The organism is Lysinibacillus sp. Ag94, assembly GCF_023242215.1.
In the GTDB taxonomy this organism is placed as follows: domain Bacteria; phylum Bacillota; class Bacilli; order Bacillales_A; family Planococcaceae; genus Lysinibacillus.
In genome coordinates this window covers 1-57,671 of record NZ_CP096780.1, presented here as the reverse complement: position 1 = coordinate 57,671, position 57,671 = coordinate 1, and the positions used below count along the sequence as shown (strand labels likewise).

Here is a 57,671-nt window from a genome sequence, read left to right as displayed (position 1 = left end):
GGTGTATCGCCACAAACAACTAGTGTTGTCCCTTCTTCGCTACCTAAAATTGCCTCAGCCTGCTGTACAGCATGAGCTGTCCCTAGCTGTTCAGCCTGTAAAACATACTCGCTTTTATCGCCAAGCTGTTGTTTCACCTTTTCTGCACCATGTCCTACAACCGTTACAATGCGATTCACATCTAACGTTTGAATGTGATCCACCACATGTTGTACCATTGGCTTCCCACATACTGGATGGAGCACTTTATATAATTTGGACTTCATACGTGTACCTTGACCTGCAGCCAAAATGACAGCAAAAATGTTGCTCATCTGTAAGTCCTCCAATACGCTCATTTTCTCTTATGACTATATAGCAAAATCCATCTATTTTCAAGGCATGTTGACTTGACAAAAACATGAATTTCAAAATCAAATGCACCTTATGCTCGAATGTTAATATGTATGTCCTAAAACTGCTCATTTTCTCTTATTCTCAAAAAGAAAAGAACTCTCCAATTATGAAGAGCTCTTTTTAACTATACGCCAATTCCTTCTAATTCTTCTGGTTTTTCTGTTGCTTCTACCTCGCTTGAATTATGGTACTCGTTTAAAATGATTTCCTGAATTTTATTTCGAGTAGTAGAATTGATAGGATGTGCAATATCTCTAAATTCACCGTCTGGCGTTCGTTTACTTGGCATAGCAACAAACAAACCTGTATTACCATCAATCACACGAATATCATGAACTACGAACTCATTGTCGAGTGTAATGGAAGCAATCGCACGCATGCGACCATCCGTCTGTACACGACGTAACCTTACATCAGTAACTTCCATTTTCTCACCACCTCTCTTCTTAGATGCCTAAATGAAAATATAATATTCTTTATTACCGAATATTTTCCTTTTTCTAGTCTATCAAATTATCTAAAAAATTTGAATACTCAACAGTATAATATTTCCTTTAATTTACTTTAAATTTGACAATTTTTTGTCAGTCTCCCTTTCAGATTGGTATGACTTTGAACGTAATTGTATTTTTCAGTTTTATTAGCAGATTGTCTTTATCAGCGATTGCCACTTGCTTCGCTTTCGCCCGTTACAACAAATAGTTGCTGAACGAAAATAAAAAACCCACTAAAAGAGCTTCTCTTCTAGTGAGCTTTAAAACTTCTTATTTAACGATGGCAATAACTTCAATTTCTACGCGTACATCTTTTGGCAGACGTGCAACCTCTACTGCTGAACGAGCCGGTTTATGATCACCAAAGTGGCTAGCATATACTTCGTTCATTGCAACAAAGTCGTTCATATCCTTCATGAAAACGGTTGTTTTAATAACATTGTCCAATGATGATCCAGCGGCAGCTAAAACTGCTTTTAAATTTGCAAATACTTGATTTGTTTGAACAGCGATATCGCCTTCCACTAATTCGCCTGTTGCTGTTAGTGGAATCTGACCTGAGCTATAAAACATGCCATTGACAATAATCCCTTGTGAATATGGTCCAATTGCTGCTGGTGCATTTGTTGTTGCTACTACTTTCATTTGTCATTTCCCCTTTTAGAAAAATAGTTACCTTCACTTAATGCAATTGTACGGTCTTTTTCATTGACCTCATGAAGCTTTACTAGTGAATAATAATCATCTACTAAAGTTTCGTCTGCATGCTCAGCCTCTACAAGCACTGCAATACCAGCTAGCTGACAATCAAATTCCTCTAATAGATTTTTCATGCCATTCATAGTACCACCGACCTTCATAAAGTCGTCAGTAATAAGCACTCGTTGTCCACTCTTCATGCTTCTTTTTGATAATACCATTGTCTGAATTCTTCTGGAAGAACCAGATACATAGTTAATGCTGACTGTAGAGCCTTCAGTTACTTTACTATCTCTTCTAACAACAACAACTGGTACATTTAAATGTCTTGCAATCGCGTGGGCAATAGAAATTCCCTTCGTTGCGACAGTCATAATGACGTCAATTTGTTGATCCGCAAATGCGGATGCAAATACCTTTCCAACCCGATTAATTAAATCCGGATTGCCGAGTAAGTCCGTCATAAATAAATAACCGCCTGGTAACAAACGATCTGAATGCTCAAGCTCCGCTTTTAAATCGTCAATAACTAAACGGACCTCAGCTTCGGACATTTTAGGAATATACTTAACTCCTCCTGCAGCGCCCGGTACTGTCATCAATAACCCGATTCCTTTTTCTTCGAAAGTTTCTTTTACAATCGTCAAATCTTCACTAATAGAAGACTTTGCAGATTGATATAGTTCAGAAAAATAAGTTAGCGGGATCAGCTGATGTGGATGTTCTAGTAAATAGTACGTCATATCAACTAGTCGTTCACTACGCTTCCATTTCATGCGACCCTCTCCTAAACACGAATATTTATAGGTAAAATTAACATAAATTTGCGGTTTTAAGCAAGCGTATTTCGCTCGCCCAAAATCCGAACGGCATATACTTCTTCACAAAAACCACGTAAACCATTATAAATTCGGCTCACTCGAGCTTCACTATCCACTAAACCAAACACCGTCGGACCGCTTCCACTCATTAATGTTGCATCTGCGCCAAAGCGCCTCATTTGTTCCTTTAACATTACTACTTCTGGATGTAGCTTAAAAGTTACAGTTTCCAAAACATTCCCTAATGATGCACAAAGTAGATCATAATCTTCCGTTTCAATAGCATGGATCATTTGCTTCGTATTTGGATGTTCTAACCCTTCAACCTTTAATCCTCCATACACTTCTGCAGTAGAGACACCTATTTTAGGTTTAGCTAAAACTACCCAACAATTTGGTGGTGCAGGCAATTCCTGGATTTTTTCTCCACGCCCCGTTGCTAATGCTGTGCCACCATAGACACAAAATGAAACATCCGAACCAATTTTTGCACCTAATTCCGCTAACTCATCTATAGATAATCCTAAATTCCACAGCTCATTTAAACCCTTTAGTGTAGCAGCCGCATCACTACTGCCACCTGCTAATCCTGCTGCGATTGGTATTTCTTTTTCTATAGTAATGGATACACCTTGTCCAATGCCGTATGTATCTTTAACTAGACGCGCTGCCTGATAAGCAAAATTCCGGTGATCATTTGGCACGAAATTATCAGTAGAAATTATTTCAATTACACCATCTTCTCGAGATTCTAGGCAAATACGATCTGCTAAATCCACAGTTGTCATGACCATCTCTACCTCATGAAAATTATCTGGTCTTTTATAAAGCACATCTAATGTTAAATTTATTTTTGCAGGCGCCTTTACATAAAGCATCTTTCTTCCTCCTTATAGCTACACTTATCAATTACGCATTAGCGCAATTTGCTGACACTTCGCCTCGCACAGATAAACAATGCTCCTAATTTAAAATTCAGGTTAGTAAGCCTTATCGCAATAGCTTGTCCTTTAAACCGTATCACTGACAGATCATTCAGTTTGATATTTTAATACACCCTGAATAAAAATTTATACTTTCTTCTGCCTTTAGATGTAGGAGTCTTCTGTAACTGTTACAAAACATCAGTAGCTGGCGTTCACTTCGCTATATAAAACATTTTCTGAATGAAGAAAACTTTCATTCATCTTTCACAAGATTATTCATTTTATTTTACCATAATGGTCATGTGAAAATGGAAAAAAAGAACCGTATACCCCTATTTGGTGTAACGGTTCTCTTTCGTCAGTCGTGTTGTTGTGTATACAGGAAGTTCTCATCCCTGTAATTGGTTTCAAAATAATAAGTGGTCTATTTTCACAAAGAGGCTACTTATTATGCTCTTGCTCACTACTTGCTCTTTCAGCCATTTCGATGGCACGTTTGACCATATTACCGGCGTCTCGAGCTTTTATGCCGCCCCAGCCTTCTCGTTGCACAACATCATAAAATCCAAGCTCTTTAGCGATCTCTTCCTTTAAACGAGGTGACATGATACCTTTTCTAGGCATATAAACTCCTCCTTAACAACTGACGATTTTAGTATGCCCCAGAAAACGCAAAACACTCATGTAGTTTTTTACATGAGTGTTTCAAAATATAGAAAAAAGTACTAGAAACTATTTTGCGATAGCAGCTTTTGCTTCGTCTAAAAATGTAATCTCTACTGCCTCAGTTAAAATATCTGTGTAGCTATACGATACGCGCTTGCACGTATTGTCTTCTTGATCAAGCTCAACTACAAAGATAGCGCGATATGTCTCACGCAATACCCCTGCACACTCGACCGTTTTCTTGCGACCTCCGTTTGCTCTTAACTGCAAACGTTTACCCAAATGACAATCCAACGACTTTTTAATGTCCGCTAAAGTTTTTGGCATTTTCGCTTACACCTCACTAATAAATAGTATAAGCGATTCGCCCAAAAATGTCAACAAAATATAATATTTTATCAGCCTCTAATAAATATTGTCAACTTATTTTTCATAAAAAAGACATGTTTTTTTTACTTATACTCAAAAATGTTAACAAAATTTTTTACTTTGCAAATGTAGGGTATAGTTCATCAGCTAATTTTCCAAACTCTTGAATGGTTAAAGTCTCTCCCCGACGTGTTGGTTCAATATTGACTGCTTTTAAAGCATCCATAATTTTTTCTTTGTGTACCTTCCCATTTGGTAAACCTGATTGTAAATTATTGAAGATTGTTTTTCGTCGTTGTACAAACGACGCACGAGTAACAACGAATAAAAAATCCTCATCAATTACGTTCACTGGAGGTTCATCATGCTTAATAAGACGGATCACTGCAGAATCCACGTTTGGTTGCGGCATAAAAACAGTCTTCGGTACCGTCATGGCAATATCAGCCTTTACATAATATTGAATCGCAATTGATAAAGAACCGTATTCCTTCGTTCCAGGCTTAGCGGTAATACGATCTGCAACTTCCTTTTGCATCATGACAACGAAACCGCGAATCGGCAAACGATCATTGAGTAATTTCATTAAAATCGGTGTCGTCACATAATAAGGTAAATTCGCTACAACCATAATATCCTCAATACCTGGCATCTCTTCCTGAATCACTTTAGCAACATCCGCCTTTAAAACATCTGAATGTACAATAGTTACATTATTATATGGGCTAAGTGTATCTTCTAATACAGGTAATAATCGCTGATCAATTTCGAAAGATACAACCTTTTTTGCACTTCTTGCTAAATGCTCTGTTAATGCTCCAATGCCAGGACCAACTTCGATTGCACCACTATTTTCAGTTAAATTCGCATGACTAACAATATTTCGTAAAATGTTCGGATCTATTAAAAAATTTTGACCTAAGCTTTTTTTAAATGAAAATCCGTATTTTTTTAAAATTTCCTGTGTTCTAATTGGTGTTGCAATATCCTTATGCATCGTTTTCCTCCTGATCTAACTGTGCGATTGCCGCACCAAATTGCTTTTCTGAAATTTGAAACATTTTCAATCTTTTATGAAGTTGTTTGCCGTTTGTTGCACCAATATTCAAAATTTCTCCAAGACGATCACGTCGAGTCTTCGCCCTTGGATGGCCAATTAAATGGGCCGTCATTAAATCTTCGAGCGTAATATCATCTGTGGTTAGTTCAACCTCATTTGGGGTATAGACATGTTGCAGTGCCTCGCGTATATCTTCATCTGCTGCATGCTCAATGCCTAGTCCTTTACCGTTTTTCGCAATTGTCTTAGCTTTCGGTAAAAAAGCGTGTTTTACACCTTTTACATGCTCCTCGATAATGGAACGAATTCGACGTCCTGGATAATCTGGATCAGTAAAAACAATAACACCTCTTTTATCCTGTGCATGTTGAATTCTCTTTAGTGTTTCCTCTGAAATAGCCGATCCATTTGTTTCTATAGTATCTGCTTGTACAGCTCGCTTAATAGCTGTTGTATCATCTTTTCCTTCAACAACAATGATTTCTTTTATTTGCAAAAAGGCTCCTCTTTTCTACCTTATCTTCAGACCATTTTACAACTGCACTGTACGATTGTACAGAAATACACGGCTATTCACCTTTTTGATTTTGTTATTGGTGATTCTCTAAAATAAATTACTAAAAAAATAAAAAGGCTTTCCCGCCAGTCAAAACAGGAAAGCTAATAATAGTGAAAAACATTTTTGATTAATTTTACAATTTTTTTAATTTAATACTTTTACACGCACTTTCCTTACTCCCCAATTACTAGCTTGGGATTCAGATTGTACAAGTATGTCGATCCGATTACCCTTAATTGCACCACCAGTATCTCCTGCAATAGCTGTTCCATAGCCTTCAACCCAAACTTTTGAACCAAGCTTAATAACAGAAGGGTCTACAGCTATTACTTTCAACCCCGATCCTGATTTTAAATTAATTCCAGTGGCAGATATCCCCGAGCAGCCGTTACAATTAGGTGTATAAGCGGTTGCCGTTACATAAAATTCTTTACCACTAGCTGGCTCTGATGAACCACGTGATACAGTCGCAGCACTAGCTACTACAGTTTTAGTACCTACTGCAATCACTTGCTTTTGCGATTCTTTTACAACTTTTTCTGATTGTAGATTTTTAGCTACAACTTGGCCATTCTCTTTCACAACTTCAAACGTTTTAGTCATTAAACCTTTTTGGCCAGCTGTTACAACTTTTTGTTTTCCTTTTTGCAATGAAGCATCCTGTTTCTTTTCAATTGCGAAATCTAAAGATTCTTCCACTACATCGATAACCTTTTCTACGCGAACTACTGTGATTTTACTCTGCGGAGTGATTACGTCCTTCAGGTTATTCTCGACACGATCGAATTCATTTAGTTGAATTCCTTGTTGTTTTAAAAAGTTAGCGACCGTAGTCGAAGTGGACCAAACTTGTCTCTTGTTTACGCCATCGACAAGCGATACTTGAAACGCCTTTTGAATATCGATCTTGTTGTCTGCTCCTATTTCTGTATCTAGACCTTGTACTAATGAGTCATGCTCTGATACTTCAATATTTGCTTCTTTCAAAATGTCTTTCACTTGTGTTTCAGTTGTCCAAACTTTTGACTGATTTCCATCAACTGAAATAGTTACTTCTTTTGCCTGTTCCCATGAAATTGCTAATCCATTAACAATTTTGGTGTTCAGAGAGGGTGATATTTTGTCATGCTCTGCTACGTCTATATTTTGATCTTGTAATAATTGTTCTACAGTTTTGGCATGTGTTGTTACTTCGATTGTTTCTCCGTTCGCATCAAGCGTTACGGACTTTTTAGTACCTTGATAAAGTACAAATGAAATTACAGATACAAACAGGACAAGTGAAATAATGCTTATCACTGTTTGCTTACTCCTCAATGATCCTAAGAACAAGTTTTTCATGGAATTATTTGACATGAAAAAACGCCTCCTTAATACAAAGTTGGATTATACGTACTAGATTTGGCACTGTCAACCCGAATGTATTTCAAAGAAAATTGACATTACCTTTTTAGCCAACCACAAACCCAGTATTGGAGGCATCTCAGCTAGTTAATTGTCAATCCTAAAAAATTTTTTCGCATTGGCTGTCGTTACTTGTGCAATTTCCTCAATTGTTAATCCTTTTAAACGGGCAATTTCTTCTGCAACTAATGGCACTAAAGCTGGCTCATTACGTTTTCCTCGGTATGGGTGAGGTGCTAAATACGGTGCATCAGTTTCAATCATTAAATGTTCTAAAGGTATTTCTGTCGCCACTTCTTTCGGCATTCGTGCATTTTTAAATGTCACCGGCCCACCAAGACTAATCATAAAATTCATAGCAATACATGCTTGTGCGGTTTCCACACTGCCACTATAACAATGCATAACGCCTCCCACGGAAGCCGCGTTTTCTTCACGTAAAATTTGTACAACATCTCCAGTAGCATCCCTGTTATGAATAATAATTGGTAACTTCAGCTTTTGCGCTAAATGAATTTGCTTGCGGAAAAGCGCTTGTTGAACATCTTTCGGGGATTTATCCCAATAATAGTCCAATCCAGTTTCACCAATACCTACTATTTTCGGATGTGCTGCCAATTCCTCAATCCATTTTAAATCCTCTTCTGTACAATCAATGGCGTCAACAGGGTGCCAACCAATGACACCATAAACAAAATCATACTGTTCAACCAGTTGCATTGTTTTTTCAATAGTTTTGCGGTCGAAACCAACAACAACCATTGTTTCTACTTTGGCTTCAAGAGCTCTATCTATAACCTCTTGTAAGTCTTCTTCATACTGATCTGCATTTAAGTGTACATGTGTATCAATGAACATCGTCATTCTCCTAACATAGATTTTATTAAAAATTATTATTTCATATTTTTCGGTAGTGTTACAATTTTGTTACAAACAATTTTGTATTATAACATTACTCACAACCTCAGACACCCTATCCATTACTATATACCTAAAAAAATACAATGAATAGTATGCATAAATTATTTCAAGATAATAAACTACTCCTTTTCGAAACGGATTTTAAAAGCCTGCTGAACTTTTTTACATTCAGCAGGCCTTCCTAAAATTTATTACTTTACTTTTGCGCCGTTTTCTAGTTTCGGATCAACCGATGCTAATTTTAAAATCCCATCTTTTTCGCCAGCTAAAATCATTCCTTGTGATAATTCACCACGTAGTTTAACCGGCTTTAAGTTAGTGACTACAATCACTTTTTGACCAATCAATTCTTCTGGAGAATAAAACTTTGCAATACCTGAAACTACTTGTCGTTGCTCATATCCAAGATCCACTTGAAGCTTTAATAATTTATCTGCCTTCGGAATCGTTTCACACGCTGTTACAGTAGCTACTCGTAAATCAACTTTCATAAAATCATCAATAGTAATTTCAGGAATTTCTGGAACTTCAGCAGCTTTTTGCTCATTTTTTGTTTCTTCCACTTGCGGAGTTTTCACCGAGCCTCGCATTTCTTCACGAATATACGTAATTTCAACCTCACTCTCTAAACGAGGGAAAATCGGAATACCTTTTTCTACCACTTTAATGTTTGCTGGAATAGTATTGCCGAATGTTTCAATTGTTTCCCATGCTAAGAATTTGTCATCCAAACCTAATTGTTCAATAATTCGTTTGGGAGTAGATGTCATAAATGGTTGTAACATGACAGCAATTTGGTGTAAACTCTCCGCCAAATTTCGCATAACAGCTCCTAATTTTGGCTTATCTGATTCCTCTTTTGCTAGCACCCACGGTTGCGTTTCATCTATATATTTATTCGTTCTTGAAACAAGTGTCCATACATCTGCTAATACGACACTAAACTGCATTTTTTCCATACTTTCTTCATATTTAATACGTACCGATTCAGCTTGTTCTTTTAAAGCCGCATCAAATTCTGTCGACTGAAGACTTTCAGTTGGAATCATGCCGTCGAAATATTTATTTATCATTGAAATAGTACGATTCAATAAATTACCTAAATCATTTGCTAAGTCGAAGTTTGTACGTTCAACAAAAGATTCTGGTGAAAATACACCATCAGATCCGAATGGTAACTCACGTAATAGGAAATATCTTGTCGCATCTAACCCATAACGTTCTATTAACATTTCAGGATAAATAACATTGCCCTTTGATTTAGACATTTTACCGTCTTTCATCATGATAAAACCATGGGCAAATATTTTTTTTGGAAGTGGTAAATCTAGTGCCATTAAGAAAATTGGCCAATAAATAGTATGGAATCGAACAATATCTTTACCAACTACATGCACATCTGCCGGCCAATACTTGTTGAATAATGTTTCATCTTCTGAAAGATAACCTAATGACGTGATATAGTTAGTTAAGGCATCTACCCATACATAAATGACATGTTTAGGATCTCCAGGAACTTTAATGCCCCAATCAAATGAAGTTCTTGAAACAGATAAATCTTCTAACCCCGGTTTAATAAAGTTATTAATCATTTCATTTTTTCGAGATTCAGGCTCAATGAAATCAATGTTTTCTTCATAATAAGCTAATAGACGATCAGCGTATTTCTTCATATTAAAGAAGTAGGATTCCTCTTTAACTTTGTGTACTGGACGACCACAGTCTGGGCAGTTACCATCTACTAATTGTGTCTCAGTAAAGAATGATTCACATGGTGTACAGTACGACCCTTCATACTCACCTTTATAAATATCACCATTATCTAAAAACTTTTGGAAAATCTTTTCGACAGTTTTCGTATGACGCTCTTGCGTCGTTTGAATAAAGTCATCGTATGAAATGTCCATTAATGACCAAAGCTTTTTTGCAGCATCTGCAATTTCATTCACGTATTCTTGGGGATGTTTACCCGCTTCTGCAGCTTTTTCTTGAATTTTTTGCCCATGCTCATCCATTCCAGTTAAAAAACGTACATCATAACCACGTAAACGTTTATAACGTGCAATTGTATCTGATGCTACAGTTGTATACGCTGTACCAATATGGAATTTCCCGCTTGGGTAATAAATAGGGGTTGTTATATAGAATGTTTTGTTTTGTTCGCTCACAAGAACTGCCTCCATTGTTTCACAGTATACTATCTATTCTAACTAAGTACGAAATTCGTTTCAACTTCTTTCAGCGAGTGTCCAAGCACTCGCTCCAGAGAAGTTAAAGTCACCGGTGATGTCACGGAATTGGAAAAGAGCTCTTATATAAGAAGTTAGCCTAAAACGATCGCATCATTAACGGCTAACTGACCTGCATTACGCATGCCAAAGCACAAAAGCGATGCCGGACGCGAAAAATGTCGAATGATAGAATCAATCCATTTAATGTCTTAAATGAGAAGCTTTTTTACTAGAAATTAAAATATATAATAAAAACCTTTTAAAATAACCAAAATATCTGTTTTCTCCTCAAAAAATTTTTTTAAAAACAATAATCTTAGTGTATTAATTAATTGACGTTTATGGCATTACTTGGTATGATAACTATCAGACAAGGAAATTATGTCGAAATTTGACGAAATACCAATATAACTTTTTAAACATTAGGAGGAAAATTAATTATGAAATCAACAGGAATCGTTCGTAAAGTCGATGAATTAGGACGTGTAGTAATTCCAATCGAACTTCGCCGTACACTAGGTATTGCAGAAAAAGATGCTTTAGAAATCTATGTGGATGATGACAAAATCATCTTAAAAAAATATATGCCAAACATGACATGTGCTGTAACTGGTGAAGTTTCTGATGATAACTTCCGTCTAGTTGGAGGCAAATTAATTTTAAGCCCTGAAGGCGCAGAAATGTTAGTGAAAGAAATTCAATCTAACTTAAAAAAATAATTTGATATACTCACCTAAATCAAACACTGTGATTTAGGTGTTTTTTTATCAATTTCGCCTTGCTTAAGTGGGTCGGTAGGCGTTATCTTCATTTAATAGAAGGTAACTATAATATGCCCAATTTTGGAGCCCCTTATAATGTCCATGTCAGACCTTTTATGAATAAGGATACTATTTTTTACAATTATTATCAATTTATATGATTTATAGACTCCTTTTAATAATGTGGGGTCGATTTCCGTTCTGGCTAGGCGCTTTGTTGTTGTTGTTGCTGACGCTTCGTTACACTTCGCTTTCGCACAGTAATTATTTGTTGCTGACGCTTTTGTGACTGACGCATCACTCGCGCAAAGCAAAGCTTCCTGTAGGCGTCCGATAGCCACTTCACTCGTGTTGCTCGCTCCAGGATCTCGGTCCAATACGATGTTGATCGGTCACGAAGGCGTTATCACAGCGCGCGTGATGGTTTTAGCCTTCGCTCCTCTATCGCTAACCCTCACGGAGCACCCCAGCCTCACATGGCATGTATTTTAACAACTATCATCCCGAAGACTATTGGTGAAGAGTCTCCATTTAAATAGATATACAAAAAAGAGGTCGCCTTAAGGCAACCTCTTTCTTTCCATTAACTATGGTATTCATTATAGACTTCTCGCTTAGCTACTTGACGTAATTTTGCTACTTCCTTTATCGCTTCTTTTGATGTAATGCCTGTATCATTCATAATATAATCGACATGTTCAACGACAGACATTGTCATCCAATAGGCTTCTTCGTTTATTTCTTCCTCGGCATTCTCGTTTCCTTCGAGGACAATACAAAATTCCCCTCGAATTTCCTCTGTTTGTGACCATTCCACGGCTTCAGCCAACGTACCACGTAAAAACTCTTCAAATTTTTTAGTTAACTCCCGAGCTAATACGATTCGACGATTACCAAGAATGGATTCCATATCTTTTAAAGTGTCCTTTAAACGATGAGGAGCCTCATAAAACAAAATAGTTTCCTGACGTTTTTTTAGTTGCTCTAATTGCTGTCGACGATCCTTTTTTCCTCGATGTAAAAATCCATAAAAGAAAAATGGCTGCGGTGTTAACCCAGAGGCGATTAATGCTGATATTGCAGCATTAGGTCCTGGCACCGGCACAACTGGAAAGTCCTGATCGATTGCTTTTTCGACTATATCTGCACCAGGATCGGAAATACAAGGTAGACCAGCATCACTAACTAATGCGACTGTTTTTCCTTCACGTAAGAAAGCTAATAGCTTTTCTCCCCCTACCTCTAAATTATGCTCATGATAGCTGATCAGTGGTGTTTCTATATCAAAGTAGTTGCATAGCTTCTTTGTATTACGTGTATCCTCGGCAGCAATAATATCTGCTTCCTTTAAAATACGTAACGCACGTACACTCATATCCTCTAAGTTACCAATAGGCGTTGCCACTAAATATAAACAACCTGTATGTTCGTGCATTGTACTTTTCTGAGATTTCATGCGTCATCCCTCCCTATATATTTCATTTTTTGCTTTCGTGTTAGCTGTTTAAAAGCGTATTCTGCACGCATCGCTTCTTGTTTTGTATCGAATTCCTCTACATAAATACATTCCACTGGACCTCGTGCTCTCGTATATTTTGCTCCCTTACCAGCATTATGCATATCAACACGCCTGTCTACATTATTCGTGTAGCCGGCGTAAAAGGATTGATCGGCACACTCTAACACATAAAAATAATGGCTATTGCTCTTTTCCATAAAGGATTTCTCTCACTTCTGCTGTATATTCATTATTCGCATTATAAACATACAAGGGCGGTAATATTTTCAGATCGGGCTTACCGTCTTTAATTCCTTCTATTAATAGTGTATTGGCTTCCTTACCTTCTTTCGGGTAAATAAGTTGCATACGTTTAGGCTCTAAACGATTTGCACGCATTGCCGTAACAATATCTAGTAACCGACCTGGACGATGAACAAAAGCTGCCTTTCCGCCCTGCTTTAATAATTTGCTTGCTGATTGTATTGCTTCCTCTAACGTTAAATATAGTTCATGACGTGCAATAGCGTAATGCTCACTTAAATTTTTATCACTAGCTTCATGTGCTAAAAAATATGGTGGATTACAGGTTACAACATCATATTTTTCAATACCAAGCTCTTTAGGAATTTCCTTCACATCACCAAGGACCATATGAATTTGTTCTTCTAACTTATTGTAACGGATACTTCGCTCAGCCATATCAAATAAACGTGGTTGAATTTCTACTCCTGTAATATGTCCCTTCGTTCTGGCACTTAGAAAAAGCGGGATAACACCATTGCCTGAGCACAAATCAACAATTTTCCCTTTATGATATGGGACATTGACAAATTTAGAAAGTAGCACTGCATCCAATGAAAACGAAAAGACGGAGGGACTTTGAATAATACGCAAATTCTCAGCTAATAAATAGTCTAATCGTTCATCACCCTTCAACCAATTTTCCATTTTTCTTCCTCCTACTATACAAAACAAAAGACTGACACCACTATAGTGGGAATCAGCCTTCTATTACACATTTTGTTTATTTAAAAATGATAGACAAAACAGACAGTCTTCACCTTTACGGGAACTTCCGAAATGAACATGACAAACATGGAAGCCTTCATGGTATAAACGTGCTAGATTATCATAACCTTCGCCAATATCTAACGGATTCTCTTTCTTCTCATCAGAAGCCTGTACAATGTTTTCATTAGAAAGTAACACTTCTAGACGTGTACGAAGGTGATGATTTTCTGTTTCGAGTGCCTTATGCTCCTCCATCATTAACGCTACAAATTGTTTCAATGCACCAAATTGCTCCTGCATTGCTTCGAGCTGTTGTTCGAACTCCATAACGGTATCTAAGAAATTACGGTCCTTCACCCAAGCCACCTCGTCCAATTCTCTATCTTAAATAAGATTTTTTTCGCATGCTAGCAGTTCTTCTAATGTATACTCGACTGTGCGCTCCTGCTCTTGTAAATATACTTGAATGAGTCTTTCTAATACATTTAAACCGACAACTTTACCGCGGCCATCTGGTGTCATCGTCATATCACCAACGTCTGGCATGCCCTCTTTTGCTTCCTCATACTCATCATTTTCATATTTCAAGCAGCACATTAAACGACCGCACAGACCTGAAATTTTGGATGGATTTAAAGATAAGTTTTGATCTTTAGCCATTTTAATAGAAACCGGCTCAAAATCTCCTAAAAACGTTGAGCAGCAAAGCATTCGGCCACAAGGGCCAATTCCACCTAACAACTTCGCCTCATCACGAACACCAATTTGACGAAGTTCGATACGTGTTCTAAAAACTGAAGCCAAATCTTTTACAAGATCTCTGAAATCAACGCGTCCTTCAGCCGTAAAATAAAAGATGATTTTATTACGATCAAATGTATATTCAACATCAACGAGCTTCATTTCTAAATTATGCTCAATGATTTTTGCGCTTGCTAGTTCAAATGCGTGCTTTGATTCGGCTGCATTTTCCTCTACTTGGATACGATCACGTTCATCCGCCGGTCGTAGAACTTGTTTAAGTGGTAATACAACATCATTATCCCCAACAACCTTTTGGGGGACAACTACTTTACCATACTCTACACCGCGAGCTGTTTCTACAATGACATATTGGCTGTCCTCAAGTAGATATGATGCTGGATCAAAGTAATATATTTTACCCGCTTTTTTAAAACGGACTCCCACTACATTATACAAATGTATATCCCTCCTGCAGATTTAGCATTAACTGCTCCATCATTAACGTCCTATTCATGTTACGTTGTAAAGATGAACGTGCCTGTAAAATAGACTCCATTTGACTAGATAGACGTTCATAAGTCGAATGTAGCGCAGCTTCTTTAAATGTTTGTAACATGTCTGGGTAAGTACAAGTTGCTTCGGGATTAGCTTTTATTGACACTATATCACGGTAAGCAAATAGTAGTAAATCTAATGCCTGCCCCATCTCGCTTTTTTCTTTAAACAGTGGTAGCCATTCTTCATGTACAACAAGCATTGCCTCATGTACATTTTGGCGAATTGCCTCTACTAATTTTAACACTGTTTTTCGAGCATGTGCAAACTGCTCATCATTTGCTAAAATCATAGCTGTTTCGAGTTCGTTCGTCATCACGCTCACTGTAGATGCCATCGAATAAGAAATATTGTTATCTTGCAAATGCTTTAATAATATGTGGCGAGGCATTTTTTGGAATTTAATGTGCTGGCAGCGAGAACGAATGGTTGGTAAAATTGACTGCATTTGCTCCGTTAACAAAATTGCCGTTACTTCACCCTCTGGTTCCTCTAAAAATTTAAGTATCATGTTTGCAGATGCAATATTGAGACGATCTGCATGATGAAGTACATAAATTTTACGTCCCTCTTCCACACCCATCATCTTCATTTCTGCAATTAATTCACGTATTTGATCAATTTTAATAAATTGACCTTCTGGATAAATTTGATGGATATTTGGATGATTACCCGAATCAACACGTCTGCAATTTCGACATGTTTCACATGGAACATTTTGCTTTGGTTGCTCACATAGCATTAATTTGACAAAAAACTGCATAATATCTACTTTGCCTGTCCCTTTTTCGCCATCAAAAATGTATGCATGCGCTAATCTATTTTTGTCAAAAATCGTTTGAAGCTGCTTCATTACAACTGGTTGTAGTGTGAATAGCTCTTCAACATTCTTGGCCATATATTTAAATTCCTTCCTACATTACACTCATAGCATAATTGTTTCCTATTGCTCAATTTTAGTACAGAAATATCTTAGAGCAGATAGATTGGTTTTATGTCATTCAACAAATAAGTTTGGCTGCTGAATAGATTTGAAAAAAGCCCGCGCCTACAAGAGAACGAGACACGGGTTTTACATATACAAATTAATTAATAAGCCTTTAATCTCACCGATTTTATCAAGAAGGTCAATTGCTTCCTTTTCTTCATCTAAAATATCTTGTGCAAGCTCTACAAGACGCGTATCAATAGTTTCGATTATTTTCAAGCGTCTTCCTTCACCAAAACGATTCCAAGTATGTGATTGCTTTAAATCCATACCATGCTCTACCGTTTCTTGTAGAAATCGTTTAACAAGCATTTTAAAACGAGCAAGTTCTCGTAAATTACGTGATCTTGCAACACGATCACCTGCTGTAGAAATATCCCCTAGCAATCGTGTAAGCTGTTCAGTCTGTAATTTGGTTCCTTGCTTGACGACCATATCTCCAAATCGGTTATTTTGATTATTGTTATGCAGCGGCTCTTTACGATTAGTATTTAACCCGACACGTATATCTTGATTGATCTTCAAGCTGTTCGCCCCTTCACTTGCTATCAAATATATAATGTGTTGTATTTCTTTTAACGTGGCATTATTTAAAAATGATGAAACTGTTCAATTGGTAATACAAAAACTGTCGCTCCTCCTACCTCTACCTCGACAGGATACGGTATATAGGAATCTGTATTCCCGCCTAATGGCGAAACAGGAGCAACCATTTGTTCTCGCGCTCGACAATTATCACGAATAATATCTAAAACTTTGGGTATGAGAGAGTCTTCTGTCCCAATAAGAAACGTCGTATTTCCAGAGCGTAAAAATCCTCCTGTGCTTGCTAACTTAGTTGCACGAAACTGATTTTTCGTTAAAGCATTCGATAAGCGGCTGCTATCCTGATCTTGCACTACAGCTACGACTAACTTCATTCGCACTCACCCCTTTGATAAAATTTAACTAAATAAATTTTATTACCTTTTCAATTATACCGAGGCATAATTGTGTTCGGATTCGTACTTGCACAAAGTACGCCTTTCCGATTCCATGATATACGCCAGAGTTCCTCTATTTCAGTAGGTGTTTGGATATCTCCTGCATAGGAACAATATCCGCATTCAGCTATTGTCGCTTCGCTTCGCGCAGAAAACATTTACTGAATGATTATAGATGTTACCATTATATCACATTGTGGTAGACAACTTCATGCATTTACTGTATTGCTTCATATATTAATGACCATACATCTTCGACAACACGCTCAATACTTTGATCCGCATTGACGACACGTATACGCTCAGGATAACGCTCTACTAACTGTAAATATCCTTCCCGAACCTTCTTATGAAAAGCTAAACTTTCAACATCTAAGCGATTTACTTCTCGCTCTCCATGAGCATGAATGCGTGCCAAGCCAACCTCTGGTGCAAGGTCAAATAATATTGTCAAATCAGGTAACATCTTACCGATTGCGAACTCATTAATAGATAATACTTCATCAACGCCAATACCACGCGCATATCCTTGATATGCTAATGAAGAATCGATAAATCGATCGCAAATAACCGTTTTACTAGCCTCCAACGCAGGTCGTACTTTTTCAAAAAAGTGCTGACTTCTCGCTGCTGCGTATAATAATGCTTCTGTACGCTCATCCATGGCTGTATGTTCAGGGTTTAAAATAATGCTCCTAATTTTCTCAGCAATTTCAATACCACCAGGTTCTCTCGTTGCTAATACATCAATATTTTCCTCTGCAAGTCGCTCGGCTATTTTTTGAATAACTGTTGTTTTTCCGGCACCCTCTGGACCTTCAAATGTAATAAATAAATTGCAATTCATGCTGTTATTGCCTCCAACTACTTAATGATCTCAATCATCTTTTCTTCTAAACGGTGATTTCCTTGGAACGTTGCACCACAAGCTAGTAATTCCTCTAGCTGACTTAGCTTTGCTACTGTTATTTTTTCTCCCGGAACAAGCAATGGAATGCCAGGTGGATAAGGAATAATCATATTAGCAGAGATACGTCCTATTGTTCGCATATACGGTAACCATTCTTTTTCAGCCTTTTCAATTTCATCAAATGTGTAGGCTGGTTCCGTAATAGCTACAAAATTATAGGCTGTTTGTGAAGCCGTTATTATTTCTGCCTTTGGTGTACTTACTAACAATGTTATAGCATCCTTAATACGAACACGTATTTCTGCAAATGGATAGTTATGTCCCTGTTTCAATAAGGGTAGCACAAGCAACACTTGATTGGCATCTGCTAGTTCTACATATACATGCTTTGCTTCTAATGCCTCTTGTAATTGAAAACCGCTATAGCCATTAACACGTAACAATAATTTTATAGGGTCGTCTACCTCAATAACTTCCAAAGAGCCAATAGCTTGTAATGCCTCTACCCATTGATCTCTTTTTTCTATTATATATGCACCGTCACTCTCCATATATGTCTGTATATAATAGCGTGCATCATCTAATGAAGCCAATAAAAGATAGGATGGGCTGCTAGATTGTAACATACGTAAATAGTGATTTATTTTGTCGACATCGATTAAATCAGAATTAACATGCATAAAGGATGCCATAGTCATAGCAGGCAATGTTTTATGTGCAGACTGTACTACTATATCTGCACCAAATGTCAATGCTGATGGTTGAAATAAAGTACATGCACTAAAATGGGCTCCATGTGCTTCATCCACTAAAACAGGAATACCCTTCTCATGACAATACGCAATTTGCTGCTGCATTTCTTTAGATGCCATACCATAATAAGTAGGATACGTTAAAACGACAGCACGGGCCTCTGGATAACTATCAACTGCATCCTTTATATCTTTATAAGAAACATGTGTTGCAGTTAATGTACGTTCATCCCAAAGCGGGGAAACAAATACCGGTTTTGCTCCAACAAGCTCTAATGCGTGAAATATAGACTTATGTGCATTACGTTGGACAATAATCTTATCCCCTTTTTTACATGTGGCATAAATCATTGCTAAGTTTCCAATTGTAGATCCCCCTACTAAAAAGAAACTTTTCATCGCGCCATATGTATCTGCTAACAAGTTTTCTGCCTCTAATATCATTTCCTCTGGGTGATGTAAGTCATCAAGTCCCGATAACTCTGTTACGTCATATCGCATTACATCTTTAAACGGCTGAGGAAGATGGGAGAGTTCTCCATGCTTATGACCTGGGACATGAAAGGAAATATTTTGTTGTTGTCGAAAGCGCTCTAACCCTTCTACAATCGGCCTTTTCTTTTGCAAAACAAAACACTCATTTCCGTTATATTCTCAGTTAATTATAACACTTACGGTACAAAAACATTTGCTGATTGGCTATTAATAAAGTGAAATTCATATAACCTTTTTCCCGATCCAATGTGCTAGTAAGGCAATAGGTATCAATAAAAGACAAAATGGTAAACATACGAAAATAATATTCCATGTTATGACTTTATTTACTAATAACGAATGATACAAAACTAAACTGTATGGAATAACGATTATCAAAGATGTGCGTGCACCTGGTGTAATGGAACGAAGAAAAATAGACTGTGCAAGGTGAGTGAATGCATGTAGAAAGTAGGTTAGCGTAACAACTGTAAAAAAGTAGATTTCTCCATATGGTCCATGATTCACATACTGATTTGCTACAAAAGTGGAACTACTTACAAACATGAATATTACGATGACTGCTACCGCAAACTGCGCAGTCGACATCGAAAACTGTTTCATAACTCGATCAGCCATTTTTTCCGGCAATCTTTCGTACAAAATAGGAGCATTCTTATTTAGCCACTTTTCAACCATAATAATCTCTTCAAAATCATGAAGAATAAACATAATAGGAAATAACCAAATAAGTGTTTGAATACCTAGCCATTGTTCCATGATGATTCCTCCCCCCAAAGCCCTCATCATAAAGTGATTTCCGTTTCCGATTGGGCGCTTTCTCGGGGCGCTCTGTGACATTAATGTTATCAGAGAAGTCGCCCAATCTTCTCTCCAATCAGCTTATATCAACTGCACACGTTTTAACAATGTCATCCGCAACTTTTGGTGATGAACCATAAAAGGATCATTGCACCTAATAGCAACTTTCTTTTATATTACATGATATTCTACGTTTAACAGTAAAACTTTTTAAAGTGTACTTAACTCTAATTTCTCTACAACATACGAGCTTTTACCGCCATCTCTTGTACAAGCTGTTCAACTAATTGTGGTACAAACTTCTCTAAAACTGGATTCATCATCCCTGCTAAGAAACCACTTGCCTTCATTGTTAAATTGCCTATTAGCTGACATGTACCATTTTGATCTTGTGTAATTTCAAAATAACCATCACCGTTTATCGGATCTGATAAGCCTACCAAATCAAACATTACTTGATTAGGGTTCGATTCCTTGTCCTTAAGATTAACCTTTACAGCTTTTTGGATAATGCCAAAATCCCCTTTAAACACCCAAATCATATTTTGTTCATTTGGAAATTCATGATGTAAATAACCGGGTATTAGTACAGCCCATTGCTCTTTATTTTGAATAAACGCTTGTAGCTTTGCTTGCTCAATTTGAATATTTTCACGGTATAAACCTGTTGCCATTTCAACACACCCCTTTATTTGTTTAATTTAATTTTAACATTTTTTAGGGGTTTATTACTGCGTTTTTAAAACAATAAAAAACCACTGATTTCTCAGTGGCTACTTTGTGCCTAGCGACGTCCTACTCTCACAGGGGGAAGCCCCCAACTACCATCGGCGCTAAAGAGCTTAACTTCCGTGTTCGGTATGGGAACGGGTGTGACCTCTTTGCCATCATCACTAGACTTATTTAATTGAAAGATTGTTCTTTCAAAACTGGATAAACGGTGCATTGAATGCTTCAAACGTTTTGGTTAAGTCCTCGATCGATTAGTATTCGTCAGCTCCATGTGTCACCACACTTCCACCTCGAACCTATCTACCTCATCGTCTTTGAGGGATCTTACTTACTTGCGTAATGGGAAATCTCATCTTGAGGGGGGCTTCATGCTTAGATGCTTTCAGCACTTATCCCGTCCACACATAGCTACCCAGCGATGCCTTTGGCAAGACAACTGGTACACCAGCGGTGTGTCCATCCCGGTCCTCTCGTACTAAGGACAGCTCCTCTCAAATTTCCTACGCCCACGACGGATAGGGACCGAACTGTCTCACGACGTTCTGAACCCAGCTCGCGTACCGCTTTAATGGGCGAACAGCCCAACCCTTGGGACCGACTACAGCCCCAGGATGCGATGAGCCGACATCGAGGTGCCAAACCTCCCCGTCGATGTGGACTCTTGGGGGAGATAAGCCTGTTAATAAGGTAGGTTGCCCACGTGTTACTCACCCGTCCGCCGCTAACGTCAAAGGAGCAAGCTCCTTCTCTGTTCGCTCGACTTGCATGTATTAGGCACGCCGCCAGCGTTCGTCCTGAGCCAGGATCAAACTCTCCATAAAAAGAAATTTGATTAGCTCAAATTGTTTTGCTGGCATCATGTTTGATGTCCAAAATTTTGTTTCGTTCACTAACTCAAGGTTAGTTACTAAAAACTTTATTGATTACGTTTTGCTTGTTCAGTTTTCAAGGTTCATATCGTCGCTGTTTAACAGCAACTTTTATATAATATCATGTCGTTTACTCGTTGTCAACAATTAGTTTTTTAATTTAAAACTCATTTGTTTTTCAACGGTTATCTTAACGACTCTTATTACTATACCACAATATTTTTGTTTTGCAAGCATCTTATAAAAAATATACTAAAGCAGTTATCCCTAACACACCTGGAATTCCTAATATTGCAATTGTGAATACTGAAAATAGATTAATCGGCACATTATAGCCTGCATACCCTATTCCTAAGTGAATAATAAATAACAGTAGAAAAGCGAAAGCAAATCTAAACCAAAACACAGACATTCCTTCTAAAACTTTACCCATCTTGGCATGTCTTATTATTATATAAAGAAAAAGAAGCACTACAGGTACACAAAAGCTCATAATTACTAACCACGACATATGGTTTCCCCCTCAAAAATATAATTATGAAAGTTTATGTTTCCTGTTTTGCTTCTATGAGTATTATTTATACCTATGCATTAACTTATTTTTAGCGATGCTGAAATAAGTTTAAAAACTATTATTTAATTAATACTCTACGAATTCTAGCTTCCTTGAATAAATAAAAATGTATACTCTCCGCTGCTTTTCGTTGAGCAATTACTTCTAAATCATAGTCATCTAGTAGTTCTTCAATTATCTTCGCCTGCTGCAAATCCTCTTTTGTTCCTTTTATAAGATTCACAAGCTTGTCATCGAATTCTTTTTTTAATTTTCCCTTACTGCGGAAGAACATATTAATCCCTCACTCACAATTCTCGGCGACCTTCCATTGCCTTCGATAACGTTACTTCATCTGCATATTCTAAATCTCCACCTACTGGTAGTCCGTGAGCGATCCGTGTTGTTCGAATACCAGATGGCTTCACTAGACGAGAAATATACATAGCTGTTGCCTCTCCCTCAATCGTTGAATTCGTAGCTAAAATAAGTTCTTGAACATTCTCATCTTGCAAACGAACTAGTAGGGACGCGACATTTATATCCTCTGGACCAATACCATCCATAGGTGAAATAGCTCCCTGCAATACATGATACATACCATTGAAATCGCGCATTTTTTCCATCGCAATTACATCTTTTGTATCTTGGACAACACAAATAATAGAATGATTTCTTTGTTTGTCTGTACAAATATGACATGGATCTACATCAGTTATGTTGCCACATACGGAACAGTAGCTTAAATTTCGCTTCGCATCAATTAATGCCTTTGAAAAGGATAAAACGTCATCCTCTTTCATTGTTAACACAAAAAACGCCAGACGAGCCGCGGTTTTCGGCCCGATACCTGGCAACTTCATAAAACTATCAATCAGTTTCGATATTGGTTCTGGGTAGTACATTTATTTACCTCCTAGAACGGAAGATTCATGCCTTGAGTGAATTTACCCATTGTTGCATTCGTTTTTTCATCTACTTTTTTCAGTGCTTCATTTGTAGCAACAACGATTAAATCTTGTAGCATTTCGATATCGTCTGGATCTACTACTGATGGATCAAGATTTACTTCTACAATTTCACGTTGACCAGTTACAGTTACTTTCACCATACCGCCACCAGCTGCACCTTCAAATTGCTCTGCATTTAAAGCCTCTTGAGCCTCCATCATTTCCTTTTGCATTTTTTGCATTTTTTTCATCATACCTTGCATATTTCCCATTCCACGCATAAACATATTCCTCCTAAATGATTAATCTTCAACAATCTCAATAAAATCTTTACCAAACAGCTTTTCCGCTTCGGTTACAAGTGGATCTTGTGACGCAAGTGGTTGAGCATCATCGATAAACGGCCCTTCCGACATATCTACCGGAGGTGGTTCTAATAATTCCATTTCATGATCAGTTTCATCCTGAGAAGATTTTTTCTGCTGCTGTAAGCCATGATCACGAATAAACTCTTCACGTAATTTTAACCAAGCCTCTTCTGGCGTACAAAGCATTTCGTACATAGTACCAGTTTGCCCTGCAATTAATTGTGTGAATTGAGCTTTTAGGGATTGATTATCAGCAACCATTTGACAATGAATATCATACTTGAATTTTAACACAAAAGCACTTGAAGATGCCGCAACAGGTTCAGCCTCTGCCAAAAGAGCTGATTGAGATTTTTGCATTTGACTTAATGCCTGTGCCCAAACCGATTTAATACGTTGCACATCTTGCTTTGTAGCATCCTTTAGTATCTCTTGAATACGACCTGTTGGTGCTTTATAGCCATTCGGACTTTTTGCTCGCGGGCGCTGTTCTTTTGGTGTTTGCGCCGTTTGCATAGGAGCACCAGCTTGTAATTGAGCTGATAGTTGTTGCACCATCTGCTCAAGTGCCACAATTTTTTGGGCGAGCTCAGGGCTCATAGCTACCTCACCTGAAGTGGTAGTCTGACCAACTGCACCACCCGAAAACTGCACCATTTTAAGTAATGCTGTTTCCAAATAAATCTTAGTATGGTGGGAGAATCGCATTTCTTGCTGTGTTTTGGCTAAAATATCAATGTAGCCATATAGCAAATCCGGTGCAAAATCATGCGCTAATGTAAACACTCGCTCCTCTGGTGATACTAGTTCTAATAATTCGGCCAAATCTTCACTTGTTTGCAGTAATAATAAATCTCGGAAAAATGTAATTAAGTCCTCAGAAAGGCGAAGAGGATCTTTCCCATCCGCAATAAGTTGTTCTAATAACGCAAGCATTTGCGCGACATCTTTTACTTTAAGAGCTTCTGCTAACTCATAGAAAACTTCCTGACTAATAGAACCTGTCACAAGCAATGTATCCTCAAGTTTCAACTTTTCTCCACTAAAGGATACAACCTGATCTAATAGGCTTAAAGCATCACGCATACCACCCGCTGCTGATTGTGCGATTACCTTTAAACCTTGTTCCTCAAACGGTAACTCAATATCTTCTAATACAACTTTCATGCGCTCAATAATATCACTGGTCGAAAGACGCTTGAAATCAAAGCGCTGACATCGCGAAATAATCGTTGCGGGCAATTTATGAGGCTCTGTCGTTGCTAAAATAAATACAGCATGTGAAGGTGGTTCTTCTAACGTCTTTAAAAGGGCATTGAAAGCACTTGTAGAAAGCATATGCACTTCATCAATGATATACACTTTAAATCTGCTACTCGCAGGAGCAAATCGAACTTTCTCAATGATGTCTCGTATTTCTTCAACGCGTGAATTAGACGCCGCGTCAAATTCAATAACATCTGGGTGAGAACCGTCTGTAATGCTTAAACAAGTAGCACATTCATTACAAGGCTCTTTTGATGGTGCATGCTCACAATTTAAAGCTTTTGCAAAAATTTTAGCTGTACTTGTTTTCCCGGTACCACGTGGGCCAGAAAATAAATAAGCATGTGTTGTTTTATTCGCTAGGAGAGCATTTTGTAGCGTTCTTTTGACATGTGCTTGACCAGACATTTCTCGGAATGATTGCGGTCGATACACACGATAAAATGCTTGATACGTCAATGGATTCCTCTCCTCTTCTTTATTATATAGAATAGTTCTATTATAGCATTTACCTCATTATTTATAAAATAGTGTCATCGTTTTTCTAAAGCTTCGGGACAATTCTTTCACTTTCTGTAGGTCCGCCGCACAATTTATAACTGTGTTGGTGATTAACCTTCCATCCCTAAAAATATTATAAAATCATAAAAAAAACGCATCCGCCTTTTATAGACGGATACGTTTGAATTGGCAATTTAATGCCGTGCACCTTTCTTCGACAGCCGCACATAAGCGTTACTCTTGTCGTTAGCTCAGATTAGGCAACCCCGCGGCACATGAATAAGACCACTTAATGCTGCTTCCTTCCGGACCTGACATGGTTCATGGGTATCCATTGCGCAGGACCCAATCGTCAACACTACGTGCAAAAGGCAGACCAAACAATACGGACAGCCTCTAAAAAGGAATTCAGTCTCGCTAGAGCGGATTGCGAGTTACAGGACACCGCTACCTTCCCACCTAGCACGGCAATAACTAGTATACTGACTGTTTTCATAAATTGCAACTTAATATGCATAATATTTGTTTGGAACATTCTGTCTGCATTGTAAATAAGAAATTATTAATCCATTATGTCTCGGCATAATTGTAGCTGTTTACCTTGCTTTCACGCCAATAAACAATGCCTCTAGAATTGGCTTTGTACTTAGATCTGCATGAGGGCCGACACGATGTCGGTCATTTCGATAATGCCATAGGACGTGGCCTTTTTATCGATCCAGATCAGTTAGCTTTATTTCACGGATGCGATAATTTAAGCTAATATCCTATAAGAACTACATTACGATTCTATGATAGCCATTGAAAAGTGACTTAGTACCGCATTCATTTCCCTTCTATAAAGTTGAGAGACTTCTGTACTAAAGAAAAAAGTAAAAAAAAAATAAAAAATCTGTTGACTTAAATTTTGAAATATGATAAATTAAATCTTGTCGATAAGACAACGTAACAAAATAATATGGAGGTATACCCAAGTCTGGCTGAAGGGATCGGTCTTGAAAACCGACAGGCGGGTAACACCGCGCGGGGGTTCGAATCCCTCTACCTCCTCCATTTTTAAAATACCGACTACGAATGTAGCCGTTTTTTTTTGCTTAAAAATTATATGTAACATTTATTAGATGCCACTTCCACTTAGGTTGTGGTATTTTTTTATTGTAAATTAAGATGTTATATCTGTGAAAAATCTATAGCATTATTTCTTTTCGCCCAACGCAATATGAAAAGTAGTGGTACAATTACATTTTATTTCAAACACGCAAACGAGCTTTTTAGCATAATGCTCGTTAATATTATTAGGGAGGATTTTTTTATGCACTCGAAGTTTTACATATCTCGTGCTTCCCTCACTTGGGTTTTAACAATCGCTCTGTTAACTGCTATAGGTAGTGAAATTAAAATAATGCCTTTCGCTGATACACCTTTTCGTTTCGGATTAGGAAGTATTATTTTCTTTTTGTGTACTCTACTAAGACCTACACCGATTATTTTTGCTGGATTTACAACGAGTATCGTGACAACCATTTTTCGAGTTATCATTAATTACACTTTACATGATGTTCCAGTAGTCGATAGTTTACTAATACATTTACCTGCCGCCGCCTTTTATATAATGTTTGCAGTATGCCTACAAATTCTAAGCATTCATCAATATAGAGAAAAACCACTATTGCTTGGATTGCTAGTTGCATTTAGTGAAGTATTCAGTAATTTAGTGGAACAACTATTTCGTTTTTTTATAAATTCTTATACGTTTTTATTCCTACATGATTTACTTATATTATTAGCAGTTGCTTTATTACGTAGCTTTTTTGTTGTTGGTATTTATAGTTCTATTTTAATTGCTGAGCAAAAAAAACGTGTTCAGGAAATGCTTACGGTCGGCTCAGATTTATATGTTGAGGCACTTTATTTAAAAAAATCGATGAACGATATAGAAGCCATAACAATCAATGGGTTTGAATTATATCGACAATTAAAATCGCTAGGTTATCGTGCAGAAAGTTTACAGGCACTTCATATTGCCCAGGAAATTCATGAAGTGAAGAAGGATTCACAACGCATTTATGCAGGTATTTCTAAAATTGTTGGTGAAAAGAGCTTTGGCTCCCTTAGATTGTCAGAATTATTACATTATATCGAAGACGGGAACAGTAAGTACGCTAATTATCTCGGGAAAGAAATTGAATTTACATTAACTATTGAAATCGATTTTCAAACGAAGGAACATATTGCATTGCTTGCACTTTTGAATAATTTAACAGCTAATGCTATAGAAGCAATTGAAAATCAAGGTATCATTTCTATTGCCATTCAACAGCAACAGGATGATACTGTAATAACAGTATGTGATAACGGGAAGGGCATTCCACAAAGTAATCTCTCTATTATTTTTGAACCTGGATACACTACAAAATACAATGTAGACGGTGTTGCAGCAACAGGTATTGGTCTTTCACATGTTGCTGAATTAGTAAATAAATTAAATGGCTCAATAACCGTTGAATCAAATACTCAAAACACGATGTTTAAAATTACAGTTCCTACGCAAACTATTCAAACGGGAGAGACTTAAATGAGGTATTTTATTGTAGATGATGATCGCGCAAGTCGGGTCATGTTAAAACAAATTATTGAAGATAGTGGCTTAGGCACAGTTATTGGTGAAGCACGTAATGGTGAGGACGCCATTCCACAAATTTTAATGACACAACCTGAATTTGTGTTGATTGATTTACTCATGCCCAAGCTTGATGGAATAGCAACAGTCGAACACCTTATTCAAAATCGTTTTGAAGGACAATTTGTCATGATTTCTCAAGTTGTGAATAAGGAAATGGTTGGTGAAGCGTATAAGCAAGGTATAGATTTCTTTATTCATAAACCGATAAACCGTATTGAGGTTGAAAATGTTTTACGTAAAACAACTGAACAATTTCGCCTAAAAAATTCATTGCTTATTATTCGCCAATCCCTTACAAATATTGATCTAAGTGAACAAATAAATCATAAAGCAACGTCACGCGATCATATCCAATCTATTTTAAATGATATGGGTATCGTTGGTGAGATTGGAAGCGAAGATATTATAGCTATCATTGAAACATTACTTGCGCATCAGCACAAAATTGCACCACTTCCACCATTAAAGGAGCTTTATGAGGAGGTTGCAGTTGTCACAAAGGCTACACCAGATGAAATTTTGAAGGAAAGTAAAGCCATTGAACAGCGGGTGCGCCGTACTATATTAGCAGCGATGATAAATCTCGCCAATTTAGGTGTCGTAGATTATACCAACTCCGAATTTGAATATTATGCACCTCGATACTTTGACTTTAAAGAAATTCGTCATCTGATGACGCAGATAGAAGATCACGGAAATCGTAAAGCAAAGGTTAATATTAAGAAGTTTATTCAGGTGTTATATTCAGACATTTTAACTAAAGTAAATTAATTTTCTCGGATTTTGTCGGATTTCATAAGTCCTCCGTATTATTAAAGTAAGGCAAGTCCTAAAAATTTTAATATTAGGAGGTACTAAGGTTTTGAAGAAGAAATTTAGAATCAGTTTAGCCACTCAAATTTTAGTCGGTTTGATTTTAGGGATTATTATTGGTGGTATCTTTTACGGAAACCCCAAAATTGAAACATATCTACAACCTTTAGGTGATATTTTCCTTCATCTAATTAAAATGATTGTTGTACCGATTATTATTTCAACTTTAATCGTTGGTGTTGCTGGTACTGGAGATATGAAACAGCTTGGACGATTAGGCGGAAAATCGCTTATTTACTTCGAGATTATTACAACAGTAGCAATTGTCATTGGTTTACTTTCCGCAAACTTATTCCAACCAGGCGCGGGTATAAACATGAACGAGCTCTCTCAAGGAGATATTTCAAAATACGTTGCCACTACAGAAGAAGTACAGCATGAAGGACCATTTGATATTATTGTAGGCATTGTACCAACAAATATCGTTCAGGCAATGTCTGAAGGTAATATGCTTGCGATCATCTTCTTCTCAGTTATTTTTGGTTTAGGGGTTGCTGCCATTGGCGAACGAGGAAGACCAGTATTAGACTTCTTCCAAGGGGTAGCAGATACGATGTTCTGGGTAACTAACCTCGTAATGAAATTCGCTCCAATTGGGGTATTTGGTTTAATCGGTGTAACCGTTTCCAAATATGGATTCGCTTCCCTAATACCACTTGGTAAACTCGCTATACTTGTTTATGCAACAATGCTATTCTTTATCTTTGTCGTTCTTGGTCTTGTGGCCAAATTTACAGGTATCAGTATCTTCTTCTTAATTAAAGTACTAAAAGATGAGCTGATTTTAGCGTTCTCAACAGCAAGTTCTGAAGCTGTATTACCGCGAATTATGATGAAAATGGAGAAACTAGGTGCTCCTAAGGATATCGTATCCTTTGTTATTCCAACCGGTTACTCCTTTAACTTAGATGGTTCTACACTGTACCAAGCTATTGCTGCATTATTTATTGCTCAAATGTACGGTATTCACCTAAGCATTGGTGAACAAATTACGTTAATGCTTGTATTAATGGTTACATCTAAAGGGATTGCAGGTGTTCCAGGAGTATCATTCGTTGTGCTTCTAGCAACTTTAGGTACTGTCGGCATTCCAATTGAAGGTTTAGCATTTATCGCAGGTATCGATCGTATTCTCGATATGGGACGTACAGTCGTTAACGTAATTGGTAACTCACTTGCATCTTTAGTTATGGCGAAATGGGAAGGCCGTTTCGATTCAGAGAAAATGAAAAATTACTTTAATGAAAATAAAAATTTAGCATAAAAATTAAAAAAATCCTCACGATGTATGGATGGCATCGTGAGGGTTTTTTTATTTTTGATCACTTAATACTTTATCTAAATAGTTAATAATAGATTCTTTTCCATTTGCAAGTGCCTCTTGAGCACGTACGTCATCTTTTTCAAGCTTTACCTCAGCGGCTGCCACAATACGCTCTGCATCTTCCTGTGGCACGACAACGACACCGTCCACATCCCCGATAATATAATCACCAGGGCGAACAGAAACGCCTCCAATAGCAATAGGAACATTTACTTGGCCACCGCCGTTTTTATTGCCAGCTGCTACCGTTGTGCCCAGTGAAAATACAGGAAAGTCTAGTTCACGAATAGCTGCCATATCACGAATAACACCATCAACGACAAAGCCCTGAACACCTATACCCTTCGCTAATGAAAGGACAAAATCACCAGCAACTGCACGATTGGTATTCCCTTTAGCGTCAATTACTAAAATATCCCCTTCTTGAGCAGCTCGAATGGCTTCCAATACTGCACCATTTTCGCCATCTGGTAAGCGTACTGTTACCGCACTGCCAGCTATTTTATAATGATCTGCTAACGGTTTAATATCACTGCGTAAATTCGTATGTCCTCCTGTCGCATCTGAAACTGCAGTCGTTGGCAAATGCTTAAAACTTACTTCCACCTTTGTCATCTATAACACCCCTATTATGATTTACGAAAGCTTTACACAATTATTGTAAATAAAACTCATCTACTATTTCAATATATTTCAGAAAATTACGTAATTTATGTTGCTACTAGCATTAATAATTGTTAAAAAGATCAATAGTTTTTGATTAAAAATACTTTTGCCTACAGGAGAAAATTGTATAAATGTATTTATAGTAAGGTACATATAAACTTACTTTTATATAAAAATAAATATATTAAGTATAAGTTTACTTTACTTTTATTAAATTATAAGTTATGGTGTTTACATCAGCAAATAGGAGGCGATCGTTTTGAAAGGAGAATTTGGTGATTCTATTAAAAATAAGGTGTATGAACATAGGGTTTTAAGAAGAATGTCACAAAAGGAGTTAGCTGACGCTGTTGGAGTTTCTAAGCAAACTATCTTTGTAATGGAAAAGAATAATTATTCCCCCTCACTAGTGTTAGCATATCGAATAGCCAACTTTTTTGAGGTTGATATAAATGAAATATTCTCTTATGTACGAAAGGAAGATAATAATGATTGATTTATTAAACAATTGGATGTTAGAAAGTACTAATAATTTTAATATTGTTGTAGGCATTACAGCAATTCTATTACTAGGTTCTATAGTTATACTTTTCATCTTCAGTAGAAAAATTGGACAACCCGATGAAAGAACGAATGCTATTTATCTTAAAATCATTTCATGTATGTTTACTACCCAAATTTTTATGAATGCTATTTTTATTTCATTAGTTGATAGTAATATCGAATACTTCCGTCAGTTCTTTCTACTATTTCAAGGGATTGTATTTTTAATTGGGGCAATTTACGCAATTAGATTATATAGAAAAGAAATTAAATAATCTTACATAGAAAAGAATCCATTTTGATCAACCTTTTTCAAAATGGATTCTTTTATTTTAAAGTAGCACTTTTTCATGACCCTAAAGAGAGGAAAAGTGAAGCTATAAAAAACGTGGCATGAAGACGGCAAAAAATTACCCATGTTTTTTCAATAAATGTAATACTTCTTCCGATGTAGCAGCTACATGAATAAGTGACTTCTGTTCAGTTCGTATAAAACCTTCCTCCAGCATTTTCTGAAGTTGTTGTAAAAGCGCATCATAAAAATGATTTATATTATATAAAATTACAGGTTTTTCATGTAGTCCGATTTGAGCCCATGTAAACACTTCAAAATATTCATCCATTGTCCCTCCACCACCTGGTAAAGCTATAAAAGCATCTGCTAACTCTACCATTTTGGCTTTACGTACATGCATTGACTCAACAAAATGAAGCTCTGTTAACGAGGCATGTGCTATTTCCCGCTGCTGTAAATGAGTTGGCATCACGCCAATAACCTCTCCTCCAGCCTCTAATACTGCATCTGCAACTTTGCCCATCAGTCCTGTTTTCGAACCACCATAAACGACACCATGACCATTTCGAGCTAATACAGTCCCTAATTCGGCTGCTTTCTCTGCATAAATTGGGTTTAAGCCTAAGCCAGAACCACAATACACCGCTATTCTTATAACAATCCCTCCTACTCAAAAGACGTGACACAATAGGTTACATATTGTCTCACGTCTTTTGATCATTTATTTTCTGCAATTACTTTTTTCTGCACATAGCTGCGCATTCGGTCATAAAATTTAGCATAGTCCATTTCCTATTTACGTAAATGACTTGTTTGTGCCTGTCGCTTCGCTTTCGGCCAGAACCCCAATAGTTATCTTCCTAATATTTTTGAATGATTAGCTTTATCTAACCTTCTATTTACGTAAATGACTTGTTTGTTTTAGCATATGACTGATGCGGCTCACAATTGATTCAATTGCTTCAGGATTTTTTAATAAATCATAATCATTAATATCCAAACGAAGAACTGGGCATGCATTAAAATTATTGATCCAGTTCTCATAGCGGTCATGCATTTCAATCCAATAATCATTCGGTGTTTGTTGCTCCATTGTACGTCCACGCTCTTGAATACGACCAATGACAGCATCAATTGGCCCCTCTAGATAAACAAGTAAATCTGGATGTGGGAAATACGGTGTCATCACCATCGCATCAAATAGATTTGTATACGTCTCGTAATCTGTTGGGCTCATTGTACCTTTGTCATAGTGCATCTTAGCAAAAATTCCAGTATCTTCGTAGATAGAGCGATCTTGAATAAATCCGCCGCCATATTCAAAGATTCGCTTCTGCTCCTTAAAACGCTCCGCTAAAAAATAGACCTGTAAATGGAAGCTCCATTTTTCAAAGTCCTCATAAAATTTATCTAAATATGGATTAGTATCCACCTTTTCAAATGAAGTACGGAAATTTAACGCTTCTGCCAACGCCTTTGTCATTGTTGACTTCCCTACACCAACCGTACCAGCGATTGTAATGACCGTTTGTGGAGGAATACCATATTTCTCTCTCAAATTCATTGTTGCAAGCTCCTTTGTTGTAACGTATCCTTTATTGTTTGTAAAACATATTTCAAATCATTTGGATTTTTTACGAAATCAAGCTGATCGCCATTAAATCGAATAACAGGAATATCTGGATGCATATTCTCAAAATGCTCGATAAAGGAATGATAATCTGCCACCAGTTGCTCCATGTAATCCCGTGAAATCATTTTTTCAAATTCACGACCACGCATCGCAATACGTTTCATCAATGTATCAACACTAGCATGTAAATAAACAACTACATTCGGTACAGGCATATCTTTCGTTAATATTTTATAAATTTCCTCGTATTTATCATACTCTGCTGGCGCCAATGTACGCTTGGCAAATATTAAATTTTTAAAAATATGGTAGTCCGCTACAACAGGTTGATCTTCTGTTAAACGGAAATTTTTTATATCCGATAATTGTTTGTAGCGATTACATAGGAAGAACATTTCCGTTTGGAAGCTCCATTCCTCTATGTTTTCATAAAACTTATTTAAAAAAGGGTTTTCGTCTACTATTTCTTTTAATAGATGGTAATTAAATGTCGCCGCAATCTCTTTAGATAAAGAGGTTTTACCAACACCAATCGGACCTTCTACTGTAACAAATGGAACCGTCACTAGAAGCTCCTCCTTTTGTTCTATGGATTCTATCGTCATTTAGCCTGCCTTGAGGCTTTCATTATTTTAAAAATGAATCAGTGTTTTTCATTGTATCATAGTGAGAAAATGAAAAACAGAATCAAACAATTTTTCTATTATGACAGATGATAAAAAACGACAAAAAATAGAGACTAGGACAAACTAAATGGTTCCTTCGTAAGGCCGAATAATCTCTAATTAAATAGAAAAACCGAACTATGAAACACTTCCTGGGCGTTTCATAGTTCGGTATTTTTGTTGACTGAAACGCTTTTGTCTCAGCTTTATATTTCCTATGCATTTTAAAGACATAGGAAATTCAATTAAATTCGCTTTTAGATTTATATTTCGTCCATACAACTACTGGTACTAAAAGTAACGCTAAATACATCCCGATAAAGCCTAAAATTGCATAGCTTGTGTACGCTACGACAATTCCTGATAATAGACTACCCGCTGAGCCACCGAGAGCAACCCAGACATCTACCGAGCCTTGTGTCTTTGCGCGACTATGAATTGTCGTTGAATCAATAATAATTGCTGTACCACTAATCAACCCAAAATTCCAACCTAAACCTAGTAATATGAGGGCAACCGTTAGCCAAAGTAAAGAATCACCTGGGGCAAATGCTGCGACTAAGCCTGCCGCTGCTAAAATAAACCCTGAGGCAATGACGATAAAAGTTCGGCCAACTTTATCAACGAGTAGACCTGTTCCAAGGGATGGTAAATACATCGCTGCGACATGCAATCCTATAACCATTCCAATAGCACTTAAACCGTTTCCATGTCCCTGCATATGGATAGGCGTCATTGTCATAATAGCCACCATAATAACATGAGATAAAACTAATACAAGCGCTCCTATGAAAACTCCAATGCGATTTACACGACTATTTGTTGTAGTAGACGTTTCAGCTATTTTACTTTGTTGCTTATATTGCTCGGCAGCAATGGCTTTTGCAATTAATAATGGATCTGGACGAAGAAAAATAAATAACGTAAAGCCTGCTAAAATATACGCAACAGCAGCTAAAATAAATGGGCCTACTAATGCAGGCATATTGAGTGCTTTTGCAACTTCCCCCATAGGTGTAACTAAATTAGGGCCTGCCACAGCTCCGAACGTTGTAGCTACCATCGCTATACTTGTAGCTGTTGCACGTTGTTTTTCATTTGCCAAGTCTGTTCCCGCATAACGTGCTTGTAAATTTGTAGACGTTCCAGCTCCATATACAAATAAAGCTAAAAATAATAACACAATACTGTTAATATTAGCTGCAATAATAACACCGATTGCACCGATACCACCTGCTATAAATCCAAACGATAAACCATAGCGTCTACCTAAGCGCTGTGAAAGCTGGCCGACAATGAAAGCTGATAATGCAGAGCCAAGGGTAAATAGTGTAGCAGGTAAACCTGCAAAGCTTTCAGTTCCTAACATATCTTTTGCTAGCAATGCTCCTACCGTAATACCTGCTGCCAACCCTGCCCCACCAAATATTTGCGACATTAGAATGATTAAGAGAGTGCGCTTATATAACTTTTGTTGCGCATTTGTTGAATGGACATAATGCTCCGTAGCTACTGACAATTTATTAACCATAACAATCCCCTTATTTATAATTTAACTCTCTGCAAACGCAGTGCGTTTAACACGACAGATACAGAGCTAAAGGCCATCGCTGCACCTGCTACCCACGGAGCTAGTAAACCGATTGCGGCAATTGGAATACCTAATGTGTTGTAAGCAAATGCCCAGAATAAGTTTTGTTTAATGTTGCGCATTGTTTTACGACTCATAATGATAGCATCTGCAATACTGTTTAAATCGCCGCGAATCAGAGTAATATCCGCTGCTTCCATAGCAACATCTGTACCGGTACCAATCGCCATCCCAATAGTAGCTGTCGCAAGTGCCGGGGCATCATTAATGCCATCACCAACCATCGCTACTTTTTTACCTGTAGCTTGCAGTTTTTTCACTTCATTCGCTTTGCCTTCCGGGAGTACTTCGGCAATCACATGATCTACACCAACTTCTGCTCCAATTGCTTGTGCTGTACGTTCATTATCACCAGTCATCATAATGACAGTAATGCCCATCTTTTGTAGACGACTTACCGCTTCTTTGGAAGTATCTTTCACTGTATCAGCAACTGCTACTAGACCAGCATACTGACCGTTAATGGCAGCTAGCATTGCCGTTTTACCGTTTTTCTCTAATTGCTCCATTGATGGTAGAATGGCATCTATATGAATACCGTATTGTTGCATCAATTTACGTGTACCGATAATAACGCCTTGACCAGAGACTGTCGCTTGCACACCGTAACCCGGTATTGCTTCAAAGAATTGAACATCTCCTAGGTTAATACCGCGATCAACAATCCCTTGAACAATTGCTTCTGCTAACGGATGCTCTGATTGCTTCTCTGCTGCACCAATCAACGATAAAAAGCGTGTTTCATCTTGATTTGCTGCTAGTATAACTTCCGTTAATACAGGCTTGCCGTGTGTCACTGTACCTGTTTTATCAACAACTACTGTATCGATGCTTTGTGTCTGCTCTAAATGTTCTCCACCTTTAAATAAAATACCAAATTCCGCTGCACGACCGGAGCCCGCCATAATAGATGTTGGCGTTGCTAATCCAAGTGCGCATGGACAAGCGATTACGAGAACTGCAATTAACACTTCAAGTGCAGGCGTAAATTCACCAGGTCGCACCCAAATAATCCAAATTAAAAACGTGACAAGCGCAATGCCAACAACGATTGGTACAAAAATACCTGAAATTTGATCTGCTAAGCGCTGGATTGGCGCTTTGGAGCCTTGGGCATCTTCTACAACTTTAATAATTTGTGCTAAGGCTGTATCACGACCGACTTTAGTCGCCGTCATTTTAATGAAGCCATTTTTATTTATAGTAGAACCAAATAATAGGTCACCTTGCTTTTTATCAACGGGTAAACTTTCCCCTGTTAGCATTGATTCATCTACAGCTGTTGTTCCTTCTAACACCTTACCATCAACAGGAATTTTTTCACCAGGCTTCACTAAAATAATGTCGCCAATAACTACTTCTTCTAACGAAACTTCTTTCTCTACACCGTCACGAACAACGATGGCCGTTTTTGCCTGAAGGCCCATTAATTTTTTGATTGCTTCAGATGAACGACCCTTTGCTTTTGCCTCAAATAATTTACCTAATAAAATTAAAGTAATTAATACGGCACTCGTTTCAAAATATAAGTGGGGGGCATGATGTGACCCCGCAGTAATAATCGCTTGATATACGCTATAAAAATACGCCGCAGATGTTCCCATTACGACAAGTACATCCATATTTGCACTACCATTGCGTAAAGCTTTGTAGGCTCCTACGTAAAATTGTTTCCCAATCATAAATTGAACAGGCGTAGCCAACGCCATTTGCACCCATGGATTCATTAAAAATTCAGGAACATATAAAAATGATGTAAATGAAAAATGTCCTACCATCGTCCACAGTAATGGTAATGAAAGAATGGCCGATAAAATAAATTTTTTCTGCTGTTGTTTAATGGCCAGCTCACGATGATCCACCGTTTCTTGCTCATCTGCCTTTTGATGAGCCTCATATCCTAATTTCTCAACCTTTGCAATAATGTCTGCAATCGTCACTTCAGATGGGTTAAATTCAATAGTTGCTTTTTCAAGTGCTAAGTTTACGTTCGCAGAGGATACACCTGCTAGTTTATTTAAACCCTTCTCTATCCGTGTTGCGCAGGCCGCACATGTCATACCTGTAATAGCGAATTCTGTTTTTTGTTTCACGACACCATAACCAAGTGCTTCAATTTTCTTTTCAAAATCTTCTTCGTTTAATTTTGTCGGATCATATTTAATGGATGATTTTTCAAGAGCTAAATTAACTGTCGCTTGTTCTACACCATCCATTTTATTTAAACCTTTTTCTATACGAGTAGCACAGGCTGCACATGTCATACCTGTAATTTGCAAATTTGCTTCTTTTATTTCCGAACTCATCATCATTTCTCCTCTCCATATACCAACAGGGGGTATATTTATTTGAAAATAAGAGAGTGCTACAAGAGCACCCTATTTATATTATTTAACGTCATAGCCTTGATCATCGATCGTTTCTTTAATTTGGTCTAGAGATACTTGTGATTCGTCAAATGCTACATCTACTAAACCTTCAGCTAAGTTTACTTTTACTTGTTCAACGCCAGTTAAAGCGCCAACACTTTTTTCTACTGAGTTTACACAATGGCCACATGACATTCCTTGTACGTTTAAAGTTACGTTTTGCATAAATATCTCTCCTTTAATGTGTTAAGTACTGTATAGGGGTATATATTTCTTAAAAATTTACTTTTTCATTAACTTTTGAATAGTCACTACTAATTCATCTAACACTGCATCATCACCTTCTGATAGGCGATCTACTACACATCCCTTTAAATGACCTTCTAATAATATCTTTGCAACACTATTTAATGCAGACTGTGTGGCAGACAGTTGCGTAATGATATCATCACAGTAAACGTCTTTGTCAATCATCCCTTTAATACCTCGGATTTGACCTTCAATGCGATTTAAACGAGTCGTTAAATCTTTTTTAACGCGTTCAGGATGATGACTTTTTCGGCACGAAGTACCTTCCTCTGTATGGTAAGCATCTTCTTTCACTTTATCCTCCATATAATACACCTCCTACCTTACAATTCCATATTACCATACCTACGAAGGGTATGTAAAGCTGAAAATTTTTAATTTTTTTAATGATGATGGTGATCATTCGACTGCTCATTTTTTATTGTACATAAAATGGAGTTATCATGTTTATGTGCTACTGTTTCCAATTGAATCGTTACGTGCTTTATGCCCTTATGCTCAAGATTATGTTCAATTTCTCGTAATATATGCTCACTATCCGCAATTTTTAGCTGGCCTTCCACAACTGCATGACAAGAAAGTGCATTTGTTCCGCTTGTTATTGTCCAAATGTGTAAATCGTGAATGCTATGCACACCATCTGTTTGTACAATAGTTTGTATAATTTCTTCAGCGTCTACGTTTGAAGGCGTTCCTTCCAAAAGGACGTGAACTGCAGCATTTGTTACATAGTAGCCGCTTCTCAATACTAATGCTGCAACAATAACACTCGCAAGTGGATCAGCCCAGCCCCAACCAAAAAACATGATTAATAATGCGGCTACGATGGCCCCTACAGATCCAATCATATCGCTTAATACGTGTAAGAAAGCACCACGCATATTTAAATTATCTTTTGTATCACTGCCACGCATCATAATCCAAGCGACTAAAATATTGATCAAAAGACCGATTGTACTAATAATCAACATCCCTGTAGTTGCCACTTCCGGTGGATTGGCAAAACGTTTGATTGCTTCATAGAAAATGAATAAAGCAATCAAAATTAATGTCACACCGTTTAATACTGCTGCTAAAATTTCAAATCGTTTATAGCCGTATGTTTTACTATAGCTTGCTGCCTTTTCTCCCAATATAAAGGCAAGTAAGGCTATTGCTAATGATATGGAATCACTTAACATATGACCTGCATCAGATAAAAGAGCCAAACTATTTGTTAAATAGCCCCCAAACGCTTCAATAATCATATAACTCGTAATAATAATAAATGATACGATTAAAACCTTTTTGTTTGCACCATGTGTATGATCATGGCTGTGATCATGATTGTGTCCCATGTTTTATCCCCCATTTTATCTAGTTATGTGTAGCATGCTCAATAGCTTGCATCAACAAATTCATAATGTGATCATCATCTGTTGAATAATATAAAGTTGTACCTTCTCTTCTGTATTTCACTAACCGTAAATTTTTCAAAAAACGTAATTGATGCGAAACTGTTGATTGACCTAAATCTAAAACCTCAGCAATGTCGTTAACTGAATGTTCATCCGTACATAATAAATTTAAAATACGAATTCTTGTCGGATCACTTAATGCTTTAAATGTTTGAGACACGACAAATAGTGTTTCTTCGTCTAAATGTTGCTCTTTGTTATCCTGAACCTCTGTATTTTGTAATTTTTCATCCATTTAGTTTACTCCTAACCTTTTTATATTCATATATGAACATGTGTTCATATATGAATATAAATGTTTGTTTTGGAAATGTCAACGTTTTACCTTCACGTCATAGTAGCAATTGTCAATTAAGCAAGATACACTTAGTGATAAGGAGAGATTATAGTGGATATTTTTGAAACAGACCGATTGTTTATGAACAGTGCACTAGAAGAAGCTAAGAAAGCAGCTTTACTTGGAGAAGTGCCAATAGGAGCTGTGCTTGTCTATGATGGGGAGATTATTGCACGCGCTCATAATTTACGAGAAACAACACAAAATGCAACGACGCATGCTGAATTAATGATTATTCAAGATGCTTGTAAAAAAATAGGTAGCTGGCGTCTTGAAAAAACAACACTCTATGTGACACTTGAACCTTGCCCTATGTGTGCAGGTGCCATTTTGCAATCTCGTGTGCCGCGTGTCGTATATGGTGCAAGGGATATAAAAGCAGGCTGTGTAGATTCACTCTATCGATTATTAAACGATGCACGCTTTAACCATGAATGCGAGGTAACAGAAGGAATTTTAGCGGAGGAATGCGGACAAATCTTAACCGATTTTTTCCGAGCATTACGTGAACGAAAAAAAGCGGAGAAAAAAGCACGACAAGCTTTAGTGGTTGAAAATGAAAAGTTTTAAACTTCACATAAAAAAGAAGGTGTCTCAGATGGAGGCACCTTCTTTTTTATGATTAGGGGAAGCTTATATATGGAAATATGTCGTAATAGCGACAACATATTCATAACAATAATATTTTTAAATACGCAATCTAAAAAATGAAAAATGCGATATGGCAAGTACATTACTGGCTAATCTAAAGAAAAATTTCAATATACATAAACCATTGACATGCATAAACTGAAAAGGGAAAATATAACTAGTAATAATTTTATTTAAAAGGTAATTAATAGGGAGGTAATATTTTAATGCCTATTTTGGATAGAGTGAAGTTCGATGGTTTACGCTCGCGCGATTGGTTAATCTACAAGCATCCGAATGAAAAGCTAGTGTTAGGCACTACACTTATCGTCAACGAAGGGCAAGTCGCCATATTTGTAAAGGGTGGGCAAATATGTGATGTATTTAATTCAGGCACACATGTTTTATCAACCAATAACTTACCATTACTTCACCATGTTGTGAATTTTGCTTATGGAGGGGATACACCTTTTTCAGCAGAAATCTACTTTATAAATCTAACAGTAAAATTAGATTTATATTGGGGAACCTCTGATCCTATTCAACTAATTGATCCAAAATACTTTGTAAAATTACGTATACGAGCATTTGGACAATTGGCTCTCCGCCTTGATGACTATTTATTATTCTTTACAGAAGTTATAGGCTCTATGAACAAAGATGATATTGTTAGTTTCGAAAAAGTACAAGATTACTTTAAAGGTTCTCTTATTACATCCATAAAAACTGAACTTGCAAATAAAATTATTAATGAGAAAATCTCTGCACTAGAAATAACAACAGAGCTTCATAATATTTCAAATAGTTTAAAAGAAAAAATATCTGAAGAATTCAATGCGTATGGTTTTATAATGGCCCATTTCCATATTCAATCAATTAATTTCCCAGAAGAAGATTTCAATAAAATAAATGAAATTTTACAAGATAAAGCTAAATTCGAAATTATGGGTGACAATCGTTATGTAACACAACGTAGCTTTGATATATATGAATCTGCTGCATCAAATGACAATGGAGTAGCTGGATTATTTGCTACAAGTGGAGTTGGCTTAGGCGTAGGGCAAGGTATGGTGACTATGATGAATCAACAAGTACAACAGCCTAGCAATAATGTTACACATAAAATATGTCCTTCTTGCCATGGTAATATCGTATCTACTAGTAAGTTTTGCAACTTATGTGGTGAAAATTTAACGCTAAAGGTCATTACATGTCATTCTTGTCAGAGTGAAAACGAGGAATCATCAAAATTCTGTTCTTCTTGTGGAACTAGTTTACACAAGCCTGTTTGTTCATGTGGACAAGAACTAGATGTTACTTCGAAATTTTGTAATAACTGTGGTACTCCAGTCGAATCAATTCAATAGATAATCATAACAATGTAGTTAAAAACAATACATCGGAAAATGTAAATTAAACAAGTATCATTGATTAGGAGATATTGACATGAAAAATATCGAATGTCCACAATGTGGAGCAGCGGCTGATGTTACATTAGCTCAATGTAAATATTGTGGTGAAAAATTCAATTTCCAAAAAGAACAGCAAATTGTGCATCAACCGGTTTATCAACAGCAATCACAGCCTGTATATCAAACGCAGCCCCAATATTCAGCTCCTATGTATGATGGCATCGATCCTTCTTGGCCTATAAAAAATAAAACAGTCGCAGGGGTACTAGCTATCTTTTTAGGTGGAATCGGAATCCATAAATTTTACTTAGGGAAAATTGGACAAGGTATATTGTACCTCATCTTCTTCTGGACATATATTCCGGCCCTTATAGGCTTTATAGAGGGCGTTATTTACTTGCTTTCTAACGAACATAACTTCTCTGTGAAACATCGCGTTCGACCTCGCTAACCTACTGTAAAAAAAGAAAAGCTACTGTTGAGATTAGATATTTTCAACAGTAGCTTTTTCTTTTAGCCGCTTCGTTTCCGACTTGGTTTACTTTGGAGCGATTACTTCTTTTCCGCCCATATATGGTCTTAATACTTCAGGAATCACTACGCTTCCGTCAGCTTGCTGATAGTTTTCTAGGATTGCTGCTACTGTACGACCGATTGCAAGACCTGATCCGTTTAATGTGTGGACATACTCTGGTTTTGCATTTGGCTCACGACGGAAGCGAATATTTGCTCGGCGTGCTTGGAAATCTTCAAAGTTAGAGCATGAAGAGATTTCGCGGTACATATTTTGAGCTGGAATCCACACTTCTAAATCGTACTTTTTCGCTGCAGTAAAGCCTAAATCAGCTGTACACATTTTTAGTTTGCGGTATGGTAATCCTAATAATTGCAGTACTTTTTCTGCATGACCTGTTAATAGTTCTAGCTGTTCATAAGATTCTTCTGGTTTTACAAAGCGTACTAATTCTACTTTGTTGAATTGGTGTTGGCGAATTAAACCACGTGTATCGCGACCTGCAGAACCTGCTTCTGAACGGAAGCATGCACTATATGCTGCAAAGCCATGTGGTAATGCTTCAGCTGGTAAAATTTCATCACGATAGAAGTTCGTCACAGGTACTTCTGCTGTTGGAATCATGAAATAATCTGTGTCATCTAACTTAAAGACATCTTCTTCAAACTTAGGTAGTTGTCCTGTCCCTGTTAAGCTATCACGATTGACAATTACAGGTGGTAGCATTTCTTCATAGCCATGCTCTTCTGCATGTAAGTCCATCATAAACGTCATTAATGCACGTTCTAAACGAGCGCCAAGACCACGATAGAATAAGAAACGACTACCCGTCACTTTTGCACCACGTTCAAAGTCTACAATTTTTAAATCTGTAGCGATATCCCAGTGTGCTTTAATGTCAAAATCAAATGTTGGAATCTCACCCCAAGTATATTCCTCTACATTATCGTCCTCTGTTGTGCCAACTGGTACAGATTCATGTGGAATGTTCGGTAAACGCATCATCATATCTTTAAAGCGTTCTTCTACATCATTTAATTGGACATCTAGCTCTTTAATTTCATCGCCAACTTGACGCATACGTGCAATAACTTCATCCGCATTTTCTTTATTGCGCTTCATGATCGAAATTTGTTCAGATACCTTATTACGTTCAGCTTTAAGCTCCTCTGTTTTTGCAATTAATTCACGACGCTTTGCATCTAATTGTTCAAAATCGTCTAAGTTTCCTAAATCCTCATTACGTGTTAATAGCATTTCTTTAATTTCCGCGAAATTGTCGCGCACGCGTTTAATATCTAACATCTTCATACCTCCAGTAGATTGTTAATGATGGGAAAAATTTAGTAGGAACACAAAAAAGCCCTCATCCCCAAAAGGGACGAGAGCTACCCGCGTTGCCACCCTAATTGATTAGACACATTGTACTTTGTCTAATCCACTTATTTCATAACGGCATTTCAGCCGGCGACAGCCTACTTCATTCACTTCGACTGCGCAACTCCAGGACGGATTCACAAGTGCTTTTATCAGCTTCCACCACCCGCTGACTCTCTAAAAAAAACGTGCTTGCTACTACTTCCCATCATCGTGTTCAGTTATTTAAATTTTATCCATACTGTACTATATGAAGTGGAAATTTGCAAGTCATACCATAGAAGATACAAAATATTCAAGAATTCGTGCATCTGACGTTAATTCTGGATGGAAGGAACATCCTAAGAAATGGTCGTCTCTTGCTAACACGATCTTGCCTTCATGCTTCGCCAATATTTCAACACCCTCACCTACGGAAACAATATGTGGCGCACGTATAAAGACCGCCGGAATAGCAGCACCTATCTCCGGTATGTCGAGCTTCACTTCAAAGCTGTCTACCTGACGTCCATAGGAATTCCGTGCAACTACCACATCCATTACTGCTAAATGTGACTCATAATCCACTAATTCCTTTGCTAATAAAATCAATCCTGCACATGTTCCAAACATCGGTAAACCTTGCTTTGCAAGTGCGCGAATTGGCTCCAATAGCTCATAGCGATCCAGCAATTTCCGCATCGTTGTACTTTCTCCACCAGGCAAAACAAGTCCATCAAGCTTCTCTAAATCAGCACTTTGTTTTACTAACACCGTTTCGCATCCAAGAGACTCTAACATTTGCACATGCTCTCTTACCGCTCCCTGTAATGCTAAAACACCGATTCGCTTCATCTTACCAGCCTCGCTCTTGCATACGCTCATTTTGACTAAGCTGTGCAATATCGATGCCTTTCATTGGAACACCTAGCTCTTTTGAAATTTCAGCAATTAACTTATAGTCCTTATAATGCGTTGTAGCCTCAACAATTGCACGAGCAAATTTCTCTGGGTTCTCTGATTTAAAAATACCAGAACCAACAAATACACCGTCTGCTCCAAGCTCCATCATTAATGCCGCATCTGCTGGCGTAGCAACGCCACCTGCTGCGAAATTCACTACTGGTAAACGGCCAAGACGCTTAATTTCTCTTAATAATTCAAAAGGAGCACCGAGCAATTTAGCCTCGGTCATTAATTCATCCTCTGTCATACCAACTACCTTACGTACTTGGGCATTCACTTTACGCATATGACGAACTGCCTCAACAATATTACCTGTCCCTGGTTCCCCCTTCGTTCGTAGCATAGAAGCTCCCTCACCAATGCGTCGAGCAGCTTCGCCTAAATCGCGGCACCCACAAACAAAGGGCACTGTGTAATCACTTTTTAATAAATGAAACTCTTCATCTGCTGGCGTTAATACTTCACTTTCATCAATATAATCGACACCCATTGCTTCTAACACTCTTGCTTCTACAATATGTCCAATACGTGCTTTAGCCATTACAGGAATAGATACTGCCCCCAAAACCTCCTCAACAATACGAGGATCGGCCATACGTGCAACACCACCCGCCTTGCGAATGTCTGATGGTACTCGCTCTAATGCCATAACAGCTACAGCTCCTGCCGCTTCCGCAATTTTCGCCTGTTCTGCATTAATAACATCCATAATGACGCCACCCTTTTGCATTTCCGCCATCCCGCGCTTCACTAATTCTGTACCTGTTTGTTTCATGATTTCTAACCTCCACCTTTATGATGAAATTTAGTATAATTGAAATTGACCATATAAAAATATCCAGTTTATAAAATAATCGTAAGGTCAGGAGAATTAATGCACATGGACATGCTCTTATTCCAACTAGAAAAAAATGGTGAAAAACCGCTCTACGATCAGCTTTATAGCGGCATTAAAGAAGCTATTATTACAAAGAAAATAGCAGTAGGAGAAAAATTACCATCAAAAAGAAAATTAGCCGATTTTTTGAATATTTCACAAACAACAATTGAAATTGCCTATGCACAGCTACTTGCTGAAGGGTATATTATGTCTAAATCCCGTGTCGGTTATTTTGTAGAGGAAATTGACGAGCTTCCGTATATTCAGCAGGACACAATAACTTCCTTAAACGAACAACCTAAGAAAAAATCGTACAAAATAGATTTTAATCCTGGTTCCATCGATATTGATGCCTTCCCTTTTCAAACATGGCGGAAATATGCGAAAGAGCTCTTTGATGATGCCTCAAAGGAATTATTATTAACAGGTGAGCCTCAAGGGGAACTATCTTTGCGAACGGAGATTGCTAATTATTTATTTCAATCACGCGGGGTTGTTTGTAGTCCCGAGCAGATTGTCATCGGTTCAGGAACAGAACAGCTTCTACCAATGATTTTGCGCCTCTTTAGTGACAATACTTGTTTTGCCCTTGAAAACCCTGGATATCCAGCTGTGCATCGGATGTTTTCCCAGCATAAGCGAAAGGTTTATCCAATTGCGGTCGATGATGAAGGAATTATCATTCATGAGCTCGAAAAAACTAGCGCTGACGTTGTTTATATCACGCCATCTCACCAATTCCCTACAGGAGCAGTATTATCGGCTACAAGACGTGCTCAGGCTTTAAATTGGGCCTCACAAAGCTCCTCTCGATACATTATTGAAGATGATTATGACTCTGAATTTCGTTATACTGGAAAACCAATTCCTGCACTTCATGCATTAGATCGAAATGATAAAGTAATTTATATGAGTACATTTACAAAATCATTAATGCCGTCCTTGCGCGTCGCTTATTTTGTACTTCCACCAAAGTTACTTGCAGCTTATAATGATGTCTTTAATTACTATTCATCGACAGTACCTCGTTTCGATCAACATATTGTAGCTAATTTTATGCGTGACGGCCATTTTGCTAAGCATTTAAATCGCATGAGAAAGATTTATCGAAAAAAGCATGAAAAACTTACTTCTATTTTAGAAAACTATTCTGATCAAATTAACATTACTGGTGAGCAAGCAGGCATGCATATTTTACTCGATGTACAACATACTTTGTCTGAAAAGCAATTACAGCAGCTTGCTTCCAATGCGGAAATCAGAATCTATCCACTCTCTGATTATCGCTTGGATCACTCCTCACCCTCAAAAGCTCAATTTTTACTAGGCTTTGGAGGCATACCTGTGCATGAAATTGAACCTTCTATCGAAAAGCTAATGCACTGTTGGGCTATACAGAAAAAAAACCAATCAACCTCACGTTAAAAGGTTGGCTGGTTTTTCTTTAATTATGATTCTATTAGCTGAATATTATAAAGCTCAAACCATGTATGAATTTGACCCAGATAAGCTAAAAGCTGTGGCCCTGCCATTAATTGTCCATACCAAGGAACTTTGAAAGAACTGCCACCCGATTCAATGAGCTCTATTAGTTTCTGTCGTTCAAATAATTCATGCAGAATTGAATTTTTGTCCTCCATTATGCCTCTGAGCCATTTTTGAACGCCCGCTGTATAAACTGGATGATACGTTTTAGGATACGGGTTCTTTTTCCGATATAAAACTTCTTCTGGCAATAAATGCTGCATTGCTTTACGAAGTAAACCCTTTTCCATACCGTCTAAATTTTTCATTTCCCAAGGAATATTCCACGTATATTCTACAAGACGATGATCTGCAAACGGCACACGGACTTCAAGACTCGCCCCCATGCTCATACGGTCTTTTCGTTCCAGCAATGTTTGCATAAACCATACCATATTCAAATAAAACATTTCTCGTTGCCTTACTTCCTCAATACTCTCTCCATCAAGATATGGTACTTCAGCAATTGTCTGTGAATAAGCCTGTTGTGCATATGATTCAACTTTTAATTTCTTACGCCATCGCTCCTGTAACATTGTTGATCTTTCAGACAATGAACGAATCCATGGAAAACCTGTAGTCGTTTCTGTAAACCATGGATAACCACCGAAAATTTCATCTGCACATTCACCTGATAGCGCAACGGTAAAATCCTGTTTAATTTCTCGACAAAACCATAATAACGATGAGTCAACATCTGCCATTCCTGGTGAATCTCTAACGATGACAGATTCTACTAAGCAATCGATTAATTGCTGCTGAGAAATTTCTTCAGCATGGTGTGTTGTACTAAAGGTATCTGTCATTTTTTGAATCCAATACGTGTCCGTAGATGTTTGAAAAGCATGTGGATTAAAAAAGCGTTCATTATCCTCGTAGTCTATAGAGTACGTATGAAGTTTGCCTTTATTTTGTTGCTGAAACATGGTAGCAGCAATTCCCGTAATAATACTAGAATCTAATCCTCCTGAAAGAAATGTACAGATTGGTACGTCTGAAACAAGCTGTCGTTCAATAGCATCCGTTAATAAAAAACGGACATGATCGATTGTCTCCTCTAATGACTCTTCATGATGTGTACTTTGTAACTGCCAATACTGCCAAACTCGTATACCCTCTCTAGAAAAACGCATTGCATATCCTGGACGTAACTCATTAATATTGTGAAAAGGTGACTTTCCGGGCGTTCTAGACGGTCCTACAGCCATGATATTTGCTAGCCCTTCCGTATTAACGGTTGTTTTAATCAATGGATGAGCTAATAATGCTTTCACTTCGGATGCAAAAAGTAAACCGCCTTGTTGTTCTGTGTAAAATAAAGGCTTTACACCTAATCGATCTCGGCATAAAAACAGAGATTGTGATTGTTCATCCCATACACCAAAAGCGAAAATTCCATTTAAAAAATCAACACACTGCTCTTTCCATTCAATATAAGCAGTTAATAATACTTCCGTATCTGAATGTGTTGTAAAAAGATGCCCTCTTTGTTGAAGCTCTTTCCTTAATTCTTCTGTATTATAAAGCTCGCCATTATATGTAATGACATAGTTTGCACCATCGTGTACTTTTTTCATCGGTTGCTTCCCACCGATTAAATCTATGACAGCTAGCCGACGATGGCCAAATGCAATATGCTCACTACACCAAATATTTTCATCATCTGGCCCTCGTTTATTTAACGTTTGCGTCATTAACTTTAGAATGTCATTAGTTGTTCTTAAATCCTTTTGAAAGCTAGCCCATCCTGTAATGCCACACATTTAGCCACATCCTTTCGCCTAATAGCGTATGCAGGAAAGCGTAAAAATGTGAAAAGAACACGTGATGTTTTAAAAACATCTACGTGTTCTTTATATTAATTATTAAAATAAGCCACCAACAAAGTCAGTAATGCCACTCCATAAGTTTCCGAAGAAGCTACCAATACCTTGGAAGAATAATGAGATACCACCAGCACGCTCCACAGCCTCTGTTGTAACAACATCGGCTTTAAGGCCCTTACCGTCAATAAAACCGTAATCTGTGCCCTCTGAGCGCTCAATAACTACCTTCCCGACAACTGTATCCTTCTTAACCTCTGCTTCAAGACTCTTTTTATCTAATACTAGTTTAGGTTTATATAAATCTTTCTCAGATGACTTGACCATAAATGAAACTGGTTCTTTAACAGCAATTGCTACTTTGTTTTCTTTACCTTTCGTAACTTTTACTGTTTCTTCATCTTTAAACTTATAGTTTGCTGGAATAATTTCTTGTTTCGAGAATTGTGAGAAACCATAGTTAAGCAATTTAGCTGTTTCATCGAAGCGTGCTTTTCTTGAGCCCTGTCCCTTTGTATCTACAGCTTTCATAACAACAGAAATTAAACGTGTACCATTGCGCTCTGCTGTACCTGTAAAGCAATGTCCAGCAAAGTCTGTTGTACCTGTTTTTAATCCGTCAACGCCTTCATATTGGAACACCAATCCCGGCAACATAAAGTTCCAGTTTTCCATTTTAATTGCATCTTCTGTACCTTCACGGAACGTCTTTTTTGCAATTTTAGATGTTTTTAATACATCCGGATGATCTTTTAGTAAATGATATGCTAATTTAGCTACAGATTTAGCAGGCATTACGTTTTCATCACTTGGTCCAGTACCAGCTGGCTGCATACCAAATAAATCTGCATTATTAAGACCAGTAGAGTTTACGAATTTATAGCCTTTAAGACCAAGCTCTTCGGCTTTTTTATTCATTAGCTTTATAAACTCAGTTTCAGTACCTGCAACTGTTTCTGCAATAGCTACTGTTGCAGCGTTTGCAGAGTAAATAGCCATAGCTTCATATAATTCGCGAATAGTGTAAGTTCCATCTCTACGCAATGGTACATTACTTAACGCACGGTTTTGGGACAATTTATACGTATAATCAGTTACGTGATATTCTTGATCCCATTTAACTGTACCTGCATCAATTGCATCCAATAACAGGTATTCAGTCATCATTTTTGTCATACTCGCAATACCTAGTGCAGTATCAGCATTTTGTTCATATAAAATTTTTCCTGAATCTGCGTCAATTAAAATCGCAGCATCCACATGTAGTCCTAAATCTGATTCTGCATGTGCCTTCGCAGGAATACCTGCTAAAACACTAAATAACAAAACAGGAATTAGGAGTAAGCGAATGACAGTGTTTATTGTCTTTTTCACCCTAAAGCCCTCCAAAAAATAATCTTGTCCTCGACATTTTATCATATATAGTAATGTCCGTGCGCACTCTCTATCATAAAAAAATGCTCTCGTGTCATCTTTGTAGACGATTCGAGAGCATAAAAGTTGCTAGTAATATATTACATCGAATAGTTTGGTGATTCTTTTGTGATTTGTACATCATGTGGATGTGATTCACGTAGACCTGCACCTGTCATACGAACAAATTGAGCATTTTCACGTAAGAACTCAAGGTTAGCTGAACCGCAATAGCCCATACCTGCACGAATACCACCGATTAGTTGATAAATTGTATCTGCTAGTGGTCCTTTGTATGGAAGGCGACCTTCAATACCCTCTGGTACTAATTTTTTAGCATCCTCTTGGAAGTATCGATCTTTTGAACCTTTTTCCATAGCGCCAATTGAACCCATACCACGGTAAACCTTAAAGCGACGACCTTGGAAGATTTCAGTTTCACCAGGAGATTCAGAAGTACCTGCAAGAAGTGAACCAAGCATTACAACGTTACCACCAGCCGCTAGAGCTTTAACGATGTCTCCTGAGTATTTAATGCCTCCATCAGCAATAATTGCTTTACCAAGCTCACGTGCTACTGTCGCACAATCGTAAACAGCTGTAATTTGTGGTACACCAACACCTGCTACGACACGAGTTGTACAAATAGATCCTGGACCAATACCAACTTTTACTACATCTGCTCCAGCTTCAAATAATGAACGTGCACCTTCAGCAGTTGCCACGTTACCAGCGATTATTTCAAGCTCTGGATAAGATTCACGGATAGAGCGAATTGTTTGTAATACACCCTCAGAATGACCGTGAGCTGTATCGATTACTACGATGTCTACTTGTGCTTCAACAAGCTTTTCAATACGTATCATCGTATCTTTTGACACACCAACTGCTGCCCCTACTAATAAACGACCATGTACGTCTTTAGCAGCGTTAGGGAACTCAATTACCTTCTCAATATCCTTAATTGTAATTAATCCAGTTAATTTACCTTCTTCATCTACAATTGGTAACTTTTCGATTTTATATTGTTGAAGAATCTTTTCAGCATCCTCTAGAGTCGTTCCAACAGGCGCTGTAATTAAATCTTCTTTTGTCATAACTTCTTCAATTTTTAAAGAATAATCAGAAATGAAACGTAAGTCGCGGTTTGTAATGATCCCTACTAGCTTTTGGTTTTCCATACTATCAACAATTGGTACACCAGAAATACGGTATTTACCCATTAAATGCTCAGCATCGAAAACTTGGTGAGTCGGAGTTAAGAAGAATGGGTTAGTAATAACGCCATTTTCAGAACGTTTTACTTTTTCTACTTGCTCAGCTTGCTCATCAATCGACATGTTCTTATGGATAATACCGATACCACCTTGACGTGCCATAGCAATTGCCATTTTAGACTCTGTAACAGTATCCATGCCTGCGCTGATCATTGGAATATTTAATTTAATCTTCGGTGTTAGTTGAACTGATAAATCAACATCTTTCGGTAATACTTCTGAATGCGCTGGTACTAATAATACATCATCAAAAGTTAAACCTTCTTTGGCAAATTTAGTTTCCCACATTTTCGTAACGTCCTCCTATAGTTTAAAGAATATTAATTGTAAGATTAACAACGTGCTAAGCTACTGTCAAGAAACTTATAAAAGAAAGACAATTCAGATTTTTCGATGTGGTAACTCTGATAGTCTTTTCGCCCTTTTTTACTATGAAAAATATAGGCTTTTTTAATTTCTTCTACATTTAGAATAGATAATAGTTAAGCTCTGTCTTATTTTAGGCAAGTTTTGCTGAATTATTGATAAATTATTAAGGATTTTTATAAAAAAACAAACAGTCAGCACGCAGCTGACTGTTTACATTGCCTAGCGACGTCCTACTCTCACAGGGGGAAGCCCCCAACTACCATCGGCGCTAAAGAGCTTAACTTCCGTGTTCGGTATGGGAACGGGTGTGACCTCTTTGCCATCATCACTAGACTTATTTAATTGAAAGATTGTTCTTTCAAAACTGGATAAACGGTGCATTGAATGCTTCAAACATTTGGTTAAGTCCTCGATCGATTAGTATTCGTCAGCTCCATGTGTCACCACACTTCCACCTCGAACCTATCTACCTCATCGTCTTTGAGGGATCTTACTTACTTGCGTAATGGGAAATCTCATCTTGAGGGGGGCTTCATGAGTGAAATAGATTATTCGGTATTAGCCCCGGTTTCCCGGAGTTATCCCAAACTATAAGGTAGGTTGCCCACGTGTTACTCACCCGTCCGCCGCTAACGTCAAAGGAGCAAGCTCCTTTTCTGTTCGCTCGACTTGCATGTATTAGGCACGCCGCCAGCGTTCGTCCTGAGCCAGGATCAAACTCTCCATAAAAAGAAATTTGATTAGCTCAAATTGTTTTGCTGGCATCATGTTTGATGTCCAAAATTTTGTTCCGTTCACTAACTCGAGGTTAGCTACTAAAAACTTTATTGATTACGTTTTGCTTGTTCAGTTTTCAAGGTTCATTTATAAATCGTCATCTCTTTATTAAGAGTTAACTTTTATATAATAACATGTTTTATACATAATGTCAAACAGTTATTTTTTATATTGTTCTAGTTGCATGTTTAGCAGCAACTTTTATATAATACCACCCACTTCATAGAACGTCAATAGTTTTATTTGTTTTTTAAAAAGTTTTACAACCTAAACTTTGGCCATGATTTTAAAAATTGAATAGTACGGTTTCTTCCTATTTCTAAAAGCGTTTCTTTCGTCTCTTCATCTAAATCAAATTGTGTGGCGCTATAGTCATCGACAGGAATAAAAATAATATCTCGTTCATGCCGTCTTGAAATATACCTTTCGTCATGAGCATCTTTCATCGTAGTAAATAAAGCTTCAAATAAATTTAATCCGTTTTTGATTTCATGTGGATGTTGTTCTTCTCTACGTCTACTCAATTTAAGTCCTATAATTGGTCGCATCTTACGTCCTTCTCTATCATCAAATACCCATAACGGAAAATTACTCAATACCCCGCCATCTACTATAACTGAATCTCCTTTTCCTGTTTTTAATGTAACAGGCTCAAAGAAGAACGGTATGCCACAGCTCATACGTAAAGCACTTGCTACAGAAAAGTTCCTCGCTTCAATATGATATTTTTGTAAATCGTCTGGTAAAACGATCATTCTGCCATTTGTTAAATCTGAAGCCACTAATTTTAATGAATCTCTAGGTAAATCTCCGAATGTATAAACACCTTTTGCCGCCAATTTCTGAAAAAACCATTTTTCTAATGCTTTCCCTTTATATAAACCTAAATGGTGATAAACATTAACCCACTTCATAAACGGGAAAGGTAAAATTGTTTTCCTTGGATCTAGTAATGAAGGTACATCCAACTCTTCTAACATCGTTTGAATTTCTTTTCCACTATATCCTGCAGCAATAAATGCAGCTAATATGGCCCCAGCACTTGTTCCAGCTACCCGTTTAAAGCGGAAATTTTCAGCTTCTAGTACTTGATACGCCCCAACTAGTGCAAACCCCTTCAAACCGCCACCAGAAAAAACACCATCAATCCACAAAATTTCCTCTCCTTTTTCAGGTAATCGCTACATTATATAAAGAATTATATACAATTAGAACGAACTCAATGAGTATTTTGTCGAATTTACAAACGGCTTTGATACTCGCATACGGATCTAAAAATAGTAAAAGGATTAGCTCTGTTCAAGTTAGAGCTAATCCTTTTAACTTAGTTGTTAATGTTATTACTTAAATTACTTAATTTTAAAATGTGCAATTTGACCTTTTAAGTTTTCAACCATATCATTTACTTGATTAGCTGTTCCTAGCATTTCTTCCATAAAAGCAGATTGCTCTTGCATAGTTGAAGCAATGTTTTGGGTACCTGCTGATGTTTGCTCCAATGATTGCACAGTTGTCTCAGTAGTCCCTAATACTTGTTCAGAGCTTGCTGATATTTGTTCTACTGTTGAAGCAATTGATTGCGTTCGCATGCTAATGTTTGAAATTAGAGATGAGATTTTTTGGAAAGTATCTCCAGCCAATCTTATTGCGACAGTTTCTTGATCAATTTCATCTACTACTCTCGTAATAGCTTCAACCGATTCATTAGAATTGCTTTGCATTTCAGAGATTAATTTAGTTATGTCATTAGCAGATTGAGCAGACTGTTCTGCTAAATGTCTTATTTCATCTGCGACAACAGCAAATCCTTTTCCGTATTCACCTGCACGAGCAGCCTCAATAGCTGCATTTAGTGCTAGTAAATTAATTTGATCTGAAATACTTGTAATGACATTTGTAATTTGTCCTACTTCTTTAGAACGTTGATGCATTTGTTCTGTCATTTGCATAGAGGCTTTTGAAAGCTCGTTAATTGAATCAATTCCTTGTACGGATTGTTGAATGACATTATTACCCTGATTGGATTCTTCTGCTGTCTTAATAGATTCATCAGAGACGTTTGTAGTAGATTCTGTAATTTCTACTATCCCCTGTGATATTTCTCTAATGGCAATTTGATTTTGAATAGCCCCAGTTGTTATCATTTCGCTACTTACTGAAACTTCCTGAACTGCTGCTGATACCTGATTAGCCATTTCTGTCACTTGCTCTATACTTTGAGTCAATTCTTTAGACCCGTTTGCTACATAGTCTGCTGTTGAGGATACATGACCTATAACTTCTTTTAGCTGTACTTGCATACTATTAAAACTTGATGCAAGTTGACCAATTTCATCATTACTTGTATTTTTTATTTCCTGTGTTAAATCACCAGCTGCAATTACTTTAGTATAATCAACAAGTTCATTTAACGGTTTAGAAATTCTTTTAGCAGTGAAATATGCTAGTATACCACTTACTACAATAAATATAAGCGCTAATAATACACATACTTTTATTAATAAATTTTCTAGATCAACTATAAAATCTGCATCTTCATCTAATCCTAAGACAGAATCTGTCCCTTGAACTTGTAAAAATGTTGACTTATGGGCACCGTAATCATCTATATAAATATCACTTGTAACCATTTTAGTTGTACCTAGTGCTGCTTTTTGTTCATCTGTAAACGCTAGTGGTGATAAATACTTATCGTCATTACCTAAAAATAAAATGACTTCTTTATTATCTACTTTACTCATAATATAGACATTTTCTAAATCATACTCTTTTTGAAATGCATTTCCTCTAGACAATAGTTCTTGATATGCACTTTTGTTTGTTTTAGCACTATTGATTAATTCTTTATCAAATAACTCATTAAAATCCTCCATTTTCATTGTTAAGCTCTCTTCAAACTGGGGAATAATATATCCGTCAATTAAACGATCAGCTACAATAAAGATGGCTAAACTAAAAATTGTGCTTATAACAACAATAGGCATTAATACGTTTAATAATATTTTCTTTCTAATTGTCATACCTTTAAACATCATTAACGCTCCTAACTGGAATTAAAAAATTAGTCATTATTAAACAAATACCATTTCTTTTAACGTTATATATTGATTCAGATCTAAATTCAATAACCTTCTATTTTCATTTAAATCCGGTGACTTATGAAAGATTACAGCAAAAGTAGAGCTTTCATTCACATTCATTGGTCGATATTCTAAAATTTCACCAAAGTTTTGTTTAAACGCTTCATGATTAATAGATACAACTTGCTTACAATCAATAGAGGCATCTATTTCAGCACAACAAAAGCTATAAATTGAATCATCCATTTGATTAACTATATTTTCCCAGTCAGGCTTTTCTTGTTTAAAAAAGTACTCACATGCGTTTACACCATATGCATGAACGCCAAGTTCATTTGTCCCGATACCAGCAAATCTTAGTGGATTTACTTCAATAGGAACAATCTGGTCTTTATCGATGCGAATTTCGATATGTATAGGGGCGGACTTTAAAGCGAAAAACGATGAAATAGTTCTTAAAAACTCTTGAATTTTGTTGAGGGACTCGTTTATTACTTGCTTACTCGTATAGTAAATTCTATCGCTCATGTCTTTTTCATGCCTAAACATTCTTTTAAAAAGATTTAGGATAACCGGTTCTCCATCTTCTGTAAAATATACGTCAACAGCGTATTCATCGCCTTCAATTAATTTTTCAATTATAAATGATTGATTATTAATAACTTCGATTGGATACTCTGAACTTGTAACTTCCATTTCAAACTTAAGTTGTTTAATAGTTTCTTTATATTCTTCTACCTTATCAATACGATGTACACCTATACTTGAATATCCTATAACAGGCTTAACAATAATAGGGAAAGGTAGAGCACTAGGATCTAATTCTTCTAATTCTTTTAGAGAAACTTCTGTGAAAAAGAAATCTGTATAATGTCTACTTAATGTTTTCCTAAAAGTAACTTTATTTTTCAAAATATCTGTAACAGTTGTTAAATAGTGATTAGGCGCATATTTTGATAAAATATTAAGTCCATTTTCAGAGTTAAAGAGAATTGGAGAATTCCCCTTCTCTAATTCAATCAACAAATCGTCTACCTTTTTTAAATTTATAGTAGATTCGTTTGGTATAAAAACTTCATTTAATTTGATTACCGGAATTTTATTCTTACTAATTGTGTCCGCTAATAATTCCGAAACATAAGGTCTATCTAGTATTATCAATATTTACACTCCTATTTGTATATTTTTTTACATATCTATTTAGTATGTAAAAATAACTATTACCTATTTTAATATATAATACCTATAAAAGCCATAATATTACCTTTTAATACTATGGGTAATATTACATCGAAATTAATATGAAAGCATATTGAATATGTAAATACTAATGAGTATATTTGACTATAGAAAGATTAACTTTTACTATTGGTTAATTATTATTTGTATAATTTTATAAAAAAAAACAGCCAGCACTCAGCTGACTGTTTATATTGCCTAGCGACGTCCTACTCTCACAGGGGGAAGCCCCCAACTACCATCGGCGCTAAAGAGCTTAACTTCCGTGTTCGGTATGGGAACGGGTGTGACCTCTTTGCCATCATCACTAGACTTATTTA

General features: G+C 37.0%; 58 protein-coding genes, 1 tRNA gene, 3 rRNA genes, 1 other RNA gene and 3 other annotated features (1 of these 66 running past the window's edge). Of the genes, 11 read left to right on the top strand and 52 right to left on the bottom strand.

All coding sequences use genetic code 11. From position 1 onward, the window contains the following. The 12 genes from glmU to metG form a co-directional block, all read right to left on the bottom strand. Positions 1 to 314 carry the 5' end (the start) of a bifunctional UDP-N-acetylglucosamine diphosphorylase/glucosamine-1-phosphate N-acetyltransferase GlmU gene (glmU, locus tag MY533_RS00315; protein WP_248717604.1) on the bottom strand. 1,057 nt of this gene lie to the left of the window's left edge, so only the first 314 of its 1,371 coding nucleotides appear in the window; it begins with the start codon at positions 312 to 314; the stop codon falls past the left edge of the window. A gap of 206 nt (positions 315 to 520) precedes the next feature. Next, positions 521 to 823, bottom strand: coding sequence for a septation regulator SpoVG (spoVG, locus tag MY533_RS00310; protein ID WP_132364315.1), 303 nt, complete (start codon positions 821 to 823; stop codon positions 521 to 523). Between the two features lie 337 nt (positions 824 to 1,160). Next, positions 1,161 to 1,535, bottom strand: a complete 375-nt coding sequence (locus MY533_RS00305; protein ID WP_132364312.1) for a RidA family protein — start codon at positions 1,533 to 1,535, stop codon at positions 1,161 to 1,163. Next, positions 1,532 to 2,365: a pur operon repressor gene (gene purR / locus MY533_RS00300; RefSeq protein ID WP_132364310.1), complete on the bottom strand. Its 834-nt coding sequence runs from the start codon at positions 2,363 to 2,365 to the stop codon at positions 1,532 to 1,534. The genes MY533_RS00305 and purR overlap by 4 nt, the downstream gene beginning before the upstream one ends. A gap of 56 nt (positions 2,366 to 2,421) precedes the next feature. Then, positions 2,422 to 3,288 carry a 4-(cytidine 5'-diphospho)-2-C-methyl-D-erythritol kinase gene (gene ispE / locus MY533_RS00295; RefSeq protein WP_248717603.1) on the bottom strand — a complete coding sequence of 289 codons (867 nt, stop codon included), beginning with the start codon at positions 3,286 to 3,288 and terminating at the stop codon, positions 2,422 to 2,424. A 489-nt stretch (positions 3,289 to 3,777) separates the two neighbouring features. After that, positions 3,778 to 3,960 carry a small, acid-soluble spore protein, alpha/beta type gene (locus MY533_RS00290; RefSeq protein WP_053594103.1) on the bottom strand — a complete coding sequence of 61 codons (183 nt, stop codon included), beginning with the start codon at positions 3,958 to 3,960 and terminating at the stop codon, positions 3,778 to 3,780. 108 nt (positions 3,961 to 4,068) lie between these two features. Beyond that, positions 4,069 to 4,329 carry a biofilm formation stimulator Veg gene (veg, locus tag MY533_RS00285; RefSeq protein WP_049667356.1) on the bottom strand — a complete coding sequence of 87 codons (261 nt, stop codon included), beginning with the start codon at positions 4,327 to 4,329 and terminating at the stop codon, positions 4,069 to 4,071. A 157-nt stretch (positions 4,330 to 4,486) separates the two neighbouring features. Continuing rightward, positions 4,487 to 5,368, bottom strand: a complete 882-nt coding sequence (gene rsmA, locus MY533_RS00280; RefSeq protein ID WP_248717602.1) for a 16S rRNA (adenine(1518)-N(6)/adenine(1519)-N(6))-dimethyltransferase RsmA — start codon at positions 5,366 to 5,368, stop codon at positions 4,487 to 4,489. Beyond that, positions 5,361 to 5,927, bottom strand: a complete 567-nt coding sequence (rnmV, locus tag MY533_RS00275) for a ribonuclease M5 (RefSeq protein ID WP_248717601.1) — start codon at positions 5,925 to 5,927, stop codon at positions 5,361 to 5,363. Before rnmV ends, rsmA begins: the two co-directional genes overlap by 8 nt. Before the next feature lie 207 nt (positions 5,928 to 6,134). Then, a complete protein-coding gene (locus MY533_RS00270) occupies positions 6,135 to 7,346 on the bottom strand; it encodes a resuscitation-promoting factor (protein WP_132364297.1) in 1,212 nt (403 codons plus the stop codon). A 135-nt stretch (positions 7,347 to 7,481) separates the two neighbouring features. Then, on the bottom strand, positions 7,482 to 8,252 hold the full coding sequence (locus MY533_RS00265; RefSeq protein ID WP_248717600.1) for a TatD family hydrolase: 771 nt from the start codon (positions 8,250 to 8,252) through the stop codon (positions 7,482 to 7,484). 254 nt (positions 8,253 to 8,506) lie between these two features. Continuing rightward, complete coding sequence (gene metG, locus MY533_RS00260; RefSeq protein WP_248717599.1) at positions 8,507 to 10,483, bottom strand: methionine--tRNA ligase; 1,977 nt, start codon at positions 10,481 to 10,483, stop codon at positions 8,507 to 8,509. 503 nt (positions 10,484 to 10,986) lie between these two features. Here metG and MY533_RS00255 point away from each other — a divergent pair. After that, positions 10,987 to 11,265: a transition state genes transcriptional regulator AbrB gene (locus MY533_RS00255; protein WP_004229214.1), complete on the top strand. Its 279-nt coding sequence runs from the start codon at positions 10,987 to 10,989 to the stop codon at positions 11,263 to 11,265. Between the two features lie 625 nt (positions 11,266 to 11,890). Here MY533_RS00255 and rsmI read toward each other — a convergent pair. From rsmI to ffs, 19 genes are all read right to left on the bottom strand, one after another. Then, on the bottom strand, positions 11,891 to 12,763 hold the full coding sequence (gene rsmI / locus MY533_RS00250) for a 16S rRNA (cytidine(1402)-2'-O)-methyltransferase (RefSeq protein ID WP_248717598.1): 873 nt from the start codon (positions 12,761 to 12,763) through the stop codon (positions 11,891 to 11,893). After that, positions 12,760 to 13,023: a GIY-YIG nuclease family protein gene (locus MY533_RS00245; RefSeq protein ID WP_132364287.1), complete on the bottom strand. Its 264-nt coding sequence runs from the start codon at positions 13,021 to 13,023 to the stop codon at positions 12,760 to 12,762. The genes rsmI and MY533_RS00245 overlap by 4 nt, the downstream gene beginning before the upstream one ends. Then, positions 13,007 to 13,756 (bottom strand): tRNA1(Val) (adenine(37)-N6)-methyltransferase, encoded by a 750-nt coding sequence (locus tag MY533_RS00240; protein ID WP_132364285.1) that lies wholly within the window; start codon positions 13,754 to 13,756, stop codon positions 13,007 to 13,009. Before MY533_RS00240 ends, MY533_RS00245 begins: the two co-directional genes overlap by 17 nt. Before the next feature lie 63 nt (positions 13,757 to 13,819). Further along, positions 13,820 to 14,176: a DNA replication initiation control protein YabA gene (yabA, locus tag MY533_RS00235; RefSeq protein WP_256469491.1), complete on the bottom strand. Its 357-nt coding sequence runs from the start codon at positions 14,174 to 14,176 to the stop codon at positions 13,820 to 13,822. A 27-nt stretch (positions 14,177 to 14,203) separates the two neighbouring features. Continuing rightward, positions 14,204 to 15,019 carry a PSP1 domain-containing protein gene (locus MY533_RS00230; protein WP_132364280.1) on the bottom strand — a complete coding sequence of 272 codons (816 nt, stop codon included), beginning with the start codon at positions 15,017 to 15,019 and terminating at the stop codon, positions 14,204 to 14,206. After that, the gene (gene holB / locus MY533_RS00225; RefSeq protein ID WP_248717597.1) at positions 15,012 to 16,016 is read right to left on the bottom strand and encodes a DNA polymerase III subunit delta'; all 1,005 of its coding nucleotides are present in this window, start codon (positions 16,014 to 16,016) and stop codon (positions 15,012 to 15,014) included. Before holB ends, MY533_RS00230 begins: the two co-directional genes overlap by 8 nt. A 174-nt stretch (positions 16,017 to 16,190) precedes the next feature. Further along, complete coding sequence (locus MY533_RS00220) at positions 16,191 to 16,631, bottom strand: YaaR family protein (protein ID WP_132364275.1); 441 nt, start codon at positions 16,629 to 16,631, stop codon at positions 16,191 to 16,193. Positions 16,632 to 16,696: 65 nt separating this feature from the next. After that, on the bottom strand, positions 16,697 to 17,026 hold the full coding sequence (locus tag MY533_RS00215; protein ID WP_049667342.1) for a cyclic di-AMP receptor DarA: 330 nt from the start codon (positions 17,024 to 17,026) through the stop codon (positions 16,697 to 16,699). A gap of 280 nt (positions 17,027 to 17,306) precedes the next feature. Further along, a complete protein-coding gene (gene tmk, locus MY533_RS00210; RefSeq protein ID WP_132364273.1) occupies positions 17,307 to 17,936 on the bottom strand; it encodes a dTMP kinase in 630 nt (209 codons plus the stop codon). Between the two features lie 17 nt (positions 17,937 to 17,953). Further along, positions 17,954 to 19,378, bottom strand: coding sequence for an aminotransferase class I/II-fold pyridoxal phosphate-dependent enzyme (locus tag MY533_RS00205; protein WP_248717596.1), 1,425 nt, complete (start codon positions 19,376 to 19,378; stop codon positions 17,954 to 17,956). Between the two features lie 90 nt (positions 19,379 to 19,468). Beyond that, on the bottom strand, positions 19,469 to 20,005 hold the full coding sequence (locus MY533_RS00200; protein ID WP_248717595.1) for an HXXEE domain-containing protein: 537 nt from the start codon (positions 20,003 to 20,005) through the stop codon (positions 19,469 to 19,471). 278 nt (positions 20,006 to 20,283) lie between these two features. Continuing rightward, positions 20,284 to 20,721: an SRPBCC domain-containing protein gene (locus MY533_RS00195; RefSeq protein WP_248717594.1), complete on the bottom strand. Its 438-nt coding sequence runs from the start codon at positions 20,719 to 20,721 to the stop codon at positions 20,284 to 20,286. A 108-nt stretch (positions 20,722 to 20,829) separates the two neighbouring features. Beyond that, positions 20,830 to 20,945 (bottom strand): 5S ribosomal RNA (rrf, locus tag MY533_RS00190). A 77-nt stretch (positions 20,946 to 21,022) separates the two neighbouring features. Next, positions 21,023 to 21,518, bottom strand: a sequence feature (23S ribosomal RNA rRNA prediction is too short). Between the two features lie 368 nt (positions 21,519 to 21,886). Further along, positions 21,887 to 22,159 carry a pro-sigmaK processing inhibitor BofA family protein gene (locus tag MY533_RS00185; protein ID WP_248717593.1) on the bottom strand — a complete coding sequence of 91 codons (273 nt, stop codon included), beginning with the start codon at positions 22,157 to 22,159 and terminating at the stop codon, positions 21,887 to 21,889. A 121-nt stretch (positions 22,160 to 22,280) separates the two neighbouring features. Further along, entirely contained in the window at positions 22,281 to 22,496 is a 216-nt protein-coding gene (locus MY533_RS00180; protein WP_132364636.1) for a YaaL family protein, read from the bottom strand. Positions 22,497 to 22,509: 13 nt separating this feature from the next. Then, a complete protein-coding gene (gene recR / locus MY533_RS00175) occupies positions 22,510 to 23,106 on the bottom strand; it encodes a recombination mediator RecR (RefSeq protein WP_132364638.1) in 597 nt (198 codons plus the stop codon). 11 nt (positions 23,107 to 23,117) lie between these two features. Then, positions 23,118 to 23,432 (bottom strand): YbaB/EbfC family nucleoid-associated protein, encoded by a 315-nt coding sequence (locus tag MY533_RS00170; protein WP_132364640.1) that lies wholly within the window; start codon positions 23,430 to 23,432, stop codon positions 23,118 to 23,120. Between the two features lie 21 nt (positions 23,433 to 23,453). Continuing rightward, complete coding sequence (gene dnaX, locus MY533_RS00165; RefSeq protein WP_132364642.1) at positions 23,454 to 25,244, bottom strand: DNA polymerase III subunit gamma/tau; 1,791 nt, start codon at positions 25,242 to 25,244, stop codon at positions 23,454 to 23,456. A 242-nt stretch (positions 25,245 to 25,486) separates the two neighbouring features. Further along, positions 25,487 to 25,754, bottom strand: an RNA gene (gene ffs, locus MY533_RS00160) — signal recognition particle sRNA large type. Between the two features lie 492 nt (positions 25,755 to 26,246). On the opposite strand from ffs, the gene MY533_RS00155 reads away from it, so the two are divergent. From MY533_RS00155 to MY533_RS00140, 4 genes are all read left to right on the top strand, one after another. Further along, positions 26,247 to 26,339: transfer RNA gene (locus tag MY533_RS00155), tRNA-Ser, on the top strand. Positions 26,340 to 26,598: 259 nt separating this feature from the next. Next, positions 26,599 to 27,861, top strand: a complete 1,263-nt coding sequence (locus MY533_RS00150) for an ATP-binding protein (RefSeq protein ID WP_248717592.1) — start codon at positions 26,599 to 26,601, stop codon at positions 27,859 to 27,861. Next, positions 27,862 to 28,740 (top strand): response regulator, encoded by an 879-nt coding sequence (locus MY533_RS00145; protein WP_142510997.1) that lies wholly within the window; start codon positions 27,862 to 27,864, stop codon positions 28,738 to 28,740. Between the two features lie 91 nt (positions 28,741 to 28,831). Beyond that, a complete protein-coding gene (locus tag MY533_RS00140; RefSeq protein ID WP_132364648.1) occupies positions 28,832 to 30,106 on the top strand; it encodes a cation:dicarboxylate symporter family transporter in 1,275 nt (424 codons plus the stop codon). A gap of 48 nt (positions 30,107 to 30,154) precedes the next feature. Here the strand turns inward: MY533_RS00140 and MY533_RS00135 are convergent, their stop codons facing one another. Further along, positions 30,155 to 30,781 (bottom strand): RraA family protein, encoded by a 627-nt coding sequence (locus MY533_RS00135; RefSeq protein WP_248717591.1) that lies wholly within the window; start codon positions 30,779 to 30,781, stop codon positions 30,155 to 30,157. Between the two features lie 310 nt (positions 30,782 to 31,091). On the opposite strand from MY533_RS00135, the gene MY533_RS00130 reads away from it, so the two are divergent. Together MY533_RS00130 and MY533_RS00125 are read left to right on the top strand one after the other, a co-directional pair. Further along, positions 31,092 to 31,328 (top strand): helix-turn-helix transcriptional regulator, encoded by a 237-nt coding sequence (locus tag MY533_RS00130; protein ID WP_132364652.1) that lies wholly within the window; start codon positions 31,092 to 31,094, stop codon positions 31,326 to 31,328. Then, positions 31,321 to 31,650 carry a 6-aminohexanoate hydrolase gene (locus MY533_RS00125; RefSeq protein ID WP_248717590.1) on the top strand — a complete coding sequence of 110 codons (330 nt, stop codon included), beginning with the start codon at positions 31,321 to 31,323 and terminating at the stop codon, positions 31,648 to 31,650. Before MY533_RS00130 ends, MY533_RS00125 begins: the two co-directional genes overlap by 8 nt. Before the next feature lie 135 nt (positions 31,651 to 31,785). On the opposite strand, the gene MY533_RS00120 is transcribed toward MY533_RS00125, so the two are convergent. The 9 genes from MY533_RS00120 to MY533_RS00080 all read right to left on the bottom strand — a co-directional run bounded on the left by MY533_RS00120 (position 31,786) and on the right by MY533_RS00080 (position 39,989). Further along, on the bottom strand, positions 31,786 to 32,313 hold the full coding sequence (locus tag MY533_RS00120) for an LOG family protein (protein ID WP_248717589.1): 528 nt from the start codon (positions 32,311 to 32,313) through the stop codon (positions 31,786 to 31,788). A 252-nt stretch (positions 32,314 to 32,565) separates the two neighbouring features. Further along, on the bottom strand, positions 32,566 to 33,234 hold the full coding sequence (locus tag MY533_RS00115) for a deoxynucleoside kinase (RefSeq protein WP_132364658.1): 669 nt from the start codon (positions 33,232 to 33,234) through the stop codon (positions 32,566 to 32,568). Beyond that, positions 33,231 to 33,869 (bottom strand): deoxynucleoside kinase, encoded by a 639-nt coding sequence (locus MY533_RS00110; protein WP_248717588.1) that lies wholly within the window; start codon positions 33,867 to 33,869, stop codon positions 33,231 to 33,233. Before MY533_RS00110 ends, MY533_RS00115 begins: the two co-directional genes overlap by 4 nt. Before the next feature lie 340 nt (positions 33,870 to 34,209). Continuing rightward, positions 34,210 to 35,499, bottom strand: coding sequence for an MFS transporter (locus MY533_RS00105; RefSeq protein ID WP_248717587.1), 1,290 nt, complete (start codon positions 35,497 to 35,499; stop codon positions 34,210 to 34,212). 14 nt (positions 35,500 to 35,513) lie between these two features. Further along, a complete protein-coding gene (locus MY533_RS00100; RefSeq protein ID WP_248719114.1) occupies positions 35,514 to 37,925 on the bottom strand; it encodes a heavy metal translocating P-type ATPase in 2,412 nt (803 codons plus the stop codon). Positions 37,926 to 38,006: 81 nt separating this feature from the next. Further along, on the bottom strand, positions 38,007 to 38,213 hold the full coding sequence (copZ, locus tag MY533_RS00095) for a copper chaperone CopZ (RefSeq protein ID WP_132364664.1): 207 nt from the start codon (positions 38,211 to 38,213) through the stop codon (positions 38,007 to 38,009). 57 nt (positions 38,214 to 38,270) lie between these two features. Continuing rightward, complete coding sequence (locus MY533_RS00090; RefSeq protein ID WP_248717586.1) at positions 38,271 to 38,603, bottom strand: metal-sensitive transcriptional regulator; 333 nt, start codon at positions 38,601 to 38,603, stop codon at positions 38,271 to 38,273. Positions 38,604 to 38,680: 77 nt separating this feature from the next. After that, positions 38,681 to 39,634, bottom strand: coding sequence for a cation diffusion facilitator family transporter (locus MY533_RS00085; protein ID WP_248717585.1), 954 nt, complete (start codon positions 39,632 to 39,634; stop codon positions 38,681 to 38,683). Between the two features lie 19 nt (positions 39,635 to 39,653). After that, complete coding sequence (locus MY533_RS00080) at positions 39,654 to 39,989, bottom strand: ArsR/SmtB family transcription factor (protein WP_132364668.1); 336 nt, start codon at positions 39,987 to 39,989, stop codon at positions 39,654 to 39,656. Positions 39,990 to 40,142: 153 nt separating this feature from the next. On the opposite strand from MY533_RS00080, the gene tadA reads away from it, so the two are divergent. The 3 genes from tadA to MY533_RS00065 all read left to right on the top strand — a co-directional run bounded on the left by tadA (position 40,143) and on the right by MY533_RS00065 (position 42,584). Further along, the gene (tadA, locus tag MY533_RS00075) at positions 40,143 to 40,661 is read left to right on the top strand and encodes a tRNA adenosine(34) deaminase TadA (protein WP_248717584.1); all 519 of its coding nucleotides are present in this window, start codon (positions 40,143 to 40,145) and stop codon (positions 40,659 to 40,661) included. Between the two features lie 287 nt (positions 40,662 to 40,948). Further along, on the top strand, positions 40,949 to 42,088 hold the full coding sequence (locus tag MY533_RS00070; RefSeq protein WP_248717583.1) for an SPFH domain-containing protein: 1,140 nt from the start codon (positions 40,949 to 40,951) through the stop codon (positions 42,086 to 42,088). Between the two features lie 253 nt (positions 42,089 to 42,341). After that, entirely contained in the window at positions 42,342 to 42,584 is a 243-nt protein-coding gene (locus MY533_RS00065; RefSeq protein ID WP_248719113.1) for a TM2 domain-containing protein, read from the top strand. An 87-nt stretch (positions 42,585 to 42,671) separates the two neighbouring features. On the opposite strand, the gene serS is transcribed toward MY533_RS00065, so the two are convergent. From serS to pdxS, 3 genes are all read right to left on the bottom strand, one after another. Then, on the bottom strand, positions 42,672 to 43,952 hold the full coding sequence (gene serS / locus MY533_RS00060) for a serine--tRNA ligase (protein WP_248717582.1): 1,281 nt from the start codon (positions 43,950 to 43,952) through the stop codon (positions 42,672 to 42,674). Positions 43,953 to 44,021: 69 nt separating this feature from the next. After that, positions 44,022 to 44,245, bottom strand: a binding site (T-box leader). 49 nt (positions 44,246 to 44,294) lie between these two features. Further along, positions 44,295 to 44,858: a pyridoxal 5'-phosphate synthase glutaminase subunit PdxT gene (gene pdxT / locus MY533_RS00055; protein WP_248717581.1), complete on the bottom strand. Its 564-nt coding sequence runs from the start codon at positions 44,856 to 44,858 to the stop codon at positions 44,295 to 44,297. Position 44,859: 1 nt separating this feature from the next. After that, complete coding sequence (gene pdxS / locus MY533_RS00050) at positions 44,860 to 45,744, bottom strand: pyridoxal 5'-phosphate synthase lyase subunit PdxS (protein ID WP_132364678.1); 885 nt, start codon at positions 45,742 to 45,744, stop codon at positions 44,860 to 44,862. 105 nt (positions 45,745 to 45,849) lie between these two features. Here pdxS and MY533_RS00045 point away from each other — a divergent pair, with 105 nt between their 5' ends. Next, a complete protein-coding gene (locus MY533_RS00045; RefSeq protein WP_248717580.1) occupies positions 45,850 to 47,274 on the top strand; it encodes a MocR-like pyridoxine biosynthesis transcription factor PdxR in 1,425 nt (474 codons plus the stop codon). A gap of 23 nt (positions 47,275 to 47,297) precedes the next feature. Here the strand turns inward: MY533_RS00045 and asnB are convergent, their stop codons facing one another. The 8 genes from asnB to rrf (MY533_RS00005) all read right to left on the bottom strand — a co-directional run bounded on the left by asnB (position 47,298) and on the right by rrf (MY533_RS00005) (position 57,663). Further along, the gene (gene asnB, locus MY533_RS00040; protein WP_248717579.1) at positions 47,298 to 49,136 is read right to left on the bottom strand and encodes an asparagine synthase (glutamine-hydrolyzing); all 1,839 of its coding nucleotides are present in this window, start codon (positions 49,134 to 49,136) and stop codon (positions 47,298 to 47,300) included. Positions 49,137 to 49,238: 102 nt separating this feature from the next. Continuing rightward, complete coding sequence (locus tag MY533_RS00035; protein ID WP_248717578.1) at positions 49,239 to 50,570, bottom strand: D-alanyl-D-alanine carboxypeptidase family protein; 1,332 nt, start codon at positions 50,568 to 50,570, stop codon at positions 49,239 to 49,241. A gap of 140 nt (positions 50,571 to 50,710) precedes the next feature. Further along, on the bottom strand, positions 50,711 to 52,174 hold the full coding sequence (guaB, locus tag MY533_RS00030) for an IMP dehydrogenase (RefSeq protein ID WP_132364686.1): 1,464 nt from the start codon (positions 52,172 to 52,174) through the stop codon (positions 50,711 to 50,713). 298 nt (positions 52,175 to 52,472) lie between these two features. Continuing rightward, positions 52,473 to 52,588: ribosomal RNA gene (gene rrf / locus MY533_RS00025) — 5S ribosomal RNA — on the bottom strand. A 76-nt stretch (positions 52,589 to 52,664) separates the two neighbouring features. After that, positions 52,665 to 52,841 (bottom strand) — a sequence feature (23S ribosomal RNA rRNA prediction is too short). 451 nt (positions 52,842 to 53,292) lie between these two features. After that, positions 53,293 to 54,186 (bottom strand): patatin-like phospholipase family protein, encoded by an 894-nt coding sequence (locus tag MY533_RS00020; RefSeq protein WP_132364842.1) that lies wholly within the window; start codon positions 54,184 to 54,186, stop codon positions 53,293 to 53,295. Positions 54,187 to 54,381: 195 nt separating this feature from the next. Further along, a complete protein-coding gene (locus MY533_RS00015; RefSeq protein ID WP_248717577.1) occupies positions 54,382 to 56,067 on the bottom strand; it encodes a methyl-accepting chemotaxis protein in 1,686 nt (561 codons plus the stop codon). 36 nt (positions 56,068 to 56,103) lie between these two features. Beyond that, the gene (locus tag MY533_RS00010) at positions 56,104 to 57,273 is read right to left on the bottom strand and encodes an ATP-grasp domain-containing protein (RefSeq protein ID WP_248717576.1); all 1,170 of its coding nucleotides are present in this window, start codon (positions 57,271 to 57,273) and stop codon (positions 56,104 to 56,106) included. A gap of 274 nt (positions 57,274 to 57,547) precedes the next feature. Beyond that, a 5S ribosomal RNA gene (gene rrf, locus MY533_RS00005) occupies positions 57,548 to 57,663 on the bottom strand. Positions 57,664 to 57,671 lie beyond the last annotated feature (8 nt).

Bases quoted from the DNA above. Each gene is read 5' to 3' on its own strand.
- MY533_RS00105 (WP_248717587.1), bottom strand. From the start codon at position 35,499: ATGGTTAATAAATTGTCAGTAGCTACGGAGCATTATGTCCATTCAACA.
- MY533_RS00085 (WP_248717585.1), bottom strand. From the start codon at position 39,634: ATGGGACACAATCATGATCACAGCCATGATCATACACATGGTGCAAAC.
- MY533_RS00150 (WP_248717592.1), top strand. From the start codon at position 26,599: ATGCACTCGAAGTTTTACATATCTCGTGCTTCCCTCACTTGGGTTTTA.
- MY533_RS00170 (WP_132364640.1), bottom strand. From the start codon at position 23,432: ATGCGTGGAATGGGAAATATGCAAGGTATGATGAAAAAAATGCAAAAA.
- MY533_RS00255 (WP_004229214.1), top strand. From the start codon at position 10,987: ATGAAATCAACAGGAATCGTTCGTAAAGTCGATGAATTAGGACGTGTA.
- serS (WP_248717582.1), bottom strand. From the start codon at position 43,952: ATGTTAGATATTAAACGCGTGCGCGACAATTTCGCGGAAATTAAAGAA.
- MY533_RS00240 (WP_132364285.1), bottom strand. From the start codon at position 13,756: ATGGAAAATTGGTTGAAGGGTGATGAACGATTAGACTATTTATTAGCT.
- MY533_RS00245 (WP_132364287.1), bottom strand. From the start codon at position 13,023: ATGGAAAAGAGCAATAGCCATTATTTTTATGTGTTAGAGTGTGCCGAT.
- ispE (WP_248717603.1), bottom strand. From the start codon at position 3,288: ATGCTTTATGTAAAGGCGCCTGCAAAAATAAATTTAACATTAGATGTG.
- MY533_RS00080 (WP_132364668.1), bottom strand. From the start codon at position 39,989: ATGGATGAAAAATTACAAAATACAGAGGTTCAGGATAACAAAGAGCAA.
- guaB (WP_132364686.1), bottom strand. From the start codon at position 52,174: ATGTGGGAAACTAAATTTGCCAAAGAAGGTTTAACTTTTGATGATGTA.
- MY533_RS00290 (WP_053594103.1), bottom strand. From the start codon at position 3,960: ATGCCTAGAAAAGGTATCATGTCACCTCGTTTAAAGGAAGAGATCGCT.
- MY533_RS00145 (WP_142510997.1), top strand. From the start codon at position 27,862: ATGAGGTATTTTATTGTAGATGATGATCGCGCAAGTCGGGTCATGTTA.
- MY533_RS00100 (WP_248719114.1), bottom strand. From the start codon at position 37,925: ATGAGTTCGGAAATAAAAGAAGCAAATTTGCAAATTACAGGTATGACA.
- rsmA (WP_248717602.1), bottom strand. From the start codon at position 5,368: ATGCATAAGGATATTGCAACACCAATTAGAACACAGGAAATTTTAAAA.
- MY533_RS00200 (WP_248717595.1), bottom strand. From the start codon at position 20,005: ATGGAACAATGGCTAGGTATTCAAACACTTATTTGGTTATTTCCTATT.
- MY533_RS00135 (WP_248717591.1), bottom strand. From the start codon at position 30,781: ATGACAAAGGTGGAAGTAAGTTTTAAGCATTTGCCAACGACTGCAGTT.
- MY533_RS00065 (WP_248719113.1), top strand. From the start codon at position 42,342: ATGTATGATGGCATCGATCCTTCTTGGCCTATAAAAAATAAAACAGTC.
- MY533_RS00305 (WP_132364312.1), bottom strand. From the start codon at position 1,535: ATGAAAGTAGTAGCAACAACAAATGCACCAGCAGCAATTGGACCATAT.
- MY533_RS00115 (WP_132364658.1), bottom strand. From the start codon at position 33,234: ATGAATTTGAGAGAGAAATATGGTATTCCTCCACAAACGGTCATTACA.
- MY533_RS00045 (WP_248717580.1), top strand. From the start codon at position 45,850: ATGGACATGCTCTTATTCCAACTAGAAAAAAATGGTGAAAAACCGCTC.
- pdxS (WP_132364678.1), bottom strand. From the start codon at position 45,744: ATGAAACAAACAGGTACAGAATTAGTGAAGCGCGGGATGGCGGAAATG.
- MY533_RS00265 (WP_248717600.1), bottom strand. From the start codon at position 8,252: ATGTTCATTGATACACATGTACACTTAAATGCAGATCAGTATGAAGAA.
- MY533_RS00015 (WP_248717577.1), bottom strand. From the start codon at position 56,067: ATGATGTTTAAAGGTATGACAATTAGAAAGAAAATATTATTAAACGTA.
- MY533_RS00215 (WP_049667342.1), bottom strand. From the start codon at position 17,026: ATGAAGTTAGTCGTAGCTGTAGTGCAAGATCAGGATAGCAGCCGCTTA.
- MY533_RS00195 (WP_248717594.1), bottom strand. From the start codon at position 20,721: ATGGCAACAGGTTTATACCGTGAAAATATTCAAATTGAGCAAGCAAAG.
- spoVG (WP_132364315.1), bottom strand. From the start codon at position 823: ATGGAAGTTACTGATGTAAGGTTACGTCGTGTACAGACGGATGGTCGC.
- veg (WP_049667356.1), bottom strand. From the start codon at position 4,329: ATGCCAAAAACTTTAGCGGACATTAAAAAGTCGTTGGATTGTCATTTG.
- MY533_RS00185 (WP_248717593.1), bottom strand. From the start codon at position 22,159: ATGTCGTGGTTAGTAATTATGAGCTTTTGTGTACCTGTAGTGCTTCTT.
- holB (WP_248717597.1), bottom strand. From the start codon at position 16,016: ATGGCCAAGAATGTTGAAGAGCTATTCACACTACAACCAGTTGTAATG.
- rsmI (WP_248717598.1), bottom strand. From the start codon at position 12,763: ATGAAATCTCAGAAAAGTACAATGCACGAACATACAGGTTGTTTATAT.
- pdxT (WP_248717581.1), bottom strand. From the start codon at position 44,858: ATGAAGCGAATCGGTGTTTTAGCATTACAGGGAGCGGTAAGAGAGCAT.
- MY533_RS00125 (WP_248717590.1), top strand. From the start codon at position 31,321: ATGATTGATTTATTAAACAATTGGATGTTAGAAAGTACTAATAATTTT.
- MY533_RS00180 (WP_132364636.1), bottom strand. From the start codon at position 22,496: ATGTTCTTCCGCAGTAAGGGAAAATTAAAAAAAGAATTCGATGACAAG.
- MY533_RS00090 (WP_248717586.1), bottom strand. From the start codon at position 38,603: ATGGAGGATAAAGTGAAAGAAGATGCTTACCATACAGAGGAAGGTACT.
- copZ (WP_132364664.1), bottom strand. From the start codon at position 38,213: ATGCAAAACGTAACTTTAAACGTACAAGGAATGTCATGTGGCCATTGT.
- MY533_RS00070 (WP_248717583.1), top strand. From the start codon at position 40,949: ATGCCTATTTTGGATAGAGTGAAGTTCGATGGTTTACGCTCGCGCGAT.
- MY533_RS00270 (WP_132364297.1), bottom strand. From the start codon at position 7,346: ATGTCAAATAATTCCATGAAAAACTTGTTCTTAGGATCATTGAGGAGT.
- purR (WP_132364310.1), bottom strand. From the start codon at position 2,365: ATGAAATGGAAGCGTAGTGAACGACTAGTTGATATGACGTACTATTTA.
- asnB (WP_248717579.1), bottom strand. From the start codon at position 49,136: ATGTGTGGCATTACAGGATGGGCTAGCTTTCAAAAGGATTTAAGAACA.
- recR (WP_132364638.1), bottom strand. From the start codon at position 23,106: ATGTACTACCCAGAACCAATATCGAAACTGATTGATAGTTTTATGAAG.
- tmk (WP_132364273.1), bottom strand. From the start codon at position 17,936: ATGAATTGCAATTTATTTATTACATTTGAAGGTCCAGAGGGTGCCGGA.